At 74.7% G+C, this 56250-nt stretch carries 52 protein-coding genes and 1 pseudogene (2 of these 53 cut by a window edge); 27 read left to right on the top strand and 26 right to left on the bottom strand.

What is annotated here, in order from left to right; all coding sequences use genetic code 11:
- Positions 1-111: the beginning of a dipeptidase gene (locus OG286_RS07960; protein WP_405362554.1), read on the bottom strand. 1257 nt of this gene lie to the left of the window's left edge; only the first 111 of its 1368 coding nucleotides appear in the window; it begins with the start codon at positions 109-111; its stop codon lies beyond the left edge, outside the window.
- 170 nt (positions 112-281) lie between these two features.
- Here OG286_RS07960 and OG286_RS07955 point away from each other — a divergent pair, with 170 nt between their 5' ends.
- Positions 282-1589 carry a geranylgeranyl reductase family protein gene (locus OG286_RS07955; protein WP_396324810.1) on the top strand — a complete coding sequence of 436 codons (1308 nt, stop codon included), beginning with the start codon at positions 282-284 and terminating at the stop codon, positions 1587-1589.
- Positions 1590-1878: 289 nt separating this feature from the next.
- Positions 1879-2290, top strand: a pseudogene (locus OG286_RS07950) (RNA-guided endonuclease TnpB family protein); the annotation flags it as partial.
- Positions 2291-2292: 2 nt separating this feature from the next.
- On the opposite strand, the gene OG286_RS07945 reads toward OG286_RS07950, so the two are convergent.
- On the bottom strand, positions 2293-3285 hold the full coding sequence (locus OG286_RS07945; protein WP_396324812.1) for an ArsR/SmtB family transcription factor: 993 nt from the start codon (positions 3283-3285) through the stop codon (positions 2293-2295).
- An 82-nt stretch (positions 3286-3367) separates the two neighbouring features.
- Here OG286_RS07945 and OG286_RS07940 point away from each other — a divergent pair, with 82 nt between their 5' ends.
- The gene (locus OG286_RS07940; protein ID WP_396324813.1) at positions 3368-4804 is read left to right on the top strand and encodes an MFS transporter; all 1437 of its coding nucleotides are present in this window, start codon (positions 3368-3370) and stop codon (positions 4802-4804) included.
- A 30-nt stretch (positions 4805-4834) separates the two neighbouring features.
- Here the strand turns inward: OG286_RS07940 and OG286_RS07935 are convergent, their stop codons facing one another.
- Complete coding sequence (locus OG286_RS07935; RefSeq protein ID WP_396324814.1) at positions 4835-5251, bottom strand: RidA family protein; 417 nt, start codon at positions 5249-5251, stop codon at positions 4835-4837.
- A 58-nt stretch (positions 5252-5309) separates the two neighbouring features.
- Positions 5310-6107 carry an ATP-grasp domain-containing protein gene (locus OG286_RS07930; RefSeq protein WP_405364932.1) on the bottom strand — a complete coding sequence of 266 codons (798 nt, stop codon included), beginning with the start codon at positions 6105-6107 and terminating at the stop codon, positions 5310-5312.
- 190 nt (positions 6108-6297) lie between these two features.
- On the opposite strand from OG286_RS07930, the gene OG286_RS07925 reads away from it, so the two are divergent.
- Together OG286_RS07925 and OG286_RS07920 are read left to right on the top strand one after the other, a co-directional pair.
- Positions 6298-7071, top strand: coding sequence for an enoyl-CoA hydratase family protein (locus OG286_RS07925; RefSeq protein ID WP_405362559.1), 774 nt, complete (start codon positions 6298-6300; stop codon positions 7069-7071).
- A gap of 154 nt (positions 7072-7225) precedes the next feature.
- Positions 7226-7984: an acyltransferase gene (locus OG286_RS07920; protein ID WP_396324817.1), complete on the top strand. Its 759-nt coding sequence runs from the start codon at positions 7226-7228 to the stop codon at positions 7982-7984.
- Positions 7985-8183: 199 nt separating this feature from the next.
- Here the strand turns inward: OG286_RS07920 and OG286_RS07915 are convergent, their stop codons facing one another.
- Positions 8184-9401, bottom strand: coding sequence for a PucR family transcriptional regulator (locus OG286_RS07915; protein ID WP_396324819.1), 1218 nt, complete (start codon positions 9399-9401; stop codon positions 8184-8186).
- A 261-nt stretch (positions 9402-9662) separates the two neighbouring features.
- Between OG286_RS07915 and OG286_RS07910 the strand changes: the two genes are divergently transcribed.
- Entirely contained in the window at positions 9663-10574 is a 912-nt protein-coding gene (locus OG286_RS07910) for an esterase/lipase family protein (RefSeq protein WP_396324895.1), read from the top strand.
- 162 nt (positions 10575-10736) lie between these two features.
- On the opposite strand, the gene OG286_RS07905 is transcribed toward OG286_RS07910, so the two are convergent.
- The 3 genes from OG286_RS07905 to OG286_RS07895 form a co-directional block, all read right to left on the bottom strand.
- Positions 10737-11315 carry a HutD family protein gene (locus tag OG286_RS07905; RefSeq protein WP_405364930.1) on the bottom strand — a complete coding sequence of 193 codons (579 nt, stop codon included), beginning with the start codon at positions 11313-11315 and terminating at the stop codon, positions 10737-10739.
- Positions 11316-11347: 32 nt separating this feature from the next.
- Positions 11348-11485, bottom strand: coding sequence for a hypothetical protein (locus tag OG286_RS07900; RefSeq protein WP_405364928.1), 138 nt, complete (start codon positions 11483-11485; stop codon positions 11348-11350).
- Positions 11486-11567: 82 nt separating this feature from the next.
- The gene (locus OG286_RS07895; RefSeq protein ID WP_396324822.1) at positions 11568-12857 is read right to left on the bottom strand and encodes an MFS transporter; all 1290 of its coding nucleotides are present in this window, start codon (positions 12855-12857) and stop codon (positions 11568-11570) included.
- Positions 12858-13003: 146 nt separating this feature from the next.
- Here OG286_RS07895 and OG286_RS07890 point away from each other — a divergent pair, with 146 nt between their 5' ends.
- A complete protein-coding gene (locus OG286_RS07890; protein ID WP_396324896.1) occupies positions 13004-14185 on the top strand; it encodes an ROK family protein in 1182 nt (393 codons plus the stop codon).
- A gap of 217 nt (positions 14186-14402) precedes the next feature.
- Entirely contained in the window at positions 14403-15536 is a 1134-nt protein-coding gene (locus OG286_RS07885) for a PLP-dependent cysteine synthase family protein (RefSeq protein WP_396324823.1), read from the top strand.
- A gap of 22 nt (positions 15537-15558) precedes the next feature.
- Here OG286_RS07885 and OG286_RS07880 read toward each other — a convergent pair whose 3' ends face one another.
- Positions 15559-16050: a DUF4267 domain-containing protein gene (locus OG286_RS07880; protein WP_405364926.1), complete on the bottom strand. Its 492-nt coding sequence runs from the start codon at positions 16048-16050 to the stop codon at positions 15559-15561.
- A 121-nt stretch (positions 16051-16171) separates the two neighbouring features.
- Between OG286_RS07880 and OG286_RS07875 the strand changes: the two genes are divergently transcribed.
- Positions 16172-16762: a TetR/AcrR family transcriptional regulator gene (locus OG286_RS07875; RefSeq protein ID WP_405364924.1), complete on the top strand. Its 591-nt coding sequence runs from the start codon at positions 16172-16174 to the stop codon at positions 16760-16762.
- 84 nt (positions 16763-16846) lie between these two features.
- Here OG286_RS07875 and OG286_RS07870 read toward each other — a convergent pair whose 3' ends face one another.
- The 11 genes from OG286_RS07870 to OG286_RS07820 all read right to left on the bottom strand — a co-directional run bounded on the left by OG286_RS07870 (position 16847) and on the right by OG286_RS07820 (position 31446).
- Entirely contained in the window at positions 16847-17182 is a 336-nt protein-coding gene (locus tag OG286_RS07870; RefSeq protein WP_396324826.1) for a DUF6191 domain-containing protein, read from the bottom strand.
- Between the two features lie 167 nt (positions 17183-17349).
- Positions 17350-19776, bottom strand: coding sequence for a right-handed parallel beta-helix repeat-containing protein (locus OG286_RS07865; RefSeq protein WP_396324827.1), 2427 nt, complete (start codon positions 19774-19776; stop codon positions 17350-17352).
- A 217-nt stretch (positions 19777-19993) separates the two neighbouring features.
- Positions 19994-20872, bottom strand: coding sequence for an MOSC domain-containing protein (locus OG286_RS07860; protein ID WP_396324829.1), 879 nt, complete (start codon positions 20870-20872; stop codon positions 19994-19996).
- 213 nt (positions 20873-21085) lie between these two features.
- Positions 21086-21901, bottom strand: coding sequence for a DUF6643 family protein (locus OG286_RS07855; RefSeq protein ID WP_396324830.1), 816 nt, complete (start codon positions 21899-21901; stop codon positions 21086-21088).
- A 460-nt stretch (positions 21902-22361) separates the two neighbouring features.
- Entirely contained in the window at positions 22362-22820 is a 459-nt protein-coding gene (mscL, locus tag OG286_RS07850; protein ID WP_396324831.1) for a large conductance mechanosensitive channel protein MscL, read from the bottom strand.
- Positions 22821-22949: 129 nt separating this feature from the next.
- Positions 22950-24143 (bottom strand): DegT/DnrJ/EryC1/StrS family aminotransferase, encoded by a 1194-nt coding sequence (locus tag OG286_RS07845; protein WP_396324832.1) that lies wholly within the window; start codon positions 24141-24143, stop codon positions 22950-22952.
- The gene (locus tag OG286_RS07840) at positions 24140-25840 is read right to left on the bottom strand and encodes a hypothetical protein (protein ID WP_405364922.1); all 1701 of its coding nucleotides are present in this window, start codon (positions 25838-25840) and stop codon (positions 24140-24142) included. Before OG286_RS07840 ends, OG286_RS07845 begins: the two co-directional genes overlap by 4 nt.
- Positions 25840-26898, bottom strand: coding sequence for a GNAT family N-acetyltransferase (locus tag OG286_RS07835; protein ID WP_405362569.1), 1059 nt, complete (start codon positions 26896-26898; stop codon positions 25840-25842). Before OG286_RS07835 ends, OG286_RS07840 begins: the two co-directional genes overlap by 1 nt.
- A 58-nt stretch (positions 26899-26956) precedes the next feature.
- Positions 26957-28087: a glycosyltransferase gene (locus OG286_RS07830; protein WP_396324835.1), complete on the bottom strand. Its 1131-nt coding sequence runs from the start codon at positions 28085-28087 to the stop codon at positions 26957-26959.
- Positions 28084-29985 carry a tyrosine-protein kinase family protein gene (locus OG286_RS07825; protein ID WP_396324836.1) on the bottom strand — a complete coding sequence of 634 codons (1902 nt, stop codon included), beginning with the start codon at positions 29983-29985 and terminating at the stop codon, positions 28084-28086. The genes OG286_RS07830 and OG286_RS07825 overlap by 4 nt, the downstream gene beginning before the upstream one ends.
- A gap of 330 nt (positions 29986-30315) precedes the next feature.
- A complete protein-coding gene (locus OG286_RS07820) occupies positions 30316-31446 on the bottom strand; it encodes a glycosyltransferase family 4 protein (RefSeq protein ID WP_405364920.1) in 1131 nt (376 codons plus the stop codon).
- 302 nt (positions 31447-31748) lie between these two features.
- Here OG286_RS07820 and OG286_RS07815 point away from each other — a divergent pair, with 302 nt between their 5' ends.
- The 7 genes from OG286_RS07815 (at position 31749) to OG286_RS07785 (ending at position 39184) form a co-directional block, all read left to right on the top strand.
- Complete coding sequence (locus tag OG286_RS07815; protein WP_405362573.1) at positions 31749-32879, top strand: glycosyltransferase family 4 protein; 1131 nt, start codon at positions 31749-31751, stop codon at positions 32877-32879.
- Between the two features lie 160 nt (positions 32880-33039).
- A complete protein-coding gene (locus OG286_RS07810; RefSeq protein WP_396324839.1) occupies positions 33040-33948 on the top strand; it encodes a slipin family protein in 909 nt (302 codons plus the stop codon).
- Positions 33949-34132: 184 nt separating this feature from the next.
- Positions 34133-34816, top strand: coding sequence for a thiol:disulfide interchange protein DsbA/DsbL (locus OG286_RS07805; protein WP_396324840.1), 684 nt, complete (start codon positions 34133-34135; stop codon positions 34814-34816).
- Positions 34817-34962: 146 nt separating this feature from the next.
- Entirely contained in the window at positions 34963-35868 is a 906-nt protein-coding gene (locus OG286_RS07800; RefSeq protein ID WP_396324841.1) for an ABC transporter permease, read from the top strand.
- Positions 35858-37057 carry a polysaccharide ABC transporter ATP-binding protein gene (locus tag OG286_RS07795; RefSeq protein WP_405364918.1) on the top strand — a complete coding sequence of 400 codons (1200 nt, stop codon included), beginning with the start codon at positions 35858-35860 and terminating at the stop codon, positions 37055-37057. Before OG286_RS07800 ends, OG286_RS07795 begins: the two co-directional genes overlap by 11 nt.
- A gap of 3 nt (positions 37058-37060) precedes the next feature.
- Positions 37061-38260: a glycosyltransferase family 4 protein gene (locus tag OG286_RS07790; protein ID WP_396324843.1), complete on the top strand. Its 1200-nt coding sequence runs from the start codon at positions 37061-37063 to the stop codon at positions 38258-38260.
- Positions 38261-38308: 48 nt separating this feature from the next.
- Positions 38309-39184, top strand: a complete 876-nt coding sequence (locus OG286_RS07785; RefSeq protein WP_396324844.1) for an alpha/beta fold hydrolase — start codon at positions 38309-38311, stop codon at positions 39182-39184.
- Between the two features lie 24 nt (positions 39185-39208).
- On the opposite strand, the gene OG286_RS07780 is transcribed toward OG286_RS07785, so the two are convergent.
- The gene (locus OG286_RS07780; protein ID WP_396324845.1) at positions 39209-39955 is read right to left on the bottom strand and encodes an SAM-dependent methyltransferase; all 747 of its coding nucleotides are present in this window, start codon (positions 39953-39955) and stop codon (positions 39209-39211) included.
- 24 nt (positions 39956-39979) lie between these two features.
- Positions 39980-41158, bottom strand: coding sequence for a glycosyltransferase (locus tag OG286_RS07775; protein WP_396324846.1), 1179 nt, complete (start codon positions 41156-41158; stop codon positions 39980-39982).
- An 18-nt stretch (positions 41159-41176) separates the two neighbouring features.
- Here OG286_RS07775 and OG286_RS07770 point away from each other — a divergent pair, with 18 nt between their 5' ends.
- The gene (locus tag OG286_RS07770; protein WP_396324847.1) at positions 41177-41953 is read left to right on the top strand and encodes a glutamate racemase; all 777 of its coding nucleotides are present in this window, start codon (positions 41177-41179) and stop codon (positions 41951-41953) included.
- 220 nt (positions 41954-42173) lie between these two features.
- Here the strand turns inward: OG286_RS07770 and OG286_RS07765 are convergent, their stop codons facing one another.
- Positions 42174-43127 (bottom strand): polysaccharide deacetylase family protein, encoded by a 954-nt coding sequence (locus tag OG286_RS07765; protein ID WP_396324848.1) that lies wholly within the window; start codon positions 43125-43127, stop codon positions 42174-42176.
- A gap of 507 nt (positions 43128-43634) precedes the next feature.
- Here OG286_RS07765 and OG286_RS07760 point away from each other — a divergent pair.
- From OG286_RS07760 to OG286_RS07730, 7 genes are all read left to right on the top strand, one after another.
- Entirely contained in the window at positions 43635-43907 is a 273-nt protein-coding gene (locus tag OG286_RS07760) for a hypothetical protein (RefSeq protein WP_396324849.1), read from the top strand.
- A gap of 265 nt (positions 43908-44172) precedes the next feature.
- Positions 44173-45111, top strand: coding sequence for a polysaccharide deacetylase family protein (locus OG286_RS07755; protein WP_396324850.1), 939 nt, complete (start codon positions 44173-44175; stop codon positions 45109-45111).
- Between the two features lie 133 nt (positions 45112-45244).
- Positions 45245-46411 carry a glycosyltransferase gene (locus OG286_RS07750; RefSeq protein ID WP_396324851.1) on the top strand — a complete coding sequence of 389 codons (1167 nt, stop codon included), beginning with the start codon at positions 45245-45247 and terminating at the stop codon, positions 46409-46411.
- A gap of 37 nt (positions 46412-46448) precedes the next feature.
- Positions 46449-47192: a sugar transferase gene (locus OG286_RS07745; protein ID WP_396324852.1), complete on the top strand. Its 744-nt coding sequence runs from the start codon at positions 46449-46451 to the stop codon at positions 47190-47192.
- A gap of 47 nt (positions 47193-47239) precedes the next feature.
- Positions 47240-47890 carry a NeuD/PglB/VioB family sugar acetyltransferase gene (locus OG286_RS07740; RefSeq protein WP_396324853.1) on the top strand — a complete coding sequence of 217 codons (651 nt, stop codon included), beginning with the start codon at positions 47240-47242 and terminating at the stop codon, positions 47888-47890.
- Between the two features lie 145 nt (positions 47891-48035).
- Positions 48036-48524 carry an NUDIX hydrolase gene (locus tag OG286_RS07735; protein ID WP_396324854.1) on the top strand — a complete coding sequence of 163 codons (489 nt, stop codon included), beginning with the start codon at positions 48036-48038 and terminating at the stop codon, positions 48522-48524.
- Positions 48521-49720: a GDSL-type esterase/lipase family protein gene (locus OG286_RS07730; RefSeq protein ID WP_396324855.1), complete on the top strand. Its 1200-nt coding sequence runs from the start codon at positions 48521-48523 to the stop codon at positions 49718-49720. The genes OG286_RS07735 and OG286_RS07730 overlap by 4 nt, the downstream gene beginning before the upstream one ends.
- A 48-nt stretch (positions 49721-49768) precedes the next feature.
- Here the strand turns inward: OG286_RS07730 and OG286_RS07725 are convergent, their stop codons facing one another.
- Complete coding sequence (locus tag OG286_RS07725; protein ID WP_396324856.1) at positions 49769-50698, bottom strand: NAD-dependent epimerase/dehydratase family protein; 930 nt, start codon at positions 50696-50698, stop codon at positions 49769-49771.
- A gap of 128 nt (positions 50699-50826) precedes the next feature.
- On the bottom strand, positions 50827-51366 hold the full coding sequence (locus OG286_RS07720; RefSeq protein ID WP_396324857.1) for a PTS-dependent dihydroxyacetone kinase phosphotransferase subunit DhaM: 540 nt from the start codon (positions 51364-51366) through the stop codon (positions 50827-50829).
- A 359-nt stretch (positions 51367-51725) separates the two neighbouring features.
- On the opposite strand from OG286_RS07720, the gene OG286_RS07715 reads away from it, so the two are divergent.
- From OG286_RS07715 to OG286_RS07705, 3 genes are all read left to right on the top strand, one after another.
- Positions 51726-52025, top strand: a complete 300-nt coding sequence (locus tag OG286_RS07715; protein WP_396324858.1) for a DUF397 domain-containing protein — start codon at positions 51726-51728, stop codon at positions 52023-52025.
- 744 nt (positions 52026-52769) lie between these two features.
- Positions 52770-53264, top strand: a complete 495-nt coding sequence (locus tag OG286_RS07710) for a hypothetical protein (RefSeq protein ID WP_396324859.1) — start codon at positions 52770-52772, stop codon at positions 53262-53264.
- A 390-nt stretch (positions 53265-53654) separates the two neighbouring features.
- Complete coding sequence (locus OG286_RS07705) at positions 53655-55007, top strand: acyl-CoA dehydrogenase family protein (protein ID WP_396324860.1); 1353 nt, start codon at positions 53655-53657, stop codon at positions 55005-55007.
- A gap of 53 nt (positions 55008-55060) precedes the next feature.
- Here the strand turns inward: OG286_RS07705 and OG286_RS07700 are convergent, their stop codons facing one another.
- Positions 55061-56250 carry the 3' portion of a phosphotransferase gene (locus tag OG286_RS07700; RefSeq protein ID WP_396324861.1) on the bottom strand. 25 nt of this gene lie beyond the right edge of the window, so the window shows 1190 of its 1215 coding nt (coding positions 26-1215); its start codon lies off the right edge, out of view; the stop codon is at positions 55061-55063.

The raw sequence follows: 56250 nt of genomic DNA, 5'->3' as shown, positions 1-56250 counted from the left end.
CGGGAACTGGCGCGGGTCGGCGACCGAGGGGAAGGCGACCAGCTCGGCGAGGTCGGTGCGGGCACGGTCCATCAGGGACCGGACGGCGTCGGCCAGGGGCTGCTGCGGCATGCGGATGCTCCGGGAGGGCTGGTCCGTCCGGGGGGATGGTCCGGGCGGACGGTGCTGACGGGGATACCGCCGATCATAGGCCGAGTCGAACGGGCGGCCCCGGGGGTCCCGCGGACGCTCGGGGCGGCGCGGCGGGCTCCGGCTCACCCGGCCGCATAGGATTGCTCGACGTGACTGACTCCGGAAGCTCCGATTCCCGTAGCCCGCTCGACGCCGCGGCGTCCGGACAGCCGTTCGAGCGGCAGTCCCACGAGCCGCAGCCCGACGAGCCGCAGCCCGACCGGGCTGCGCCCGGGACCGACCGCCTCGACGGCGTCTGGGACGTCGTCGTGGTCGGTGCCGGACCGGCCGGGTCCTCGGCCGCGCACGCCGCCGCCTCGCAGGGCCGCCGGGTGCTGCTGCTCGACAAGGCCGAACACCCCCGCTACAAGACCTGCGGCGGCGGCATCATCGGCCCCTCCCGGGACAGCCTGCCGCCGGACTTCCGGCTGCCGCTGCAGGACCGGGTGCACGCCGTCACCTTCGCGTACGGCGGGCGGTTCACCCGGACGCGGCGCTCGAAGCGGATGCTGTTCGGGCTGGTCAACCGGGACGAGTTCGATCTGCGCCTGGTGCAGGCGGCCAAGCAGGCCGGCGCCGTGCTGGTCACCGGAGTGACCGTCACGGGCGTGGAGCAGCGCGGCGGCGAGCACCGGACGGCGGTCGTCACCGCCGCCGACGGCCGCACCTTCGAGGCGCGCGCGGTGGTCGGCGCGGACGGCAGCGCCGGCCGGATCGGCCGGCACGTCGGGGTCTCCTTCGACCAGATCGACCTCGGGCTGGAGGCGGAGATCCCCGTCCCGCCCTCGGTGGCGGCCGACTGGGCCGGCCGCATCCACCTCGACTGGGGGCCGCTGCCCGGCAGTTACGGCTGGGTCTTCCCCAAGACCGAGGCCGGCAGCCTCACCGTCGGGGTGATCTCGGCCCGCGGCGACGGTGAGCGGACCAAGCAGTACCTGGCCGACTACATCCGCCGGCTCGGCCTGGCCGGCTTCCCGCCGAGCGTGGAGTCCGGGCACCTGACCCGCTGCCGGGCCGAGGACTCGCCGCTCTCCCGCGGCCGGGTGCTGGTCGCCGGCGACGCGGCCGGCCTGCTGGAACCGTGGACCCGCGAGGGCATCTCGTACGCGCTGCGCTCGGGCCGGCTGGCCGGCGAGTGGGCGGTCAAGGTGGCCGAGGCGGGCAACGCGGCGCAGGTGCGGCGCGAGGCGCTGAACTACGCGTTCGCCATCAAGGCGGGGCTGGGCGTGGAGATGCGGGCCGGCAAGCAGATGCTGGCCGCGTTCGAGCGCCGGCCGTACCTGTTCCACGCCGCGGTCTGCCTGGTCGCCCCGGCCTGGCGGGCGTTCGCCCGGACGACCCAGGGGCACACCACCTTCGCGCAGGTGCTGCGGCAGTACCGGGCGGCGCGGAAGCTGACGTCGCTGGCCTCGCGGTAGCGGTCTGCGCGGGGGCTCCCGAGAGCGTGCGGCCACGCTCGCGGGAGCCCGGCGCTCACCTGAGCCCGGTGTCCAGGGCGGTGATGAGGGAGCCTCCCGGCGTGTCGCCGGTCATCTCCCAGATCATCGCGCCGAGCAGGCTCTTCGGCTTCAGCGTGGTCTTGCGAGGAACCCCGGCCGGTCACGGCCGGGAGGAATCGCATCGCGAGCCCTGCGGCGCGGAGCGTTGCAGCAGCACTCCGGAAAGCTGGAGGGCCGCCTGTCAGGGGCGGCTGTTACGGTTCCCGCCGTGAAGCTCGTGGTGCAGGTCAAGCTGCTGCCGGGCGCCGACGCGGCGTTCGCGTTGCGCTCCACCCTGCGAACGGTCAACGAGGTGGGCGAACTGGGTGTCTGTCGTGGCGTTCGACCGCGGAGTCCCGCGCGAGTACGAGCTGCGCAAGCACACCTATGCCGAGTTGCAGGCGCGCGGACTGGGAGCCCAGGCCGCCCAGCAGACCATCAAGAAGGTCCGCGACGCCTACACCACGTTGAAGGCGAACATTCGCGGCGGGAACCTGGGCAGGCCCGGATCCAGATGCCGCCGCAGGGCGGAGTCCAAACCGATCACATTCCGGGCGGAGGCCGCGCAGCCGTACGACGACCGGTGCCTGTCCTGGCAGTTGGACCGGCAGACTGTCAGCATCTGGACGACGACCGGGCGGCCCTACGCCCGCCGCGGGGCGCCGCTCAGTTCGTCACCGAGCGCGCTGCGACTGTAGAGCACCGAGCGGCCGTGCCGGGCCCGGGTCACCAGGCCGGTGCGGTACAGCACCGCCAGGTGCTGGCTGATCGCACCCGGGGTGACCCCCAGCCGGTAGGCCAGGTCGGTGGTCGAGGCCGGTTCGGCCAGCACCGCGAGCAGCCGGGCCTTCGGGGCGCCGAGCAGCTGCTCCAGCGCGCGCGGGGTGACCGGGGCCGGCCGGCCGGCCATCCCGCCCTGGCCGCGCGCCGGGTAACCGATCTGCGGTGCACGGTCGTTGCTGATCATCGTGACCGCCCCGCGGGCGAAGAAGGTCGGGGTCAGCACCAGCCCGCGCCCGTCCACGGTGATGTCGTGGTCCTGCGCCGACCAGCGGCGGTTGATCGAGAGCACACCGTCCTCCCAGTGCAGCCGGTGGTCCAGGTCGGCGAAGAGCGCCGCCGCGCCGTGCTGGGAGAGCACCCGCGCCCGGTACACGAGGTCCGCCTCCAGTACCGCGCGGGCCTGCGGCCACCAGGTGGGGGAGAGACAGACCTCCCAGTACTCCTCCAGCGCGTCTGCGATCCGGGCCAGCAGCCGGGCCGGATCGGCCAGTCCGGCCGCCAGCGGAGCGGGCAGTGGTGCGCCCTGCGGCAGGAAGGTCTGCTCCAGTTCGGGGCGCAGCTGCTCCGGCGGCAGTGCGCGGACCACGGCCAGCTCGGTGCGGAAGTCGGCGGAGGGGGTGGCGGGGCGGGGCGTGAGGAAGTCCGGGATCCAGCGGTTCCCGGCGACCAGCGAGCGCAGCAGCGTGGAGTCCAGCCGTTCGAAGGCCGGGCGCAGCCGCTCGAAGGCGGGGGCCTGCAACACGTAGACGCCCGGGTGGGTCCACATCCGGAGGCTGAGGGCGGCCTCCTGGATCGGCGAGCAGGCGAACCAGGTGGTGGCGAGGTCGGCCAGGCCGAGCCTGAACCTGTGCATGTCCCGCCCCCCGGTGGCTGCCACTTTTAGACAGAGCCTAAATCAGTACTGCGGGGTGGGAGAACGGGGTGTGATCATCGGCATGACCACCTCACAGGCGGAGACCTCCGCACCCGACTCCGACCTGACCGGCGCCGGTTCGTCCGGCCCCGGGTCGCCCGGCCCCGGGTCGCCCGGCGCCGGGTCGCCTGGCGCCGGTTCGTCCCGCGCCTCACGGCTGCTGCACCCCGATCCGATGGTGCGCCGGCTCGCCGGGCTCACCCTCGTCAACACCGTCGGCAGCGGGCTCTCGCTCGCCGTCGGCGTGCTCTTCTTCACCCGCGTCCTCGGGCTGAGCGCCACCCAGCTCGGGTTCGGCCTCACCGCCGCCGGGCTCTGCGGGGTCGCCGCCAGCCTGCCGGCGGGCCGGGCCGCCGACCGGTGGGGTGCGCGGCCGGTGTTGGTGGTGCTGGTCGCCGTGGACGCGGTGGGAACCGCCTGCTACGCCCTGGTGCACAGCTACCCGGCCTTTCTGGCGCTGGCCTGCGTCGTCACCGCCGTGGACCGGGGCTCGGCCGCCGTGCGCAACGCGCTCTACGCCGAGGTGCTGCCCGCCGACCGCCGGGTGGCCGGCCGGGCCTACCTGCGGGTGGTGACCAACGTCGGGATCTGTCTCGGCACGGGGATCGGCGCGATCGCGCTCCAGATCGACACCCGGCCGGCGTATCTGACGGCGATCCTGGCCGACGCCGTCTCGTACGCGGTGGTCGCGGTGCTGTTCCACCGGCTGCCGGACGCGCGGGCGGCGCGGAAGGCCGAGGCGGCGTCGGCAGGATCCGCGGTCGGATCTGCGGGCGGGCCGACCGAGGGGCCGGCTGAGGGGGCCGCGGCCGGGGCGGCGGAAGGCGAGGGCGTCGGGGGCGGACGGCGGCGCAACCCCGCACTGCGGGACGGGCCCTTCCTGGTGGTGACGGTGCTGAACGCGCTGCTCTGCCTGCAGTTCGCGATGCTGGAGGTCGGCGTGCCGCTCTGGATCGTCCACCACACCGACGCGCCCAGGATCACCGTGGCCGCCACCATGGTCGTCAACACCGTGCTGGTCATAGCCCTGCAGGTACGGGCCACCCGGGGTACCGAGGACCCGGCGACCGCCGCCCGGGTCTGCGGCCGGGCCGGACTGATCCTGGCTGCCTCCTGCCTGGTGCTCGCGCTCGCCCACGGCCTGCCCGCGGCCGTCGCCGCGGTGGTGGTGCTCGGCGGCGTCGCCCTGCAGGCGCTCGGGGAGGTGCTCAGCCAGGCCGGCGGCTGGGCGCTCAGCTACGACCTGGCCGGCGACCGCGACCACGGCGCCTACCAGGGCGTCTACAACGCCGGCACCTCCGGCGCAATGATGATCGGGCCGGCCGTGGTCAGCAGCGCCGTCATCGCGCACGGCCTGATCGGCTGGTCCGTCCTCGGCGGGGTGCTCGCGGCGGCGGGGCTGGCCATGGGCCCCGCCGTCCGGTGGGCCCGGCGACGCGGCCGGGCCACCGGCGAGTAGGGCGGGGCCGACGGACAGCCGCCTGGCCTGTCAGGACTGGCCGGGGACCAGGGCGAGCGCCTCGATCTCGATCAGCACCTCAGGCAGGAACAGCGCGGCGACCTGCATCGCCGAGCTGGCGGGGAGCGGCGTGGAGCCGAAGTGCTCGTCCCGCGCCTCGCGTACGGCGGGCATGAACGCCATGTCGGTGACGAAGTAGGTGAGCTTGACGACGTCGGCGAAGCCGGCACCGGCGGCGGCCAGGCAGCGGCTCAGGTTCTCGAAGACCTGCCGCGCCTGCGCCTTCGGGTCGCCGGCCCCGACCAGCTGCCGCTGCTCGTCGAACGCGACCTGGCCGGAGACGGCGACCAGGCGGCCGGTGCCGGTGACGACCTGGGTGTAGCCGGTGCCGGGGGCGACCCCGGGCGGCTCGGTGATGTGGGTGAGGTGCGGGGTGCGGGAGCTCATGGCCCCCATCGTGGCCGACGAATGATCACCGCACCAGCGCCTTTCGCCGTCCGGCCGGTCAGTGGACCACCTCGGGCAGCTCGCGGCAGTACGGACGGTCGGCCGCGGGGAGGCCGGCGGCCGGGCCGCCGGCCCGCAGCACCACGTCCAGCACGGAGGTCGGGGTGCATGCGTAACCGCCGCTCGCCCAGGCCGCGTTGGCCTCGACCACCGCCCAGCGGCCGCCGTCCAGCGGACCGACGTCGATCACGACGGCGCTCGGCAGCGTCCCGGCCGAGGCGGCCAGCACGTCCGCGGCGAAGGCGGTCACCTCGGCGCGGTACCGGTCCTCGTCGAGCGGCGCGACGTCGAGGTCACCGTCCACGGCGTAGCGTGAGGCGGTGCGCACCTCGCCGTCCAGGACGAACAGGCGGTACTCGCGGAGGAACCGGACCACCTCGCTGGCCAGCACCGGGGTGTCGTCGTCCAGCGCGTCCGGGCCGGGCAGGCCGGAGCCGTCCGGGTAGACCTTGGCCGGGAACAGCTTGTCACCCGGCGGCTTGAGAAACATCGGGCGGCGCAGCCGGCGGGCCTCGGCCAGCGTGGTGAGGGAGAGCGGCCGGCCGGTCAGCTCCCGCGGCAGGAGGGCCGGCCAGTCGTCCGGCGGCTGCAGCAGGCCCAGGCCGAACGCGCCGCCGACCGCATCGCCGAACAGCGGGCCGCCGTAGACGTGCACGGACGCGCCGAGCAGCTCCGCCGGGGCGCGCCAGGCCGTCGCGGTGTGCGCGCGCAGGCCGCGGCGGCCGGCGGCGGTGCGCAGTTGGAGCCCGGTGTCGTTGATCCGGGGAGCGAGCAGCAGGACGGCGTCGGAGGTCATGGGCACCGATGCTGCCGTGTCCGGCCGCGGGCCGACCACCGGTTTTCGGCACGAAGGGGTGACGGGTCTCGCGGCGGGTGGCTCTGGCCGAGCGGCGGGTGGGCATGTCAGAGTCGTCCGGGCGCCGTCCCGGGAGGACCGGCGCCACGGCAATCCGACCCACCCTCAGCCGGAAAGCAGGCCCGCACCGATGACCCGCGAAGTGCCCTTCGTCCGCGTCACCACCACCGACGCCGTCACCACCCTCACCCTCGACTCGCCGCACAACCGCAACGCGCTCTCCACCCGGCTGATGGCCGAACTGACCGCCGGCCTGACCGCCGCCGCGGCCGACCCGGAGGTCCGCGCCGTGGTGCTCGGCCACACCGGCAAGGTGTTCTGCGCGGGCGCGGACCTCTCCGAGGCGACCGGCGCGGACCCGACCGTCGGCCCGCGCGGCCTGGTCGACCTCCAGCGGGCCATCGTCGACTGCGCGAAGCCGGTGATCGCCGTGATCGACGGGCACGTCCGGGCCGGCGGCCTCGGGCTGGTCGGCGCCGCCGACCTCGCACTGGCCGGGCCGGCCGCCACCTTCGCGTTCACCGAAGTCCGGCTGGGCCTCGCGCCGGCCGTCATCTCGCTGCCGCTGCGCCCCAAGCTGGACCCGCGCGCCGCCTCCCGGTACTACCTGACCGGCGAGGTCTTCGACGCCGCCGAGGCCGCCCGGATCGGCCTGATCACCGAGGCGACGGACTCCACGGAGTCCACCGGCACCGCGCTCAAGTCACTGCTGGACGCGCTGCGGCTCGGCTCGCCGCAGGGCCTCGCGCAGTCCAAGCGGCTGGCCAACGCCGAGGTGGTGCGTTCCTTCGAGCGGGATGCCGACGAGCTGGTCGAGCTGTCGGCCAGGCTGTTCGGCTCGGACGAGGCGCAGCAGGGCATGCGGGCCTTCCTGGAGAAGCGGCCGGCGCCCTGGGCCCGCTGAGGGGGGCGTGCGGCGCGGCGAGGTGATGTGCTCGGTGATCTCCGTGGCGCACGAGCGTGGCACCCGTCGGCGGATTTCGGACGGGGTTCCGAGCCGGGTGTGATGTTGGCCGCCTGCCCGGTGACGGCGTCCTACGGACCGGTAACGTGGCCGCATGTCGATCACCCGTTCCCTGTTCTCCGCCGTCCGGTCCGGCGGCCGCCGCGCCGCCGGCCGCCTCGTTCACCGGGGCTGGCAGTGGGTGCAGCGGGCCGGTGCGGTGTCCAGCGAGAGCCCCGGGCCGTACCGGTTCGGCGAACTGGGCGCGGGGACGAAGCTGACCTTCCCGCTGGGCGCGGTGTTCAACGAGCAGTGGATCACCATCGGCCCGTTCTCGATCATCGGCGAGCGCGTCACCATCAGCGCCGGCTTCCTGCCCGGACTCGACCTCGGGCCCGAGCCGATCATCCGGATCGGCGGCGGCTGCGTGATCGGCCGCGACAGCCACATCGTCGGCCACCAGTCGATCGTCCTCGGCGACGACGTCTGGACCGGCCCCGGCGTCTACATATCCGACCAGGCGCACGAGTACCGCGCCACCGACCTGCCGATCGGCAAGCAGTGGCCGCGCAACGAGCCCGTCGAGATCGGCGCCGGCAGCTGGATCGGCACCGGCGCGGTGATCCTCCCCGGTGCCCGGCTCGGCCGCAACGTGGTGGTCGCGGCCGGCTCGGTGGTCCGCGGTGAGGTGCCCGACCACAGCGTCGTCGCCGGTGCGCCCGCGAAGATCGTCCGCCGCTGGACCGCCGAGGAGGGGTGGCAGCCGCCGTTCCGCCACGACCCGCCCGACCCGCTCGCCGACGACATCACCGCCGAGCAGCTGCGGGCGCTGGCGGGCTGGGACTTGAGGCTGCCGGGCGAGTCGGGGGCGTGAGAGGGGCCCGTCGGGTTCCTGAGCTGCCCGGGGCGGGCGGGTCGCTGCGGGGCTCGGCGCGCCGGGACGAGCCGCTGCCGGGCCCTGCGGGCCGCGGTCGGCTCGCGGGCGGCTGCTCGCGGGCGGAGGCGACAGCTCCGCCCTCGGGTCCGCACCCCGTTCTCTGCCCGCCTGTGCCGTGCCGGTGCCGGTGCCGGCGTCAGGCCGGCTCCTGGGTGCGCTCGGCGTCGTGGGCGGCGATGGCGGCGGTGATGCGCAGGAGGTCGGCGGGGCGGGTGGGGTCGAGGCCGGTGAGGACGGCGATGCGGCGCAGCCGGTAGTCGACGGTGTTCGGGTGCAGATGGAGGGCGCGGGCCGTGTGACGGCGGTTGAGGCCGCCGGCCAGGTGGGTGCGGAGGGTGGCGAGCAGGTCGCCGGAGCCCGCCAACGGCTCGATCAGGGAGGCGAGTCCGGACCGGGCGTGGCTGGGCCGGCTGAGCTGGTACTCCAGCAGGACGTCGTCGAGCCGGTGCAGCCCGGGCGGGCGGCCGAAGGCCTGCGCGACCTCCAGCACCTCGTGGGCGAGCGCGGCCGCGCCCGGGACGCCGGCGGGGGTGGCCGCCGCGACGCCGGCCTGGACGGCGGCGCCTGCCGTGCGGGCCGCCCGGTGGACCGTGTCGGCGAGCTGCTGCCAGGTGGTGACGGGGACGGCGTCCGGCCGGTGGTCGAGCGGGACGAGTGCCACACCGCCGGAGACGGTGAGCGAGGTGAGCGCCGACTGCCGGGTGCGGTGGTCGAGTTCGGCGCGGAGCCGGCGGAGTTTGCGGTGGCCGGCCACCGTCCGGTCGACGCCGGGCGCCCGTTCGTCGGGGTGGTCGGCGACGGCGAGGCAGAGCACGGCGTACGCGGGCGGGAGCCGGAGGCCGGCGCGGGCGGCGGCCTCGTCGGCGGGGGCGCCGTCGAGCAGCGCGGTGAGCAGGGCGTGCCGGGTGGCGTGCCGTTCGTCGGCGAGGCCGCGGTGCTCCTCGACGTAGCCGGCGCCGGCGGCGGAGGTGGCCTGGCGGAGCTGGTCGAGCAGCAGCCGGTTGAGGACGAGCAGGTCGGCGGCGTCGCCGTCCCCGGCCTGCCGGGTGACCAGCTCCCAGCAGACCTCCATGCCGAGGTGGTGGGCGAGCAGGACGGCGTCGAGTGGCAGCCCCTCCTCCGCCCGGCGGGCGGCGGCCTCCCGGACGGCGGCGAACTCGGCCTCGGGCGCGGGCAGTCCCGTGCGGACGGCCTGGGCGAGGGCGCGGATCCGGCGCTCGGTGACCTGGGCGAGTTCGCCGGTGACCTGTTCGCGCGGCAGCCGGCGGTAGGTCGGTACGCGTTCCAGCAGGGCGGCGATGACGGTCTCGACCAACTCCGGCACGGCGCCGAGCAGCCGTTGGTCGGCGGGCACTCCACCGATCACCGGGATCCGCCAACCGGGTGCGCAAGCGGGTGAATTGTGACTGGTCACAGAAAACACCGTCCAGGTCTGGGGGACACCCAAGGGCCGGGTCGGAGGGGCGACCGCATGATGGAGGCACTCGGGTTACCTGTTGGTAACAAACTTCCGCTGTGGAGGCAACAGTTGGGAACCCCACTTCTCCGCTTCTCCGCAAGACCGGTCCGCCGCAGGCTGCTCGGCACCCTCGGCCCGGCCCTGTTGGCCGGTGCGCTGCTCGCGGGCGGGCAGGCCGGTGCCGCGTACGCGGCTGCCGGGACGGACGCGACCCCCACCGCGTCCGCCCCGTCGGTCCAGCTCCCGGAGGCACAGCCCTCCTCGGCCCAACTACCGCCGGACGGTGACACGGTGGCCTCGCCGCCGGGCGCCAATGACTGGTCCTGCAAGCCGACGGCCGCGCACCCCGACCCGGTGGTCCTGGTGCACGGCACCTTCGCCAACCGGTACGAGAACTGGCTCGCCCTCTCACCGCTGCTCAAGAGCAAGGGCTACTGCGTCTTCGCCCTGGACTACGGCACGGTGCCGGGCGTCACCTCGTCCGGCAGCGGCCTGCTGCTGCCGATCGGCGGGCTCGGTCCGGCCGACCGGTCGGCGGCCCAACTCGGCCGCTTCGTCGACCTGGTGCGTGCGGCGACCGGCGCGGCCAAGGTCGACCTCGTCGGCCACTCGCAGGGCGGCATGCTCCCGAACTACTACCTGAAGTTCCTCGGGGGCGCGGCCGAGGTCGACAAGGTCGTCGGCCTGGCGCCGTCCAACCACGGGACCACGCTCGACGGCATCACCAAGCTGGCACCGTACTTCCCCGGGGCCGCCGACCTGATCTACACCGCCTGCAACGCCTGCCGGGACCAGGCGGTGGGCTCCGCGTTCAACCAGAAGATGGCCTCGGTGCCGGACACCGTGCCGGGCGTTCGCTACACGGTGATCTCGACCGTGTACGACGAGGTGGTCACGCCGTACCGCACCCAGTTCCTCAGCGGTCCGAATGTGGACAACGTGGTCCTCCAGGACAGCTGCCCGGTCTCGCTCGCCGAGCATGTGGCGATCGCCTTCTCGCCGACCGCGCTGCACCTGGTCGCCAACGCGCTCGACCCGGCGCACGCGACACCGGCGTTCTGCGGCTGATCCCCAGCCGCCGCGTCGCTCGCGTTCGTCTCGTTCGGTGCCTTCGTCGCGTGCGCCGCGTTGACTGAGGCCCTCGCGTTCGCTGTGTCCGCGGAGTCACCTGTGTCCGCGGAGTTCGCTGCACAGGAAGTCGGCAGGTCCGACGTCCTGTGCAGCGGCGTTTCAGGGGGTGGCCGTGCGGAAGGTGACCACGGCGGTCACGCCGTCCGGCCGCAGCTCGTACGTGCCCGGCCCGTCCAGCAGGGCGGCGTCGAAGCGGTCGAGGGCGGTGCCGTCCGCGAGGGCGGCGGTGCCGACGAGGCAGAGCACGAGGGAGGTGGCGCCGGCCGGGACCGCCACCGGCCCGGGCGCGGTGACCAGGGCGAGGCCGGCGGTGGTGCGGCCGCGGCGGGTCATCACGTTGAAGTCCACCACCGGGCCGCCGAGCAGACGGCAGTCGGTGGCCGCGTCGCCGGAGAACGCGAACGGGCGGAACGGGGCGTCGACGCTGTGCTCGTCGCCGTCGACGGTCAGCGCCATCCCCGGGCCGTCGACCAGCGTGATCACCCGGTCGATCCCAGGGAACACCGAGAACGGTCCGGCGGAGGCGACGTCCGCGAGGCTCACCCGCCAGTCGAAGGCGTCCAGCCCGGCCCCGGCCGGGAAGCCGGCGACCTCCCTGGTCACCCCGCCCCCGTTGAGCCACGCCGTCGCCGGGCGCTCGCCCGCCCGCAGTACCTGGATCCGCCCGCTGGTCGTCATGGCGGCATCCTGCCACGGGGCCGGGGGAGAGGTCAGAGCAGGACGACCTCGACCCGGCTCTCCCGCAGGATCTCCAACACGAGGGGGAAGCGCGGCAGCGCGGCGAGGTCGGCGTGGTGCCAGCGGAGGCCGTCTTCGCCGCAGGTCAGGCGGTACAGGGCTCCGTCCACCGTGCCAGGTACGGGTGACGCTCCATGGGGCCGGTGGTGAGGGGCGTCGGCGGCCGTGCCGGGAGCGGCGCCGCGCGCTGTGTCAGCGGCGGGTGCGGACGGTGAGGGGGAGGAAGGCCGCCAGCGCGGCGGTCACCGCGACGGTGGTGAGGGCGAGCGGCAGGCCCACGGCGTCGGCGAGGAAGCCGATCACCGGCGGGCCGATCAGCATGCCGCCGTAGCCGAGGGTGGAGGCGAGGGCGACGCCCTGCGGGCCGCCGGTGGCGCCGGCCTGGGCGATGGCGAGCGGGAAGAGGTTGGCCAGGCCGAGGCCGACCAGGACGAAGCCGGTGAGGGCGAGCGGCACCGAGGGGGCGAGCGCGGCGAGCAGCATGCCGGCCGCGGCGGTGAGTCCGCCGAGGAGCATCAGCCGGGTCTGGCCGAAGCGGATGGAGAGCCAGGTGCCGGCGACCCGCCCGCTGGTCATCGCGAAGGCGTAGGCGGCGTACCCGGCGGCGGCCGTGCCGGCACTGGCGTGGACGTCGTCGGTGAGGTGCAGGGTGGTCCAGTCGGCGATGGCGCCCTCGCCGTAGGCGGTGCAGAGGGCGGTGAGTCCGAGCAGCAGCACGAGCAGCCGGGCGTGCGGCAGGCGGTTGTCCGGCGCGTCGGAGGAGGCCGACGGGGCCGGGGCGCGGCCGGGGGCGATCACCGGTGCGGCCGGGCCGCGGAGCAGGACGACACCCGCGGCCACGGTGACGGCGAGCCCGAGCAGGCCGCCCAGGGCGAGTGCCCAGGCGGTGGTGAGGGTGGTCGCGAGGAGGCCGCCGACGCCCGCGCCGAGCAGGCCGCCGAGGCTGTACCCGGCGTGGAAGCTGGGCATCACCGGGCGTCGCAGCTGCGCCACCAGGTCGACGGCGGCGCTGTTCATGGCGACGTTGGCCCCGCCGTACCCCGCGCCGAACAGCAGCAGGACGCCGCCGAGTGCCGCCACCGAGTGGGCGTGCGCGGGCAGCGGGACGGCGAGGCTGAGCAGGGCGAGCGAGCCGACGGTGACCGGCCGGGAGCCGTACCGGAGGCAGAGCCGGCCGACCAGGGGCATGGTGGCGACGGCGCCGGCCGAGACGCAGAGCAGGGCGAGCCCGAGTGCACTGTGCGAGGCGCTGACCTGGCTGCGGATGTCCGGGATGCGGACGACCCAGGCGGCGAAGAGAAAGCCGTCGACGGCGAAGAAGGCGGTGAGCGCCAGGCGCGCGGCACCCCAGGAGCCGTCGGTGGCGCCCCGTGGGGAGCCGTCGGCGTCCCGGGGGGTGTCGGAGAGGGCGGGCGTGCTGCGAGACTTGGGGGACGGCCGGTCGGTGCGGGCATGGTCTTGGATTTTGTTTCGGAGCGGCACAAAGTAACAATAGGGGCGTGCAGCTCACTCCTTCAAGTCCGAAGCCCTCGAGTCCGAAGCCCTCAGGACCGCGGCCCGGCGCTGAGGCCGACCACGACGCGCAGCGCGAAGCCCACCGCCGCGCCGCCCCCGATCGCGGCCGGACGCTGCTCGGCCCCGCGCTCGCGCTCATCCACACCGGCCAGACCCCGACCCGCTCGGCCCTCACCCGCGCGCTGGACGTCACCCGGGCCACCGCCGGCGCCGTCACCGCGGAGCTGGAGGCGCTCGGCCTGATCACCGTCGACTCCCGCCCGGCCGGCGGCGGACGCGGACGCCCCTCGCACCGGCTGGCCGTCGACCCCGAGGGCCCGGTCGTCATCGCCGGGCAGATCCACGCCGACGGGCTGAGCGTCACCCTCGCCGGGCTCGGCGGACTGCTGGAACCGCCGGTCCACCAGCCGCTGCCCGCCGCCACCGACCCCGTCCGGATGCTGCGCGCCGTCGCCGAGGCCGGTGCCGAACTGGCCCGCAACAGCAGCCGCCGCTGCCTCGGCGCCGCTCTCGCGCTGCCCAACCCGGTCACCGAGCCCGACGGCACCGCGCTCGCCGCCCTGCACTTCGCCTGGCCCAGCGGCACGCCCGTCGCCGACCTGTACGACGTCGAGGTCGGCCGCGCCGACAACGGTCCGCGCGCGCTCGACCCGCTGCCCACGGCCATCGCCAACGACGCCAACCTGGGCGCGCTCGCCGAGTACCGGCACGGCGCCGGCCGCGGCGCCCGCCACCTGCTGCTGGTCACCTCCGGCCACCGCGGCGTCGGCGGCGCGCTGGTCATCGACGGCCGGCTGCACACCGGCAGCGCCGGGCTCGCGCTGGAGGTCGGCCACCTGACCGTCGACCCGCAGGGCCGGCCCTGCCAGTGCGGCAACCGGGGCTGCCTCAACTCCGAGACCGACCCGGACGCCCTGTTCGCCGCCGCCGGGCTCACCCCCGACCCGGACCGGCCGCTGCTCGACCAGGCCCGCGAACTCTGCCGAGCCGCTGCCACCGACGAGCGCGCCCGGGCCGCCGTCGAGCACGTCATCGACCGGCTCGGCCTCGGGCTGGCCGGCGTCGCCAACATCCTCAACCCCGACCGGGTGGTGCTCAGCGGGCTCCACCTCGACCTGCTGGAGGCCGCCCCCGAGCGGCTGCGCGCGGTGGTCGCCGAGCGCTGCCTCTGGGGGCGCAGCGGCCGGGTGCCGATCCTCGGCGCGGAGCTGGCGCACGGCGCGCTGGCCGGTGCGGCGGAACTCGCCTGGCGGCCGTACCTGGCGGACCCGCAGTCGGTGGCGGCGGGGGTGTAGCCCGCCTCCACGGAGGCGACCGGGGCGGGGCGTGGTGTGGCCGCTCTGCGGCTCGGCGGCTCTGCGGCTCGGCGGCTCCGCGGTTCGGCGGCGGTGGGCGGCGGGGCGAGGGCCGGCAGGGAGATAAGCGGAAGCTGGGGCTACGAAAACGGCTACTTATCGTGACTCTCGTACACTCGTAGTGAGCAATATGGGGGGTCGAGCGAGGAGAGCAACCATGGGAAGCCAGCTGAGCGCCGAGCGGACGAGCAGCGCGCGGACCGACGACGTCGACCGCTCCGACGCGGCCTACCGCAGCTGGCTCAAGGAGGCGGTGCGCAAGGTCCACGCCGACGCCAACCGCTCCGCCGACACCCACCTGCTGCGCTTCCCGCTCCCCGCCGACTGGGGCATCGACCTCTACCTCAAGGACGAGTCCACCCACCCCACCGGCTCGCTCAAGCACCGGCTGGCCCGTTCGCTCTTCCTGTACGGGCTCTGCAACGGCTGGATCCGCCCCGGCAAGCCGGTGATCGAGGCGTCCAGTGGCTCCACCGCCGTCTCCGAGGCGTACTTCGCGCAGCTCATCGGCGTGCCGTTCGTCGCGGTGATGGCCAAGTCCACCAGCCAGGCCAAGATCGACCTGATCCAGTTCCACGGCGGCGAGTGCCACCTGGTGGAGCGCTCGGACGAGGTGTACGAGGCGTCCGCCCGGCTCGCCGAAGAGACCGGCGGCCACTACATGGACCAGTTCACCTACGCGGAGCGGGCCACCGACTGGCGCGGAAACAACAACATCGCCGAGTCGGTCTTCGCCCAGCTGCGCCTGGAGCCGCACCCCGAACCAGCCTGGATCGTCGCCACCGCCGGGACGGGCGGCACCTCGGCGACCATCGCCCGGTACGTCCACTACATGCAGTACGACACCCGGATCTGTGTCGCCGACCCGGAGAACTCCTGTTTCTTCGACGGCTGGGTCCAGCACGACCCGGAGGCGCTCTGCGACAGCGGCTCCCGGATCGAGGGGATCGGCCGGCCCCGGATGGAGCCGAGCTTCGTGCCCGGGGCGATCGACCGGATGATGAAGGTCCCGGACGCCGCGTCGATCGCCGCCGTGCGGGTGCTGGAGGACGTGCTCGGCAAGAAGGCCGGCGCCTCCACCGGGACGGGCCTGTGGGGAGCGCTGAAGATCGTCGCGCAGATGCGGGCGGCGGGGGAGCGCGGCAGCGTGGTCACCCTGATCTGCGACCCGGGTGACCGCTACCTCGACAAGTACTACTCGGACGACTGGCTGGCCGGCGAGCGGATCGACATCGCGCCGTACCGGGCCGGCCTGGAGTCCTTCCTGGCCGGCGGCGCCTGGTCGGGCTGACGCCGGCCACGGCCCGCTCGGGTCAGGCGCCGGGCCGACGCTCGGTGAGGAACAGGGCGCCGGTCAGCGCGACGAGGACGGCCGTGGCGCCGTGGATGCCGTAGGCGGCCGCCGCCGGGCCGTGGTGGCTCAGCACGTTCAGTGCGTCGCACAGCGGGACGAGCGCGTCGACCAGCAGGAGCATGCCCAGGGCGCGGCGGTGGCCGGTGGCGAGCAGGGCCAGGAGGGCGATGCCCGAGGCGAGGTCGCGGATTCCCTTGACGTCGAAGAACGCGGCGGCCCCGCCGTGCGGCCACTCGGGCAGGCCGAAGCCGGTGACGGTGGTCTCGGGGGCGAACAGGTAGCTGACGCCGACGTATCCGATGCCGAGGGCGAGCAGGACGGCCAGGACGGTGGCGGTCCTCTCGCGGGCGGTGCGGGCGGTGCGGGTAGCGCGCACGGGGCGGGTGCCGGTGGCGGTGCCGGTGGAGGCCGCGGTGGTGGCGGCCGGGGCGACGGTGGTGGTGCCGGACATGGTGGATCCCCCTTGATGCGAACCGGAAGCCTGCGCCGCACTGCTTGCTAGCGCCGCTAGGAACTGAAACGAGGCTAGCTCTATCGACGCTCCCTTGTCTAGCGCTGCTAGGATTCGCCCCATGTCAATCCGGGAGCGCCGCGAGCGCGAACGCGCCGAGCGGCATCAGCTGATCATCCGAACCGCCCGCGAACTTGCCGAGGGCGAGGACTGGGAGGCGGTGACGACCCGTCGGCTCGCCGAGCGGATCGAGTACAGCCAGCCCGTGCTCTACAGCCACTTCGCCAACAAGGACGCGATCGTGGCGGCCGTCGCACTGGAGGGCTTCTCCGCGCTGGCCGCCGACCTGCGGGCCGCCGTACGGGAGGCCGACGGGCCGGCCGAGGCCTTCGGCGCCGTGGCCGACACCTACCTCACGTTCGCGGCTGCCAATCCGGCGCTCTACGACGCGATGTTCACCCTCGCGACGGACCTGCCGTTCGGGGAGCCGGGCTCGCCCGCCCCGCTGAAGGAGGCCTTCGCCGCGCTCGTCGGGCCGATCGCCGAGGTGGCCGGCGCCGAGGATCCGGAGCCCTTCGCCGAGATGGTCTGGGCGGCCCTCCACGGCGTCGTCACCCTCGCCCGGAGCGGCCGGCTGCGCCCGGACTTCGCGGAGCAGCGGCTGGCGCTGCTGGTGGAGCGGATGCTGGGTGGTGCAGCCCGTCGGGGGTGACGGGACGCCGCTGACAGAGGCACTGTGGGCGGAGAACAGATGGCAGATGTCTCCTCTGCCGCTTGTCAGGTGCCGCTCCGCTGGTCAGGCGCCCTGCCTGCCCGTGCGGCGGAGCACCGCCCTGCCGCCCGCGAGGTCGATGCCGGTCCGCTTCGGCGCGCCGTCGTGCTCGTCGTCCCGCAGGACAAGCTCGATCCGCCGCTGCTCCAGCTGCACACGCTTGCCCGGGTAGAGCAGCGCGTGCAGCTCCTCGGTGGCGGTCGCTCCCGCGCCGGCCCGACCCGCGCGCGATCCCGGATGCGCGCCCTCCGCCCCCGGCCGGGCGAGCAGCCGGCGGGCGACCGCGCCGAGGAAGAACACCACGACCAGGGCGGCCGGCAGCAGTAGCCCGCCCGCCGCGCCGGTGAGAAGCATGCTCATTCCGGTTCAACGCCCGGTGGGTGGAGGGGAGTTCCTCGCCGGTCGGTGCCACGCCGAGGTGGCCGGGGCCACGCCGAGCCGGACGGTGCCATGCCGAGCCGGTCGGGGCAGTCGGTCAGGGCGGCCGCTCGGGGCAGCCGGTCAGGGCGGCCGCTCGGGGCAGCCGGTCAGGGGAGCCGGGCGCCCGGGAGGTCGCCGGGGACGAGCAGCTGGAGCTCCTCGGTGGACGGGTCCTCCAGGTGGGCGACCCGCATCGCGTGCCGCTCGACCATCGTCTCGAAGACCTGCCGGGCCGTGCGCCCGTTGCCGAAGTTGGGGCCGCGCTCCAGGCCGGCGAAGTGGTCGAGCAGCGCGCCCTCGGTGGCCTCGGCCAGCGCGTACTCGTGCTCGGCGCACTGGGCGCGGGCGATCTCCAGCAGCTCGTCCGCGCTGTAGTCGGAGAAGGTGATGGTCCGTGAGAACCGGGACGAGACACCGGGGTTGGCGGAGAGGAAGCGTTCCATCTCGGCGGTGTAGCCGGCCACGATGACGACCACCTCGTCCCGGTGGTCCTCCATCAGCTTGACCAGGGTGTCGATCGCCTCGCGGCCGAAGTCGCGGGCGCCGTCCTCGGGGGCCAGCGCGTACGCCTCGTCGATGAAGAGCACCCCGCCGCGGGCCCGGTCGAAGGCGGCGGCGGTGCGGATCGCGGTGGAGCCGATGTGCTCGCCGACCAGGTCGACGCGGGCCACCTCGACCAGGTGGCCGCGCTGCAACACCCCAAGTGAGGCGAGGATTTCGCCGTAGAGCCGGGCCACGGTGGTCTTGCCGGTGCCGGGGGCGCCGGTGAAGACCAGATGGCGGCGGAGCGAGGGGGCCTTGAGCCCGGCCTGCCGGCGGCGCCGGCCGACCGAGATCAGGTCGATCAGCGTCCGCACCTCCTGCTTGACCGTGGCCAGGCCCACCAGCGCGTCGAGTTCGGCGAGCGCTTCATCGGCGGGCCGGCAGTCCGGAATCGGCCCGATCGCCGCCGATGCCGGTGCCGACGCCGGGGCGGGAGCCACCAGTGCGGTCAACGGAGGAGCCGGTGCCGCGAGTTGGGCGGTCCGTGGGGCGGGCAGCTCGGGCCCGGGCGCGGCCGGCGCGACGTCGTCCGAGGTGCAGGCCTCCACCACCGGCCCGGGCTCGGAGAACTCGAAACCGGCCCGCTCGTTCTGCTCCGCCCGGCAGCGGGTCAGGACGGTGCGGCAGCCGTCGATGATGTGGAAGCCGAAGCCCTTGCCGTGCGAGACCCGGCAGTCCTCGAAGGTGCCGCGGCCCTGTGCCGAGACGTACACACCGGCGTCCGAGCTGGCCCGGACGGTGCAGTCGCGCACCACCGGGTCGGCGCCCTTGGTGACGATGACGCCGGTGGCCACGTCGGAGATCTCGCAGTCGGTGAGCAGCCCGCCGCTGCCGTGGTCGCGGAACCAGAGCCCGGTGCCGGCCTCCTGGACCCGGCAGCGGGTGAGCGTCACCCCGGCGCCGCCGCTGACCGAGACCGCGGAGCTGCGGATCCGGCTGAACGAGCAGCCCTCGGCGGTGGCGGTGGAGTCGCGGTCCAGGACGAAGAGTGCGTCCGGCAGGTCGTGCAGCGAGCAGTCGGTGAGGGTGAGCCGGGCGCCGTCGCTGACCCAGAGCGCCGGGTACTCGCCGGACGATCCGTGGATCTCGCTGGACTCGGCGGTGGCCTCGGTGCCCTGGTCCCAGACCGAGAGCGCACCGCGCCCGAAGTCCCGCACGGTGCTGTTGACCAGGCTGAGCCGGGCCCGGCCACGCAGGTCGGCGCCGTTCTCCGGAAGGTCGTGCACCCGGCAGCCGGTCAGCACCAACTCGGCCTCGCTGTCCAGGGTCACGCCGTTGCCGGTGACCCGGTGGATCTCGCAGTCGACCAGCCGCCCGCCGGCCTGCGCCTCGGCCTGCACGCCGCTGCCCCGGATCTCGTAGATCTCGCAGCCGGTCAGCTCGGCGGCGCTGCCCGGGTCGGCCAGGAGCACGCCGGCGCCGCCCGCGTGGTGGATCCGGCAGCGTTCGAGTGCGGCGGTGGCGCCGTCGAGGACGGCCAGTCCGGCCTGCCCAGCGGCGGCGACCTCGCAGTCCTCGAAGGCGGCCGCGGTCCCCTCGCCGCGCAGCCGCAGGCCGAGACCGGCCGGGTTGGTGACCACGCAGCCGCGCAGGGTGGGCCGGGCGCCGCCGGTGACCTCGACGCCGGTGGCCGAGCGGGTCTCCACCCGGCAGCCGCTGAGCGAGGGAGTCGCCTCCGGGCCGGTGACCAGCACGGCCGGGACGGAGCTGTCGCTGCCCTCGATCACCAGGTCACGGACGATGGCGGCGGCGGTGACGGTCAGGGGCACGCCACCCGGCGGGTCGATCCGGACCGTGCCGGGGCCCTGCGCGGGGACGACGGTGACCGCCTTGTCCAGCACCAGGTTCTCCCGGAAGGTGCCGGGCCGGACGGTCACCGTGTCGCCCGGCTCGGCGGCCGCGAGGGCCTCCGCGAGCGTGTCGTACTCGCCGGCGCGGCGCCGCCAGCGGGATGCGCTGTCCTGGGTGACCCGGACCCTGTGCTCAGCCATGACGGTCTGTCGTCCCCACCTTCGTCGAGCCGGCGATCAACGGGCCGTGTGCGCGTGGGTGCGCGGGCCGCCCGCCCACCGTAGCGCGCCCGCGGGGGTGGTCCGGCCCCCGGCGCAGAGAGGCGCCGGGGGCCGTTTCGTCTTCACCACATGCTTCAACGAGCGCGCACAGTTCCGGTTCCGGACGGGACGGGAACGAAGGAGGCGGCCGGGAGGCTCAGACCGGCTCGTTCGCCGGCCAGTGGGCGCCGTCCTCCAGCACCTCGACCTCGTCACCGACCCGGAGCGTGCCGAGCACGTCGCCGTCGGTGCCGGCCGGGCGCTCGGGGATCAGGTTCTGCCCGAACGCCGCCTTCTTGAGCAGCTTGTGGTGCCGGGCCAGGGTGCGCAGCGGCTCGGGGCCGCGCCGCTCGCCGCTCTCCTGGTCGGTGGTGGTGACCACGCACCGGCCGCACGGCTTGACCACCTTGAAGGTCAGCCCGCCGATCCGGATCCGGCGCCAGCCGTCCTCGGCCCACGGCTCGGCACCGCCGACCACCACGTTCGGGCGGAACCGCTCCATCGGCAGGGTCTCGTGGCCCTCCGGGTGCTCCTCGCCGATCAACGCGTTGAGCTTCTCCAGCGAGGCGGTGGTGGCGAGCAGCAGCGGGAAGCCGTCGGCCATCGAGACGGTGTCGCCGGGCGCGGAGAACTGCGGGTCGACCGGGCGGGCCCGCGGGTCGTCCAGGTGCACCAGGCGGTAGTCGCCGAGGTGCTCGGCGATCCAGAGGCGGGCCTCCTTGACCGCCTCGGCGGCGCGGAACCGGGTGCCCCAGACCTCGACCTCGGCGAGCGGGGCGCCTGCCGCGACGGCCGGAGCCGGGACGTCGATCCGGGAGCCGCCGGGGGCGGTGAGGGTGAGCGTGCCGTTCTCGGTGAGCTCGGCGCGGACCTGGCCGAGGGCGGCGTTCTCGCGCTGGCTGACGAAGCGTCCGGTGGCGTCGGCCAGCATCCAGCGGCGGTCGCCGACCAGACCCCACGGTTCGACCCGGGCGCTCGCGGGGCTCAGGCGGTACATCGACTTGACAGGGTAGACGTGGAGTCCGGTGAGCAGCATCCCCCCATCCTGCCAGCACCCGCCGGACCGCCGGCACCCCCGGTGGCCGGGGCTGCGGCGGCACCCCCGTACGCGCACGGACCGCCCGGACGCCGTGGGGGGCGGTCCGGGCGGTCCGTGGATGACCCGTTTCTCCGTACGCCCGGCGCGCGGTGGCGCCGGGTGGTGCTCAGGTGGTGCGGGTTCGGGCCGGGTGGGGCCGGCCCGAGGGCGTCAGTAGCCCTGGCCCTGCGGCTGGTAGCCCTGCTGGAACTGGCCCGGCTCGCCGTACGCGCCCGGGCGCTGTGGCTGCATCGGGCGGACCGGCGCGACAGGGGAGACGGCCGGGCGCAGCTGGGCGCCGCCGAAGCCCTGGTCCCCGCCCTGGCCCTGGAAGCCGGGGCCGCCGGCCGGGCCGGCGCCGGCGAAGGACTGCTGGCCGCCGAAGCTCTGCGGGCCGCCGTTCGGCTGGCCGGCGGGCTGCGGCTGGCCGCCGAAGGACCCCGGGCCGCCCATCGGCTGCGCGCCGAAGGACTGCGGGCCGCCCTGGCCGGCGCCGACGAAGGTGTTCTGCCCGCCGAAGCTCTGGCCGCCGGACGGCTGGTAGCCGCCGCCGGTGGCCTGCGAGAAGCCGGGGGCGGGAGCCTGCGGACGCTGGCCGGACAGGTACGGCTGCGGGCCTCCGTAACCGGGGACGGGCGGCTGGGGCGCGGAGGCGTACGCCGGTGCGGGCTGGGCCGGGATGTACGCCGTGGCGGGGCCGGCGGAGGGACCGCTGCTCGGGCCGGGGCCCAGGGCGAGGCGGGCGGGCGGCAGCGCGGGGAGGTTGCTGCCGGGGGTGTCGTACCCACCGCCGTACCGGTTGTCGTAGGACGGGCCGAGGCCGGATCCGTAACCGGACGACAGTGCCGGCGGCAGGGCGGCCGGCACGTTGATGGGCGCGATCTGCGGGACACCGCGCTCTGCGACGAGGGAGTCGTAGATGGGCGTGCCGGAGGAGAAGGACGGAGAGGGGTAGCCGACTCCGTCGTAGGAGCGGGGCGAGGTCATGGGGCATACGGTAAGCCCACAATGCGCCTGCTGAGGAGAGTGGGAGGCCGAGCAGTTCGAGTGTTTACACAGTCTTCGCTCGCACAAAGGTTCCGAAAGTAGTAAGAACGGACATTCCGGCGGCGAGTTCAGGCCACGTTCGGGCCGGGGTGCGGCCTCGAACGGAGTTCGGACGGGGCCCGCGAAGGCCGGTGCGGTGACGGGGCAGTGGACGGTTCGGGTCCCGGCGGAGAAACCTTTGCGGGCGGGGCGTGCGCTGGCGCATTCGAGCCCCTGTCGGGCGGCCGACCGGGGCTCGTGAATGTTTCGGGAATAAATTTCCCGTGAGGGCTGGCCAGGGGCACGAAGCCCGAGGTCAGCGAGCCTGCGCGGCCGCGGGCCGGTGTGTCGTGGATGTGTGGGCCCTGGTGTGCGGGCCCTGGTGTGCGGGCCGTGGGCGTGTGGGCCGTGGGCCCGGGCGTCAGCGGGCCTGGGCCGGCTGCTGGTGGGACGCCTGGGCGGGGAAGCCCGGCCGGCCGGCCACCTCGGAGGTGCAGAACGAGCAGCGCACCGCCGCCGCCGGGATCGGGCTCAGGCACTCCGGGCAGTCCGCCTTGGCGACCGGTGCCGGCTTGGCGCCGTCCAGCCTCGCCTGGAGCTTGCCGACCGGCACCACCACGATGAAGTAGATCACCGCGGCCACCAGCACGAAGCTGATCAGCGCGTTCACGAACACGCCGTACGGGAAGGCGGTGCCGGCCACCGCGAAGGTCTTCTGGGTGAAGTCGCCGACGGCGCCGGTGGCGACGCCGATGAGCGGGGTGAGGAAGGCCGTGACGAACCCGGTGACGACGGCGGTGAAGGCCGCGCCGATGACGATGCCGACCGCGAGGTCGACGACGTTTCCGCGCAGCAGGAAGCTGCGGAATCCCTTGAGCACCGGGTGACTCCAAATCCGTACGGGGGAGCGTGAGATGGGACCGCGGGCCCCGGCCGGACATCCTGCCGACCGGGGGCGCCTGCGGTCCAACCGCGTTCACCCGATCCGCCTAACCGGGCGGGCGGCCGGTCAGGTGGTGCGCAGGCGCTCCGCGTACGGCTGGATCCGGGCCACCGCCGCGGCGATCCGGCGGACGACGGGTGCGTCCATGTGCGACCAGAGCGGCACGGTGAGCACCGCGGAGGCCAGCCGGTCGGTCACCGGCAGGGCCTCGGCCTGGCCGAGGTGGGCGTAGGCGCGCTGGCGCTGCACCGGCGGGTGGAAGTAGCGGCGCGAGTCGATGCCCTCGGCCCTCAGGGCGTCGGCGAGTCGGGACGCGGTGAGCCCGAAGGCGGCGGCGTCCAGGATCAGCGTGAGGTCCTTGAAGGTGGAGACGTCGCCCTCCTCCGGCAGGGCCAGCCGCAGCCCCGGAAGGCCGGAAGTCTCCGCGGCGAACTCGGCCACAAGAGTGCCTCGATGGGCCACCCGTTCGGGCAGCCCGGCCAGCCAGTTGAGGCCGACGGCGGCGTGCAGTTCGCTCATCCGGGCATTCAGGCCGGGGAAGAGCGTGTCGTAGTCGCCGGGGTTGCCGTAGTCGCGGGCGGTGCGCAGCCGGCCGGCGAGGCCGGCGTCGCGGGTGGCGACCAGGCCGCCCTCGCCGGCCACCGCGACCTTGGTCGGGCTCATCGAGAACACCTCGGCGTAGCCGAAGTTGCCGACCGGCACACCCTTGCGGCGACTGCCGAAGCCGTGCGCCGAGTCGTAGACCAGCGGCACGCCGGCCGCGTCGGCGGCCTCCTGGAGCCGTTCGACCTGGCAGGGCGTGCCGTAGACGTGGGTGGCCATCAGCGCGGCCGGGCGGTCGGCGGCGGCGAGCCGGGCGGCCGCGTCCTCGGGGTCGAGAGTGATGTCCTGCTCGCGGGCCTCGGCGAACACCGGGGTGCCGCCGGCCCAGTGGGCGGCGTGCGCGGTGGCGGAGAAGGTGAAGCCGGGCATCACCACCGGGCGCCCGCCCCCGACACCGGCGGCCTGGAGCACCAGCATCAGGCCGGCGGTGCAGTTGGAGACGGCCACCACGTGCGGCACGTCCAGCAGCTCGGCGGCGGTCTCCTCCAGTTCGGCGACGGTGCGGCCGTTGGTCAGCTGCCCGCTGTCGAGGACGGTGCCGAGCCGCTCCAGCAGCGCGGCACGGTCGGGGACCCGCACGCGGGTGAGCGGGAGTCCGTCCGGGAACGCGGGCGTGCCGCCGAGGGCGGCGGGCAGGGCAAGGGTGTCGGTGGTCATGGCGCGGTGGATCCCCCCTGGAACGGTGACTGGGACTCGGAGTTGCGCGGGAACGGGCGCCTGCCCGCCGACGGTGGCCCGGACGGTGACCGGGGCGAGGGCTGTGACGAGGGCAGGGTCGAGGACTGTGAGGGGGGCCGGGGCGAGGGCTGCGGTGGTGGGCAGGGAGGCGGCGAGCCGGACGACGCAGCCGCCTCCGGGCGGCCCGGACCGCCGACGCGGCCGACGGGGTGGACCTCGGGCGGCCGCAGCCGCTCGCCCCACTGCCCCGGCGCGACCCGCCAGACCGGTGGCGAGCGGCGCTTGGCCGGCCCGCGGGCGGGGGTGGCCGCCGGGACGACCAGCAGCACCAGCACCAGCGGCAGCACCTGGACGCGCTCGCGCGACAGGATGCCCATGTTGTTGATGGTCGAGAAGGCCCAGCAGAACAGCAGTGTGTAGACGGCGGTGAAGGCGAGGTACGAGCGCTGCACGAACAGCCGGGGCAGGCGGCTCAGCCGCGGCCAGCTGCGGATGAACATCACCAGCAGCGCGAAGCACTCCACCGACTGGATCAGGTTCTGGATGTTGGACGCCTCGAACGGGAACGGCCGGAAGAGCACGCTGACCACGGCGACCGGCAGCCCCGCCGGATTGAGGCTGAACCTGGGCGCGGCGTCCTCGGGCGCGGTCGCGCTGATCATGGAGTTGCCCTGGCTGGTGCGCCGCGACGTCTCCGAGAGCACCTGGTTGACGGCGTCGCCGCCGGTGCCGTCGGTGCCGAAGAAGGTGGAGACCTGCTGGAGCATCAGCACCGCCATCGCGCCCAGCACCACCGCGGTCAGGATGGTCCGAAGCGGCCCGAGCGCGCTCGCCTGCTGCGGGCGCTTGCGCAGCACGTACGCGACCATCAGCCCGGCCCCGGCGAGCGCGGTGACGTGCGGGCGGACCATCGCGGTGCCGAGCGAGCCGAGCGCGATGCAGGCGAAGGCGCCGAAGCTGCGGTCCAGCAGCCGGGCGGTGCCGTAGGTGGTCAGGCCCAGGCAGAACATCATCCAGGCGTCCTTGCCGATGCTGGACGGCCAGAACAGCAGCGAAGGCAGGAAGAAGACCAGCTTGGCGTACTTGCGGGTGTCCGCCTCGGGGAACGCGATCTGCAGCGCCCGCCAGAACAGCAGCAGGCCCCAGAACCCCAGCCAGGAGAAGACGAGGAACCCGCCGATCAGCGACGGCCCGGTGATCGCGTAGACGACGCCGGTGACGATGATGACGAAGCCGGTCCCGGCGACCTTCATCCCGAGGTCGTAGTGGACGCCGGCGAACAGGTCGGCCTGGTCGAGGTAGGCGGCGAGCTCGGTGCCCTTCTGGTGGTACATCTTGGCGTCGGCCGCGCCGCCGTACAGCACGAACGCCATCAGGTAGCGGGGGAAGGCGCAGAGCAGCTTGGCCGTCATGGCCAGCAGCAGCAGGCGGAACACGTCCCGCTCGGGGTTGGTGGCGGCGATCCGGGCGAGGATCGGGGTACCGATCGCCATCAGCGCCGGGAGGATCAGCAGGGCGCCCCAGGTGTCGTACGAGGTGTGCACCATGGCGAGCACGAAGAGTGTGACGTAGCCGGTCACCAGCGCGGCCGCGACGGTGGAGGGCCAGGGCACGCGGGTCAGTGCGGCCCGCGCGGGGTGCAGCGCGGCCCGGGCCGCCGGGGCCGGCCAGGGCATCAGAAGACCTCCAGGTCGCCGAGGGTGAACCGCCAGTCGGCGACGGTCAGTTCGGTGCGGCCGGCCGGAGTGCGGGCGGCCAGCCGCATGCCGGTGCGCGGTGCGCGCAGGTAGCCGGTGCGCAGTGCGGCGGCGGCCGCCTCCGTGCCGGGGGAGAGGTGGGTGGCGACGTGGTCGCAGCCGGACTCGTGGGCGGCGGCGCGCAGCAGCCGGGCGGCGCTGTCCCGGTCGCCGGGGCGGACCAGGACGTCGGCGAGGGTGAACTCGGCCAGCGGGCCGCGCCGGCGGGACCGGCCGAGGGCGAGGCCGGTCAGTTCGCCGCCGCGGTGGGCGGTGAGGACGCGGTAGTCCAGGCCCGGGGCCCGCCCGTAGCGCCAGTGCAGGAACTCCGGGGTGCGGCGCACGGCCAGGCGGGGGTCGGCCGCGTCGGCCGCGGCCCGCTCGCGCAGCAGCTCGGCGAGCGGGCCGTCGGCCGGCTGGGCATCGAACCAGTCTCCCGCGGTGGGGAGTTGGCAGGCGACCGGCGCCGCCGGCCCGGCCGGACGGCGGTCCAGTGCGGCGCGCACGCCGCGGGCGAACGCCGCCGGGCGCACGGCCCGCAGCGCCACCGGGACTGCCCCGAGCTCCTGCCAGCCCATCGTCCGGTAGCCGGGCAGGCTCTTGCCGTTCGGAGTGTTGAACACCAACTCCGTCTCGCCGGAGACCTGTTCGAGCAGGTCCAGGGTGAGCCGGCGGAAGATGCCGCGGCCCTGGAAGTCCGGGTGGGTGGCGGTGTCCACCGGCCGGACGGCAGCGATCGTACGGCCGGTGGCGCCCTCGTGCCACTGCCAGCGCAGGAAGAGCCGGACGCCGGCGAGGCGCCCGTCCGGGGTCTCGGCGAGCAGGCCGGGGCTGGCGCCGAAGGGGTTCTGCCGGTGCTTCCAGGTGAAGAACTCGGCGGTGCGGGTGCCGGTCGGGCCGCCGGCCAGTGAGGCGGTCAGCAGGTCGAGTACCGCCGGGAGGTCGGCGTCCGTGAGCGGGCGGAAAGTCGGCTCGGCGGGGGAGGGGAGGGCGCTCACGTCCGGACTCGCACTCAATTCGGTGGTAGGGCCTCCGGAGGAGGCGGTGGTCGGGGGTTCAGCGCCGCAGGACCTGCTCGTACACCGCCTCGACGGCCCGCTGGGCGCCCGCCACGTCGAAGCGCTTCGCGCGCTCCCGAGCCGCCGCGCCGAGGCGGTCCCGCAGCTCCGGGTCGCCGGCCAGCCGGGTCAGGGCCCCGGCCAGCGCGGTCGGGTCGCCGGGCTCCACCAGCAGGCCCTGCCCGCCGTCGTCCAGCACCTCCGGCATGCCGCCGACCCGGGTGACGACGGACGGCAGGCCGGTGGTCATCGCCTCCATCAGGGCCACCGGCAGGCCTTCCTGGCGGGAGCTGAGGGTGAACACGTCCAGCCCGGGCAGGAGCAGCGGCACGTCGGAGCGGGAACCGGCGAACAGTACGCTGTCGGCGACGCCCAGTTCGGCGGCCCGGGACCGGAGTTGGCCGTCCAGCGGGCCGGCGCCGACCAGCACCAGCCGGGCCTGCGGGTGCCGGCGGCGCAGCGCGGCGTGGGCCGCGAGCAGGGTGGCCTGGTCCTTCTTCGGGGTGAGGTTGCCGACCGTGCCGACCACGAACGCGTCCTTCGGCAGCCCGAGTTCGGTGCGCGCGGCGGCGCGGGCGGCCGGACCGCCGGGGGCGCCGGCCAGGTCGGGGCCGTGGTGCACCACGTGCACCCAGTCGCCGGGGCGTCGGCGTTCGGCGGGGATGGTCCGCTCGACGGCGTGCGAGACGGCGATCACCGCGTCGTTGCGCCGGTAGGTCAGTGCGTTGGCCCAGCGGGTGGCCGGCCGGTAACGCTCCCAGACGTTGTGCTCGGTGTGCACCAGCCGCGGGGACCCGGCGGTGGGGGCCAGCAGCCGGGCGGCGGCGGCCGGGATCGGCATGTGGGTGTGGACCAGCCCGTAGCGGCGGCCGGCGAGCAGCCGGCGCAGCCGCAGCGGCCAGCGCGGGTCCGCCCGGCCGGGGGTGCCCGGTGTGCCGCCGAGGCAGTGCACCCGCACCCCGGCCGCGGTGAGTGCCGGGGCGAGGGCGTCCTTCCACGGCAGCACGTACGCGACCTCGATCTCGTAGCGCGAACGGTCCGCGTGGCGGGCGCAGTTGAGCAGCAGCTGTTCGGCGCCGCCGCGGCCGAGGCCCTTGGCCAGCCAGAGGACCCTGGTCGGCCCGCTCACCGCTCCTCCGCCTCGCGCAGCAGGGCGGGCTCGTCGTGGTCGTCGTCGCCCTTGGGGTCCGGGCCGCCCTGGGCGGCGTGCCCGCCCTTGCCGCCCTGGCCGATGTGACCGCGCTGACCGCCCTGACCGTTGACACGGTGGCCGTCGGCGCCGTGGCCGTCGGCGCCGTGGCCGTCGGCGCCGCGCCGGGCCCAGCTGGGCGCCGACCGTTCCGCCGGCCGCTCGGCCCCGCGCTCCTGCGCCCGCTCCAGCGCCGGTGCCGTCGTCGGAGCGGCCGCGCGCGGCAGGGCGGTCTGCGCCGAGCGGCCGCCGACCGCCACCGGACCGCCGCCCGCCGTGCTGCGCCGCCGCCGCCCGGCCGGGCCGTAGGTGCCGAGCAGTGCCACGCCGGCCACCGGCACGCCCGTCCGGGAGAGCAACTCCGCCACCCGGTCCGCCTGTTCCGGTGTCACGTTGCCGCTTCGCACGGTCACCAGGACCGCGTCGGCGTGCTGGACCAGGTCGTACGCGTCATTGGCGTGCAGCAGTGGGGAGGTGTCGACCAGGATCACGTCCGCGTGCCGGCGGGCCCGGCGCAGCACCTCGGCGGCCCGCAGCACCAGCGCCGCCGGGTAGGCGGTGGTGTTGCCGCCGGTGATCAGCGAGACGCCCTCGACGTTGGTCGGCCGGATCAACTCGTCGAGCTCGCCCAGCTGTTCGCCGCTGAGCAGCTCGGCCATGCCCGGCCCGCCGCCCACGCCGAGGTGGGCGTGAAGCTGCGGGTGGCGGAAGTCGCAGTCCAGCACCAGGACTTCGCGCCCGGTCTCGGCGAGCGCGGCGGCCAGGTTGGAAACCGTGGTGGTCCGCCCGTCGCCGCTGCTGCCGGAGGCGACCAGGACCACCGGCGCCGGTCGGCTGAGCCGGCGCGCGACGCCTTCGGCCGGCTCCCGGCCGGTCTGCCCGTGGGCCGGCAGGGCGAGCGCGTCCGGGCCGGTGAGCAGCAGGGTGGAACGCAGCGAACGGTACGCCTCGGCGGCCGGGTCGGACGGCCGGGCGCGCACCAGCGGTTCGCGCAACCGCCTCAGCCGGCGGGAGAGTTGCGGCACCTCGCCGATCACCGGCAGGTTGAACGCCTCCTCGACCGCGTTGCGGGTGCGCAGCCGGGTGTCCATCCGGCTGAGCATCAGCGCCGCGACGACGCCCAGGGCGAGGCCGAGGGCCACCGCCAGGCCGAGCCGGACGCTGCGGGTGGGGGAGGAGAGCAGGTTGCTGGTGCCCTGGCGGGCGTCGATGCTGCCCCACTGCTGGATGGCGTCGGTCTGGGCGCCGTTCTGCAGCTTGCTGATCGCGGTGAGCGTCGCGGTCAGCGAGGTGGACGCGGCGGTCAGCTTGGGCTGGAGCTTGGGCTGGTCGCCGGCCGAGGAGTGGTTGAACTGCTGCTGGATGTCGTCCAGCGCCTTCTGCTGGGCGTCGGCCTGCGACTGGAGCCTCTTGATGGTCTCGGCGGCGCTCTTGGCCGACTCGTCGCTGAAGCCCTTGATGATCGCGGCCGAGTAGGCGGCCGCCAGGTCGGAGCAGGACTGCTGGGTCGGCCCGGTGGTCGCTATCGACAGCATCTGGGCGCTGTCGGCCGTCACCGTCCGGCGGGCGATCACCGCGGCGGCGTCGGCGATGCCGAGCTGTTTGGCCGCCGCCGTCGCGACGTCCGAGCCCTGCGCGTACGAGAGCACCTGGTCGGCCCGCACGGTGTCGCCGGCCCCCGCGACCGGCGTGATGGCGACCTTGCACTTCCATTTGGCGTTGTCCACCGTGTCACCGGCCGGGGTCAGCAGCCAGCCGACGACGAGTGCGGCGAGCGTGCAGCCGACGAGCAGCCGCCAGTACCGCCGCAGGACGGTGAAGTGGTTTGCCGGTTCCACCGGTTGGATCCCCTCGCGTTCGTGGTGCGGTGGTGCTGTGGAACTCCCGCACGGGGGCGGCCCGTTCGGGAGCGCGACGGTCCGGGTGCTGCTACCTGTGCCGGACTCGCGGCACGGTGGGATCCCTCGGCTGATGTCGCAACTCGCCCCCCTGACGACTCGCTCCCCGGCGTTCCCCGTCCGGCGTCGCCGCGCGAGCCCGCTCTCGGCCCGCCGCCCCCGCCGGTCCCCCCTGCGATGCTTGCCGAGCCGCGACGTGCGGCGCAACCGCTTTGGCGATACTGGGACCGGCCGATTCCCGACGAACGGCCCGGTGGTGGCCGGAACCCGTCAGACCGCGCGCACCCGCAGCGATCGCTCGTAGAACTCGACCATCTGCGCCGACACCTGGTGCAGGGTGAACGAGGTCAGGAACCGGGCCCGGGCCGCCTTCGCCCGCACCCGGGCCGCCGCCCGGTCCTCCAGCGCGTCGGTGAGCGCCGCCGCCAGTTCGGCCGGCCGCTCCGGCGCCACCAGCCGGGCGTAGTCCTCCGAGCCGACCGTCTCGCGCAGCGCGGGCACGTCCGCGCAGACCAGCGGCACGCCGACGCCCATCGCCTCCATCGCGGCGCTGCCCAGCCCCTCCCAGCGGGAGGGCACGGCGAACGCGTCGGAGGCGGCCATCAGGTCGAAGACGTCGTCGCGCGGCCCGAGGAAGCGCACGTTCCCCGCCGCCGCGGCGAGCGCGGTCAGCCGGGCCGTCTCGCCGCCCTCGCTGCCGGCCAGCAGCAGCACCGCGTCCGGCTCGGCACGCAACACCCCGGGCCAGGCCTCCAACAGCACGTCCAGGCCCTTCTGGTACTGCTGGCGGGCCGCCGCGAGGACCACCGGGACGTCCTGCGGGAGGTCCAGCGCGGACCGGACGGCGGCCCGCCGGTCCGGGGTGACGGACCCCAGCAGCTCCGGGTCGCGCCCGCGCGGGACGACGTCGATCCGGTCCCGCGGCACCCGCAGCCGCTGCGCCATCGTCCCGGCCACGTACCGGGTCAGGGCGTGGAAGCGCCGGGTGCCCTGGGCGGTCGCGGCGTCCACCGCCTGTGCGGCCCGCACCTTCCACGGGCTGAGCCCGCGCGCGCCCCGGTGCTCCGGGCCGTACGACGAGTTCACCAGGCTGGAGACCACCGGGGTGCGGGCCGACAGGGCGGCGGCCCGGCCGAGCACGTCGGACTCGTAGAGCGTGGTGTGCACGAGGTCCGGCCGGCGCTCCCGGATCAGCCGGTGCAGTGCGGCGCCCGTCCGCCCGCGGGTGGCCCGGCCCAGGCCGAACACGTCGGCACCGGCCCCGGTCAGCTCCGGCTGGAAGCCGCCGGGGGAGTCCTTGAGGTACGCGACGTCCAGTTTCACCCCGGCCCGCACCAGTTGGGGGGCCATCGCCACCAGACCCTGTTCGGCCCCGCCGACCCGGCTCACGCTGTCGATCACATAGAGCACATGCACAGGCCAACCCCCGCCCTCCTGGGGCGCGCCCGGTCTCCCATGCCGGCCGGCACCCTGATTGCCGATCAGCATCGCAGGTGGCGGCCGCCGCCCGCCAGGGAATCGGCCAGGACGCTCCCCCGCCTCCCGGGGCGGCCGGGGGCGCGCAGCAGGGCGCAGAGCCGGCGCGCCCGGCGGGCGGTGTCATCCCGCGGCGCGCTGCGGGAGTACCCACGCGGGCGCGCAGGCCACCACGGGGTTGCGCGAAGGGGCTGTACCGCGCCGGGCCCTGTGCCAAGGTCGTTCCCATGCCCGACGCGATGCCGGCGAAGACGGCCGGAACCCGCCCCCGCATCCTGCACCTGATCACCGATCCGCGCCGCCGCGGCGCCCAGAACCTCGCCAGGGACCTCCACCGGGAGCTTCGCCGCCGCGGCCAGGCCTCCGCACTGCGCGCCCTCGCCCCGCACCCCGACGCCCACCCGGACGCGCCCGACACCCGTGCCACCACCGTGCTCGGACCGGGCCGGCTGCACCCCGCCACCCTGCGCGCCCTGCGCGCCGCGGCCCGCACCGCCGACCTCGTCGTCGCGCACGGGTCCTCCACCCTCCCGGCCTGCGCCCTCGCCCTGGCCGGCACCCGCACGCCCTTCGTCTACGTCTCCATCGGCGACCCCCGGCACTGGACGGCGAGCCCACTGCGCCGGCTGCGCACCGGCGTCCTGCTGCACCGTGCGGCCGTCGTCACCGCACTGGCCGACGAGGCCCGAGGCGTCCTGCGGGACCGCTTCCGGCTGCCCGCCGGCAGGGTCCGCACCATCCCCAACGCCCGCGCCGCCGACCGTTACCCGCCCGCCGACGGCGAGGCCGGCCGGCGGGCCGCCCGGCACGCCCTCGGCCTGCCCGCCGACGGTCTGCTGGTCGCCTGGATCGGCGCGATCGCGCCCGAGAAGCGGCTCGACCTCGCCCTCGACGCCCTCGATCGCCTCCCCGACGTCCGCCTCCCCGACGTCCGCCTCGCCGTGGCCGGCGACGGCCCGCAGCGCGCCGCCCTCGAACAGCATCCGGCCGCGGCCAGGGCCCACTTCCTCGGCACCCTCGCCGACCCGGGCCCGCTCTACCGGGCCGCCGACGCGCTGTTGCTCACCAGCGACAGCGAGGGTGTGCCCGGTGTCCTGATCGAGGCCGGGCTGGCCGGGCTGCCCGCCGTCGCCACCGACGTCGGCTGGGTCCGCTCGGTGGTCCGCGACGGTGTCACCGGCGCCCTGGTCGCCCCCGGAGACCCGCTCGCGCTCGCGGAGGCGCTGGCCAAGGTGCTGGCCGGCGACCGTGCCGCGCTCGGCGCCGCCGCCCGCGCGCACACGCTCGCGCAGAACGAGCTCGGCGTGGTGACCGACGCCTGGCAGGGCCTGTTCACCGAGGTCTGGCGCCGGAGCTGACCGGCCCGTGCCCGGGGCGCGCACCGACGATGCGTCAAAACGGCATCCGCCCCTGGGAACGGATGCCGGACAGGCGCATACTTCGCTGCGCGGCGCGCCCGTACGACGGAGCCAGCAGGGACTCCGCCCGGGTGCGCCGGCACGGGGAAAGGTCACCGGCATGGTGGTACTCGCGGGCCTCGCGGCCCTGGGAATTCTCTGGCTCGCCACCGGGGTACGGGTGGTGCAGCAGTACGAGCGGGGTGTGGTCTTCCGGCTGGGCCGGGTGCGCGGACGGGTGCGCCAGCCCGGTCCCGCCCTGCTGGTGCCGGTCATCGACCGGATGCGCAAGGTGAACGTGCAGGTCATCACCATGCCGGTGCCCGCCCAGGAGGGCATCACCCGGGACAACGTCTCGGTGCGCGTCGACGCGGTCGTCTACTTCCGGGTGGTCGACCCGGTGCTCGCCACCGTCGACGTGCAGAACTACACCTTCGCCATGTCGCAGGTCGCGCAGACCTCGCTGCGCTCGATCATCGGCAAGAGCGAGCTCGACGACCTGCTGTCCGGGCGGGAGAACCTGCACCGCGGGCTGGAACTGATGCTGGAGAGCCCGGCCGTCGGCTGGGGCGTGCACATCGACCGGGTCGAGATCAAGGACGTTGCGCTGCCGGACTCGATGAAGCGCTCGATGGCCCGGCAGGCCGAGGCCGACCGCGAGCGGCGCGCCCGCATCATCACCGCCGACGGCGAGTTCCAGGCCGCCGCGAAGCTCGCCCAGGCGGCGGAGATGATGGACAGCACGCCGTCCGCGCTCCAACTGCGCCTGCTCCAGACGGTCGTGGAGGTGGCGGCGGAGAAGAACTCCACGCTCGTCCTGCCGTTCCCGGTCGAGTTGCTGCGCTTCTTCGAGGGCGCCACGCCGAAGGCGGGCACCGCCCCACGGCAGTCGCCCGAGCCGGCCGGCGAGCAGCGCCCGGCCGGGGAGCAGCGCCCGGCCGGGGAGCCGCCCGCCCTCGCCAAGGCCGCGCCCGTGCCCACGCCCGCGGTGGTCCCGCCGCGACCGGAGCACGCGCCGCGTCCGGAGTGACACAGGCCCCGGCCTGGTCCGGCCTGGTCCGCCTGTCGCCGTGGCGGTAGCCGGCTCCGGGGCGGGCCGGGCCGGGGCCGGCCCGGGCGGAGCGGCCGGCCGCGCTGGGCCGTCCGGGTGAATCCGTCCGCGCCGCACCGGCGGAACCGGCCGGTCGCGGACCGTGGCCGCGAGGATGCGCGGTGTGAAATCGCTGTTGAGGTCCACCGTCCTGCTCGCCGTCGCCACCGGGATCGCCGCATCCCCTGCCCAGGCCGGCGCAGCGACCCATCAACCCGCCACCGAGGGTTCCCAGTTCATCCGCCTCGACCACCCGCAGGCGGCGCGCGCGAGCGCCCGCACCGACGCGCTCGAGTTCTTCTGGTACGACTGCAGCCACTCCCAGCAGCTGGAGAAGCCGCTCCAGGCCTGGGCCGAGAAGCACCGCGAGGACGTCGACCTGCGCCGGGTGCCCGCGATCTGGCCGGGCCGCCGCGAGGAGGCCGCGCAGCGCGGCCACGCGCGCCTCTACTACACGCTGGAGCGCCTCGGCCTGGTCGAGCGCCTGCAGACCAGCGCCTTCCGCGCGATCCACTCCGACAAGCAGGACCTCACCACCGAGAGCACCGCCACGGACTGGGCGCTGCGCCAGGGCGTCGACCCGCAGCAGTTCCGGGACGCGTACCGCTCCGCCGACGTGCGGCATGCCGTCGACGACGCCGCCGCGCTGTTCGTCCGGTACGGGATCGACGAGCTGCCCACCGTCGTCGTCCACGGCGCGCACCGCACCTCGCCGACCCAGGCCGGCAGTGTCGACGCGATGCCCGGTGTCCTCGACCAGCTGGTGCAGCAGGACCAGCAGCGCAACCCGCGCCAGCTGCGGTACTGACCCGGTCTGATCACCTTCACCGAACCGACCCCCGGCGACCACACTCTGTGCCAGAGTGGACGCCGGGCCGCACCGCCGAGGCCGGGAACTGCCGTGGCGGAAGGCCCACTTCTCGATTCCGGCGGTACCGGAGAGGGCAGGGGTCCGTGGGGGGACAACGCGCGCAGCTCGTCGACGAGCGCGACAGCCAGACATCGGCCGCTCCGTGGCGGCCCGCGGCCGCCGACGGGCCGCCACCGGAGCTGGTCTTCAAACGCCACCTGCGTCCCGTGCAGGTGGCCCGGGAGCTGTGGGGCGCGCGTGAGCTGGTCCGCGCGCTGGCCGAGCGCGACCTGCGCGCCCGCTACAAGCAGGCGGTGCTCGGCTTCGCCTGGGCGGTGCTGACCCCGCTCGCGCTCTGTTCCATCTTCACGCTGGTCTTCCACCGCGCGGTGAAGATCGACACCGGCACGGCGGCCTACCCGCTCTTCGCCTACGTCGGCCTGATCGTCTGGCAGTTCTTCAGCAACACCATGAACCAGGGCGCGCTGAGCCTGGCCAACAACCTCAGCCTGCTGAACAAGGTCTACTGCCCGCGCGAGGTCTTCCCGCTGGCCACCATGCTGGTCGCCAGCGTGGACATGGTGATCGGCATCGGCGTCCTCGGCCTGCTCTTCCTAATCTTCTGGACCGCCCCCGCCGCGACCTTCCTCTGGGTGCTGCCGCTGCTGCTCATCCAGTTCGCCTTCACCTACGGCGTCGCGCTGATCCTCTCGGTGGCCGTGGTCTACCTGCGCGACGTCCGCCACCTGCTGCCGATCATCACGCAGATGGGCGTCTTCGCCACCCCCGTCGCCTACCCGCTGGCACAGATCCCGCAGCGCCTGCAGGAGATCTACGTCGGGTTCAACCCGCTCGGCGCCGTCATCGAGGGCTACCGCGGAGCCCTGCTGTACGGGGACGCACCGGACGTCACGCTCACCTCGATCGCCGCGGTCTCCTCACTGGTGTTCCTGGTCGGCGGCTACCTGCTGTTCAAGAAGCTGGAGACGGGGATCGCCGATGTCGCCTAGCCAGACGTACCCCCTGGGCACCATCCGCACCGACCAGGTGTGGAAGCGCTTCAAGGCCGACCAGCAGCGGATGCTGCTGCGCGACAAGGTCGACTCGCTGGCCCGCCGGCTGCGCGGCGAGAAGGGCGAGGACTGGCGCTGGGCCCTGCGCGACATCACGATGCACATCGAGCCGGGCGAGTCGGTCGGCCTGATCGGCTCCAACGGCTCCGGCAAGTCCACCCTGCTGAAGATGCTGACCCGGGTGATGTACCCGTACGGCGGCGTGATCGACGTACGCGGCCGGATCGGCGCGCTGATCGAGATCCGGGCCGGCATCCACCCCGATCTGACGGGCCGGGAGAACATCTACCTGTTTGGCGCGTTGCTGGGCCTGCGGCGGCGCGAGGTGGGCGCCCGCTTCGACGACATCGTGGAGTTCGCCCGGCTCGGCGGCGCCATCGACCGGCAGGTCAAGTTCTACTCCTCCGGCATGCAAATGCGCCTCGGCTTCGCCGTCGCGGCCTACCTGGAGCCCCATGTCCTGCTGGTGGACGAGGTGTTGGCGGTCGGCGACGCCGTCTTCCAGCAGCGCTGCCTGGACCGGATGCGCGAGGTCGCGGAGCAGGGCACCACGATCGTCTTCGTCTCCCACGACCTGCCGGCGGTGGAGTCGATCTGCCGCCGCGGCATCTGGCTGGAGCAGGGCTCGGTGCGGGTGGACGCGGGCATCAAGGAGGCGATGGCCGGCTACCGGGACTCCATCGAGGCGCAGTCCGAGGCCGGCGGCCGCACCGGCGAGCCGCTGCAACTGCTCAAGCACGCCGTCCGGGGCGAGGACCGCGACAGCCTGACCACCGACGAGCCGATGACGATCGGGCTGACCCTCGGCGGCGACTACCGCGGCGACGCCACCCTGCACCTGGGTGTCAGCGAGGGCACCTCCAGCCCGATCTTCCAGATCAGCCACGAAGTCCGGCTCCCCGGCGAGGACCACGAAGTCGCCTGTGTGATACCCAGGTTGCCGCTGCCGCGCGGCCGGTACACGCTCTGGGCCGGCGTCTACAGCATCGGCCGGACCGACGGCGGGACGCTGATGAGCTGGCACTCGGTCGGCCAGTTCGACGTGTTCGGGCCGATGCTGGACACGCCGCCGCGCGCGGTCGTGCTGGCCGCGCCGGTGTTCGTCCCGCACCACTGGGAGGAGTGAGCCTTGCGACCTGTCCGGGTGCTGGTCCATCTCAACAACCTCGCCCTGGGCGGGGCCCAGCTCAACGCCGTCGACATCGCCCGCACCCTGCGCGACCGCGGCCACGACCCGGTGCTGTTCGCGCAGGGCGTGGCTGGCCCCGCCCCGCTGGTCGAGGTCGCCGCCGGGCACGGTCTGGAGGTGGTGGTCGCGGGCGGGCCCGACACCCCGCACGCCGAGATCCGCCGCCGTCTCGGCCGTCTCGCCGCCGAGCACGGCAGCCAGCTGCTGCACGCCTGGGAGGTCCGGGCCGCCCGCAACTCCTACTTCGGGCCCGGGCGTTACGGCCGGCTGCCGGTGGTCACCACCTTCTACGGCATCCGGATGCTGCGCGGCCTGCCGCGGCACCAGCCGCTGGTGCTCGGACTCGGTGCGCTGATGGGGGACGGCCGGGCCTTCGGCCACCGGGACATCAGCCTGATCGAGCCGCCGGTCAACACTGCCACCGACGCACCCGGCCAGGTGGACGGGGCCGCGTTCCGCCGCGAACACGGCATCGGTGACGACGAGTTGCTGCTCGCCATCGTCACCCGCCTGGTGCCTGCGCTGGAGAAGGACGCCGGCGCCGAGCTGACCGTCGACGCCGTCCGGCAGCTGTACGACCCGAGGGTGCGGCTCGTCATCGTCGGCGCCGGGCCCAGCCTGGAGAAGCTGCGCGCCCGAGCGGCCGGGGCGAACGCGGCTCTCGGCCGCCAAGCCGTCCTGGTCCCGGGCCAGTTGGCCGATCCGCGGCCCGCCTACCAGGCTGCCGACGTCGTCCTCGGCATGGGCGGTTCGGCCCTGCGCGGCCTGGCCTTCGGCAAGCCGGTGGTGGTCCACGGCGCGGCCGGGTACACCGCCGTGCACGAGCCGGGCCCGCTGGTGGAGCCGCACGCCTCACGCTGCATGTACGGGTTCGGCGACGGCTCGCGCGCCCCGGAGGTGCTGGCCGGCCAGCTCCGCGGCCTGCTGGACGACGCCGGGCGCCGGGGTCGACTGGGCTCCTGGGGGCGGGAGTGGGTGGTCGGGCGGTTCTCGCTGGAGAGCGTGACCACCGCCTTCGAGGAGCTGTACGGCCGGGTGCTGGCCCGGCCGGCCCGGGTGACGGGCTGGCTGAAGGACCTCGAACAGATGACGCGGTACGAGTTCACCAAGCCGGCCGTGCTGCGGCTGCTGGGGCGGTGATCGCCGGGCCATTGCTTCTAACTATTACTGCGGTATTTAATGGTTAGCATGAGCGAGCTGACGATCCCGCACATCCGGCACCGCCACGTCGACGTCGACGGCCTGCGCGTCTTCTACCGGGAGACCGGTCCGAGCGACGCGCCCGTCCTCCTGCTGCTGCACGGATTCCCCTCCGCCTCCCACCAGTTCGGCCGGCTCCTCGACGCGCTCGGCACCCGCTACCGCCTGATCGCCCCCGACTACCCCGGCTTCGGCCACAGCGACAGCCCCGCGCCCGGCGACTTCACCTACCGCTTCGACACCCTCGCCGACGTCGTCGAACGCTTCTGCCTGGCCCTCGGCCTGGACCGGTTCGCCCTCTACGTCTTCGACTTCGGCGCCCCCGTCGGCCTGCGGCTGGCCACCCGCCACCCGGAGTGGATCACCGGCCTGGTGGTCCAGAACGGCAACGCCTACGAGGAGGGACTCTCCGACCAGGCCCGGGAGTTCATCGCCAACCGGCACGGCGTCGACGGCGCCGCCGAACGGGCGCGCTCCATCCTCACCCTGGAGATCACCCGCAGCCAGTACGAGGGCGGCACCGGCGACCCGGAACTCGTCGCCCCGGACGGCTGGACCCTCGACCAGCACTTCCTCGACCAGCCCGGCCGCAAGGACATCCAGGTCGAACTCGCCCTCGACTACCACTCCAACGTCGCGCTCTACCCCGTCTGGCAGGAGTGGCTGCGCACCCACCGGCCGCCGGCGCTCGTCATCTGGGGCCGGAACGACCCCTTCTTCACCGAGCCCGGCGCCCGCGCCTACCTGCGCGATCTGCCCGACGCGGAGCTGCACGTGTTCGACACCGGGCACTTCGCGCTGGAGGAGAAGCTCCCCGAGATCGCCCCGCTGATCGACGACTTCCTCGCCCGCACGCAGAAGTGATCGCCTGCCGGGACGAGCCGGCCCTCAGCCGAGGCGCAGCAGATAGGTGACGAAGCCCAGGGTGCCCCGGTAGCCGTGCAGCCACTCGGCGCGGTGCCGGTCCGCCGCCTCACGCGCGGCCGCCGCGTCCGGGTGGTCCGGGTGGTCCAGCGCCCACTCGGCCAGCGAACCCGTCCAGGAGAGCTCGTAGTCGTCCCACTCCTGCGGGCTGCTGACATACCCGTACACCGGAGTCCAGCCGTCCGCGAGCACCCGGTCGGTGGTGGTCGCCAGGTCCGCGTAGTCGTCCCGGGCCGCGCCCAGGCCGTCCAGCACGGTCCGGGCGGGCTCGCGTTCCCAGAATCCCTCGCCGACCAGCACCAGGCCACCCGGCGCCAGGTGCTCGCGGGCCGCGGCCAGGGTCGGCAGCAGGCCGCCGAAGGCGTGCGTCGCCCCGACGTTCAGCACCAGGCCGAACGGCTCGGTGGCCGTGAACTCCCGGGCGTCCAGATGGTGCAGGCCGATCCGCCGCTCCACCCCGAGGGCCTGCGCGGTCTCCCGGGCCCGGGTCAGGGCCTCCGCGTCCAGGTCCACCCCGACCGCCTGCCAGCGCGGACGGGCGGCCAGCAGGCGCAGCAGCCAGCCGCCCTCACCGCAGCCGAGGTCCAGCGCCCGGCCGGCCTCGGAGCGGGAGGTCGCCCGGGCCAGCAGCCTGGCCACCGAGTCGTCGGCGACCGGCGCGGCGATCGGGTGGTGGGCATGGGCGAGGCGGGAGATCGTCTGGCGGTCCATCCGAACAGTGTGGACCAGCCGAGGTCAGTACGTCCGGCCTTTCCACGCGGCTCCGCGCCCGCGCCAGTGCTGCACCGCGGAGTCCACCGTCATCAGCAGGTAGAGCGACGCGGTGAACGGCAGCAGCAGCGCGGCCGGTGCCGGCTGCCCGTAGTAGCGCAGCATCGGCAGGAAGGTCCCCGCCATCAGCGCCCACGCCACCCCGCCCGCCGCGGCCACCGCCCAGCTGCCGGTGGCCAGGCCGGCCAGCGCCGCCACCGGCGGCACCAGGTACACCAGCGTCAGTCCGACGACGGTGCCGAGCAGCAGCAGCGGCGAGTGCCGCAACTGCGCGTACGCGCTGCGCGAGACCATCCGCCAGAGCTGGGCCAGCCGCGGATACGGGCGGACGCTGTCCACCTGCTCGGCCAGGCCGAGCCAGGTCCGGCCGCCCGCCGCCTTCACCGCGCGGGCCAGCGACACATCGTCGATCACCGCCCCCCGGATCGCCGCCACCCCGCCCACCCGCTCCAGCGTCTCCCGCCGCACCAGCGAGCAGCCGCCCGCCGCCGCGGCCGTCCGGGCCCCGGGCCGGTTGCTGCGGCGGAACGGGTACAGCTGGGCGAAGAAGTACACGAACGCCGGCACGATCAACCGCTCCCACCCGGTCTCCACCCGTAGCCGGGCCATCTGCGACACCAGGTCCAGCCGGTCGCCCTCGGCGGCGGCCACCAGCTCGGCCAGTGAGTCCGGACCGTGCGCGATGTCCGCATCGGTGAGCAGCAGGTACTCGGCGTCCGGACCGGCCAGTTCCACCCCGTGCCGCAGCGCCCACAGCTTGCCGGTCCAGCCCGGCGGCAGCAGGGGCGGGGTGGTGACGGTCAGCCCCAGCCCACCGGGCGTGGCGAGCGCCCGCGCCAGCGCGCCGGTCCCGTCCGAGCTGTGGTCGTCCACCAGCACCACGCGGGCCCGCCCCGGATACTTCTGCGCCAGCAGGCCCGGCAGGCTGAGCGGCAGCACCTCCGCCTCGTCCCGGGCCGGTACCACCACCACGACCTCCGGCCAGCGGGCAGGCGGGCGACGCGGCGGAAGCCGGACGTCGGTACGCCAGAACAAGCCGTGGCAGCATGCCAGCCAGAGCCAGACCAGCAGGGAGAGCAGGGCGATCCACAGCAGGACGGTCACCCGGGCAGTCTGCCGCACCCGGGGCCCGCGGCGGGGCATCGACTAAAGTCTTGCCCTGTGAAGATCGCACTGATGGACTCGGGAATCGGCCTGCTCGCCGCTGCTGCCGCCCTGCGGAAGCTCCGCCCGGACGCCGATCTGGTGCTTTCCTCCGACCCCGCCTCGATGCCCTGGGGCCCGCACACGCCCGAGGAGGTCACCGCGCTCGCCCTCGGCTGCGCGCGGGCGGCCGCGGACCTTCGGCCGGACGCCCTGGTGATCGCCTGCAACACCGCCTCCGTCCACGCGCTCGCGACGCTGCGCGCCGAACTGGAGCCCGCGCTGCCGGTCATCGGCACCGTCCCGGCCATCAAGCCGGCCGCCGCCCTCGGCGGCCCGGTCGCCATCTGGGCCACCCCCGCCACCACGGGCAGCGCCTACCAGCGCGGCCTCATCCGCGACTTCTCCGGGACCGCCGCCGTCACCGAGGTCGCCTGCCCCGGCCTGGCGGACGCCGTCGAGCACGGCGACGACGCCGCCATCGACGAGGCCATCGCCGACGCGGCCGCCCGTACGCCGGCGGGCACGGCGGCGATCGTGCTCGGCTGCACCCACTACGAACTGGTCGCCGACCGCATCCGCACCGCCGTCGCCCCCCTCGCGGCCCCGCACCTCACGCTGCACGGCTCCGCCGACGCCGTCGCCGCCCAGGCCCTCCGCCGCGTCACCGGCCCCGGCCGCACCGGCAACGCCACCCTCACCGTCCTCCACGCCGGCGCTCCCGCGACGCTCCCACCGGCGGCGCTCCTCTACCCGCAGGGGCACGCCCTGGCCGCTCCGGCCCCGGCGGTCTGACGAGCGGGAACGGGTGGGGCAGCGGGGCGGTCCGGTCGCCGGAGAGCACCTGCTCCCCGGCCGGCCCGGTCGTCGAGCCTGACCGCCGTGCGCGAGGCGTGACCACCTGCCGCCGCACCCCGCTGCTGCACCCCCGCCACTGCGGCAGCCGGCCGCACCCTGCACCACTGCACGGGACGTCGGCCCCGCCGACGTCCCGTGCAGCGCCGAGCCGCCCTAGCTAGGCCACTGCCTGGCCGCGCCAGCGGCGGTAGGCGGGTTCGAGTCCGGAGAGGATGGTGTCGAAGCGGCGGGTGCTGGTGGTGGAGTCGACCTGGAGGCGGCTGATCTGGAGCGGATGGTCGGGGAGGCGGGGGCCGAGGCGGTGGTCGGAGAGGAAGCCGAGGCGGTAGCCGAGCTCCTGGAGGACGGTCTCCGCACGGGGGTCGTGGCCGCCGTCGGGGTAGGCGAAGGCGGCCGGCGGTTCACCGAGCCAGCGGGTGAGGGCCTCGTGGGCACCGGTGATCTCGGCGCGGACGGTGGCATCGTCGCAGCGGCCCAGGCAGGGGTGCCCCTGGGTGTGGTTGCCGATGGCGACGCCGCCCGCGCGCAGGGCGAGCAGGTCGGCGGGGGTGAGCTGTTCCTGCCGGGGCGGTCGGCGGTCGGCGCTGACCCGGAGCTCCTGGAGGCTGCGGCGCCGGTCGGGGTCGGGCATGGCCTTGAGCCGGGGGAGCAGTTGGTTGGCCGGTCCGCAGTCGAGGGAGCGGGCGCGCCCGCCGTGCCGGGCGAGGAACTCCGCCTCGTGCCACCAGAACGGCTTCTCGGTGCCGATCAGCTCGGAGATGACGAACGCGGCGGCCGGGATGCCCCGGTCGTTGAGGGCGGGGAGGGCGTGGGTGAGGACGCTGCGGTCGGCGTCGTCGAAGGTGACGAGCACGCTGCGGGCCGGCAGGGGGCGTCGTTCGGTGACGGCCTGCTGGACGGCGGCGAGCGAGACGGGTGTGGCAAGTCTTCGCAGGCGGTCGAGCTGGGCGCCGAAGGAGCGCGGGTCGGTGACGCCGTGGTACGCGAGCACGGCGAGCCGCTGCGCGGCCCGGGCCCGGAACAGCGGCTGGACGGGCGCGAAGCGCAGCCAGTCACCCCGCCCGGCGGCCGGCCGGGGCGTCGGGCGGGGCGTGGGGCGGGGGGCTGCCACCGGAAGGACAGTGGGTTGCCGGACGGGCGTGCGAACGGCGGGTTGCCGGGCGGCCGGCTGCCCGGCGGCCGCCTGCGACAACGGGCGCACGTTCACACTCGGCAGGGCTCGGACCACGGAGCTGGTCCGGGTCCTGGAGGTCGATGTCATGGACTGGGACTGCGGCACGGTTCCCCCTCGGTCGCCGGTGCGGCGTGGCGGTACCGCCGGAGGACGGAGCCCGGCCTCCGACTCCAGGGCACGGCGGCTCCGCCCCCTGGGTTCTTCCGGTCCTCGGCGGGGACTCCCAACCCGCACCGCGGACGGCTCCTGGATCGCTCAATGTAGTGGAGACCCCTACACGCCGTAGATGGTTGTACCGGACGGCCGAGGGATTTTTCGCGGGCCCGGAAACGGCGCCCCGGATGTGCGCCGGAGTGCTTCCGGCGCCCTTTCGGTTGCGCAGGGTCGCGCCGGGATCACTCCCTGCGGGCTGCCTCCGGAGCGGCCTCGCGGTACCTTGGGCTCATGGCAGATGCGGAACGTGATCACTTCCACCTGCACGGTGCGACCCGGATGGCCCGAGCGTGGAGTGGTGGCGCACTGGTCACCCACCAGATCCCGCTGGCGGTGGTCGGTCTGGCCTGTCTCGCGATCGGCATCGTGGTCGCGGTGGCGGTTCCGGACAGTGACGGCCCGGCCTGGGCGATGGCGGTGGCCGGCTGCCTCGCCGCCGGGGTGCTGCTGCTCGGCCGGATCGCGTTCGCCCTGCTGCGGTACCGGCGCGGCGCGACCCTCTGAATCCGGGGCGCGATCCCCTGACGCGCGGGCCGGGGAGGCCGGAAAGCCCGGCCGCCTGAACGGCCGATCGATTCCAACCGGTCAGATCGGCCGGTTTTCAGCCCATCTGCCAACTCCTTCTCGCTTCTTTCACAACTTCGGGGCACCAGCCCCACAGTTCCCCCTACTGTGATTTCCATCCGGGCGCCAACTGCGCCGGATGAAAGGCCACTTGACGGCGCCGGGGAGGGCGCTGCCGAGAGCGGCAGAGGGCAGAGGGGGAACGTTGAGCGGCACCACCGGGCCCACGAAGGCCGGGACGACACCCACCGAGGCCGAGGCGACACCGATCGAAGCCGGGACGGCATCCACCAGGGCCGAGGCCGGTACGACCGGGGGCGCCGCCGAGGCCGGTACGACCGGGGGCATCCGCGCGCAGGTCAAACGTCACCTGGCACGCAGGGTCGGGGCCCGGCCGGGCGAGGGCGCCACCGTCCTGATCTACCACCGCGTCGGCGGCGGCAGCCCGGACGAGCTGGACGTCACCACGACCGACTTCACCGCCCAGGCCGACCTGCTCGCCGAACTCCCGCCCGGCCGGGTGGTCCCGCTGGACGAGGCGGTGGACCGGATCGAGGCCGGCCGCCGTACCCCCAGCACCGTGCTCACCTTCGACGACGGCTTCGCCGACGTCTACGACAACGCCTGGCCGCTGCTGCGCGAGCGCGGCCTCCCGTTCACCATCTACCTCGCCAGCGGGCACGTCGGCGGCGAGATGCGCTGGGAGGGATCGACCGCGAAGACCTCGGGCGCCCCCGGGCTCAGCTGGGAGCAGCTGCGTGAGATGACCGCCTCCGGCCTGTGCACCGTAGCCAACCACACCCGCAGCCATGCCCGCCCCGAGCTGCTGACCACCGCCGAGCTGGACGCCTGCAACGACGACGTCGAGCAGCACCTCGGCGTCCGCCCCCGGCACTACGCCTACACCTGGGGTGTCCCCGTGCCGCACATGGAGCCGGCCTTGCGGGCCCGGTTCCGGACCGCGGCGACCGGCGAGGTCGGCCGCAACACGCCGGGTGTCGACCCGGTCCGGCTGCGCCGGGTGCCGGTCCGCCGCACCGACCCGATCGACTTCTTCCGCGCCAAGCTCTACGGGCGGCTGATACCCGAGCGCGCCTACGCCCGGATCGTGGCGAGCGCGAAGGCGGTGGGGGCCCGTGCCTGAGCCCGTGACGCCCGGGCCCGTGACACCGGCGCCGGCCGCACCCGCATCCCCGACTCCCGCATCCCCGACTCCCGCATCCCTGACACCCACACCCCTGACACCCACACCCCTGACGACCGAGCCCGTGACGCCGATGCCCAGACTCCGCGGCCCCGGCGGCCGCCCGCTGCGCGTCGCCCACCTCACCACCGTCGACATGAGCCTGCACCTCCTCCTCGCCACCGAACTCAAGGTGGACCTGGAGTCCGGCTTCGAGACCTACGGCATCAGCGCGCCCGGCCCGTACGTCCCCGAGATCGAGGCGATCGGCGTCCGGCACGAGCCGCTGCACGCGCTCACCCGGGCCTGGCAGCCGCGCGCCGACGCCGCGGCCGCCCGCGAACTGCTCGCCGTGCTGAACCGGCTGCGCCCGGACGTGCTGCACACCCACAATCCCAAGACCGGGGTGCTCGGCCGGGTGCTGGGCCGGCTCGCCCGGGTGCCGGTCGTGGTGAACACCTGCCACGGCCTCTGGGCGCAGGCCCACGACCCGCTCGCCAAGCGGGCGTTCGTCCTCGGTGCCGAGGCCTTCGCGGGCCGCTTCTCGCACGCGGAGCTGTACCAGAACGGCGAGGACCGCCGTACCCTGGCCCGCGCCGTCCCGGCCCGCCGCTCGCGGGTGGTCGGCAACGGGGTCGACCTCACCCGGTTCGCCACCGACCCGGGCGAGCGGGCCCGCACCAGGGCCCGGGTCCGCGCGGAATTCGGCGTCGGTCCGGAGGAGTTGCTGGTCGGCGGAGTCGGCCGGCGGGTGGCCGAGAAGGGCATCGGCGAGTACGCCGAGGCGGCCCGGGCGCTGGCCGGCAAGGCCCGGTTCGTCTGGATCGGCCCGGACGACCCGGAGAAGCCGGACGCCCACGGCGCCGAGTCCGGAGTCGAGTTCCTCGGCGCGCGCAGCGACATGCCCGCGGTGTACGCGGCCCTCGACGTCTTCGTGCTCCCCTCCTACCGGGAGGGGTTCTCGCGTTCCGCCATGGAGGCCGCCGCCGTCGGTCTCCCGATGGTGCTCAGCGACATCCGCGGCTGCCGGGAGATCGGCGGCCACGACGAGCACCTGCTCCTCGCCCCGCCCGGGGACGCCCGGGCCCTCACCACCGCGCTGGACCGGCTTCTCACCGAGCCCGGCCTGCGCGGCCGGCTCGGCGCCGCAGCCCGGCGCCGCGCGACGGCGCACTTCGACCAGCGCGCCGTCGCCAGGGTCTCGCTGGAGACCTACGCGGCCGTCGCCCGCGCCAAGGCCCTGCCCTGGACGGTCGGCTGAGCCCATCCGCCACACCACATCAGGGGGAAGGACCGTCATGAAGCGAGGGGGGGACCTCGCGGTCACCGTTCTGGCCGGGATCGTCGCGATTCCGCTCGGCCTGGTGATCGCCCTGCTGATCCGCTGCACGATGGGCGGACCGGTGCTCTTCCGTCAGACCAGGACCGGGTGGCACGGCAAGGAGTTCGAGATCCTCAAGTTCCGCACCATGCGGGACAAACGTTTCCCCGAGGAGCCGGACGCGCCCCGCATCACCCGGCTCGGCGAACTGCTCCGCAGGACCAGCCTGGACGAGCTGCCGCAGCTCTGGAACGTCGCCCGCGGCGAGATGGGCGTGATCGGGCCCCGGCCCACGCTGCCCGAGCAGGTCGTCCACTACTCCCGGCGCCAGCGCGGCCGGCTCGACGTCCGCCCGGGGCTCACCGGCTGGGCGCAGGTCAGGGGCCGCAACTCGATCACCTGGCCCGAGCGGATCGAGCTGGACCTCTGGTACGTCCGGCACCGCTCGCTGCTGTTGGACCTGCGCATCCTCGTGCTCACCGTCAAGGTGCTGCTGAACCCCAGCGGCATCACCGCAGCCGGCGGGGTCAACCCCGGTTTCCCGGCGCCCACCGAGCCCGCCGAGCCCGCCGAGACGCCCGTGGCAACAGCGCCGGCGGCAACGGCAGCAGCAACCGCACCCGCGCCGGTCACCCCGTTCCCGGCCATCAGCCTGCCCCGGCAGGCCACCGGACCGCGCCTGGCGCAGCCCGTCCGCACCGTCGTCGAGGAGCCCTCGTGAACACCGAACCGAGCAGGCCGGGCCCGGAACCGGGCAGGATGACCGCCATGACCGCCACGACCGCGATGACCGCCGCCACGGACCATCAGGAACTCTGGATCGCCGGCGCCGGCGGCGTCGGCCGCGAGGCGCTGGACACGGCGCTCGCGGTCGGCGTCCCGGTGGCGGGATTCCTCGACGACCACCAGCACGGCGCCACCGTCCGCGGCCTGCCCGTCCGCAGGCCCGCCGACGTTCCGTCCGGCGCCCGCTACCTGGTCGGCATCGCAGACCCGGCCGTCCGGCAGCGGCTCGCCGCCCTGCTGGACGGCCGGGGCGCGGTGCCCGCCACCCTCGTCCACCCCCGGGCGCTGATCGCGCCGGACACCGTGCTCGGGCCGGGCTGCCTGGTGATGGGCGGTGCGTACGTGTCGAGCAGCGTGCGCCTCGGTGCGCACAGCCAGGTGCACTACAACGCGACCGTCGGCCATGACACCGTGTTCGGCGAGCGGGTGACGGTCTACCCGGGCGGCAACGTGTCCGGCGCGGTGCTGCTGGCGGACGGCGCCACCGTCGGCAGCAACGCCGTCGTCCTGCAGGGCCGCAAGATCGGCGCGGCTGCCTTCGTCGGCGCGGCCGCCGTGGTGACCAGGGACGTCCAGCCCGGTGAGGTGGTGGTCGGCTCGCCCGCCCGGCCGCTGCGGGCCTCCGGTTCCTGACCGCCGCAGACTCCCGACGACATCCTCCACCGGGGTTCCCGACCACGGCTTCCCGGCCACTGGTTCCCGTCCACCGGTTTCCGTCCACCGGTTCCGACCCGTCGTTCCCGACCGTCGTTCCCGGCCGCCGGATAGGGTGCGGGACATGGCCATTCCCGCGTTCCTCGCCGACCTCCGCGCCGTCGTCGGCACCCGCAAGCTCTGGCTCAGCGCCGCCATCGCCGTCGTCCTGGACGACCAGGGCCGGGTGCTGCTCATCCAGCGGGCCGACGACGGCCGCTGGGCGCTGCCCGGCGGCATCCTCGACCCGGGCGAGCAGCCCGCCGACGGCGTGGTGCGCGAGTGCCTGGAGGAGACCGGCGTCGTCGCCGTCCCCGAGGTGCTCGCCGGCGTGCGCGTCACGGACGACATCACCTATCCCAACGGCGACGTGTCGCAGTACCTGGTGCACGTCTTCCGCTGCCGGCCGGTCGGCGGCGAGGCCCGGGTGAACGACGACGAGGCGCTCGCCGTCGGCTGGTTCGACCTGGACGACCTGCCGCCGATGATCGACGAGGAGCACCAGTGCCTGCGCCAGGCCAGGGAGTCCCGGGGCGGGACCTTCTTCGAGTGGGAGGGCAAGGAGCGCCCGTGACCGGATCCCCGGCAGAGCTGACCGAAGTCCCGCTTCCGGCCGGGCCGGTGGAGTTCCGCGGTGCGCTGCACCTGGAGCGCACCGCGGCCGGTCTGCGGCCCTGGCGGCTGCCCGCCTGGACGGCCGCGCAGTTCCCGGGCGACGCGGTGCGCCGGGTGGCCACGATGCCGTCCGGCGTGCGGCTGGCCTTCCGGACGGCGGCGACGGTACTCGAACTCGTCCTGCACGCGGCGCCGGAGCCGCCGCACCCGGGCGCGGTCGAGCTGGTGCTGGACGGCGTGCGGGCCGACCGGGTGCCACTCCCGGCTGCGGGCGGTCCGGCCGTCCTGCGCTTCCACCCCGGCGCCCCGGACGCCGAGCGCGAGGTGGAGCTGTGGCTGCCGCAGTGGACCTCCGTCGAGCTGGTCGCCCTGCGCGCCGACGCGGCGGTCCACCCGCCCCGGCCGACCGCGCGGCGGCGCTGGCTGCACCACGGCAGTTCGATCAGCCAGGCCCCGGAGGCCGACTCGGCCGCCGACGTCTGGCCGTGGATCGCCGCGGAGCGGGCCGGCGTCGACCTGCTCAACCTCTCGCTGGCCGGCAACGCCCATCTGGACCCGTTCACCGCCCGCACCATCCGCGACCAGCCGGCCGATCTGATCAGCCTCAAGATCGGCATCAACGTCATCACCGCGGCCTCGTTCCGCCGGCGCGCCTTCGTCCCGGCCGTGCACGGCTTCCTGGACACCGTCCGCGAGGGGCACCCGGACACCCCGCTCCTGGTGGTCTCCCCGCTGCTCAGCCCACCGTTCGAACGGACCCCGGGCCCGGCGGCGTACGAGCAGACGGCGGACGGGCCCCGGTTCGCGGCGCTCGGCGACCCGGCCGACATTGCGGGCGGTGCGCTCACCCTGGAGGCGGTCCGCGCCGAGCTGGCCGAGATCACGGCGGCCCGGGCGGCCGGCGACCCGCACCTGCACCACCTGGACGGGCTCGCGCTGCTGGGCCCGGAGGACGCCGAGGGTCTGGCCGACCTGCTGCACCCGAACCCGGCCGGGCACCGGCTGATCGGCGAACGGTTCGCCGCGTTGGTCTTCGGCCCGGGCGGACCGTTCGGCGACGAGGCCCGGGACGGGGACGACAAGGGTGACGAGGGCCGGGACGGCGAGGGTCAGGACGGGGACGTCCGGGACGGCGAGGGCCAAGGCGCGCCGTGACGCGGCGCGCGGGCCGGCACCCTCACGGCAGGCCCTCCCGGCAGGCCCTCAGAGCGCCCGGAACCACTCCGCCGTACGCTCCAGCCCCTCGCGCAGCGGCACCGGGCGGACGTTCGGGAAAAGCCCGCGCAGCCGGGAGTTGTCGGCCTGGGAATCCCGGACGTCGCCGGGCCGCGGGTCGGTGTGGGTGACCTCGACGGGGCGGCCGAGCACCGACTCCAGCTCGCCGACCAGCTCCAGCAGCGACGTGCGGGTGCCGAAGGCCAGGTTGACCGGGTCGGCGTGCACCACCCGGCGGACCACCGCCTCGCTGATCACCTGGGTCACCGTGCCGACGTAGGTGAAGTCCCGGCTCTGGCCGCCGTCCCCGTGCACGGTCAGCGGCCGCCCGGCCAGCGCGGCGTCCAGGAAGGCGGGCACCACCGCGGCGTACGCGTGCCCGGCCGGCTGGAGCGGGCCGAACACGTTGAAGAACCGCAGCGGGAGCACCCCCAGCCCGTAGCAGTGGTGGTAGGCCGCCAGGTACGACTCGGTGGCCAGCTTGCTCACCGCGTAGGGGCTCATCGGCGCGGTGCGCATGGTCTCGCGCTTGGGCAGCTCGCGGTTGGCGCCGTAGACCGAGGACGAGGAGGCGGCGGCCACGTACAGTCCGCCGGCCCGCCGCGCCGCCTCCAGGACCTCCAGGGTGCCGGTGGCGTTGGCGTGGTGGCTGGCCAGCGGGTCCTTGACCGAGCGCGGGACGGAGGGCAACGCGGCCAGGTGCACCACCGCGTCGGCACCCGTGAACGCCTCGTCCAGCAGCGCCGGTTCGAGGATGCTGCCCTCGTGGAGCACGGCGCCGGTGCCGGCCAGGTTGGCCTTGCTGCCGGTGGACAGGTCGTCCACGACCCGGACCTGGTCCACCTCGGGGCGGGCCAGCAGGGCCCGGACCAGGTTGGCTCCGATGAATCCGGCCCCGCCGGTGACGACCACGCGCATGGCTGAGGTTCCCCCCTCCGACCGACCGGCCCGCCCGGCAGGTCCTGCGCCGATGGTAGCCGCGCCGTCACCCGCCGTGGGGTGGAACGCCGAGAAGCGCCACCGGGAACCGAGGCGGTGACGGCGGCTCAGTCCTTGTGCTGGCGGTACGCCTCCTCGGCGGCGTCCAGCACCGCCGAGAGGTCGCCCCCCGCGGTCGCGGTGGCGACGGCCGCCACCGCGCCCTCCACGAACGGGGCATTGGCGAAGCGGACCGGGAAGGGCAGGCCGTGCTCGTCCGCGGCGGCGAGCAGCGCGCGGACGGTGGAGACCGCGCCGCCCAGGTCGGCCAGGATCACCACGCCGTGGCCCTGGTCGACCCGGCGGGTGGCGGCGGCCACCAGGACGGCGCTGATGCCGGGGCCGGAGACCAGGTCGCCGCCGGTCGCGGCGATCGGGGCGGGGGAGTCGGAGCCGGCGAGTGCGAGCGTCAGGGCGCGGACGGCGGCGGCCAGCTCCTGGCTGTGCGAGACCAGCACGACCCCGACCCGGCCGTGCGCGGGGGGCCGGCCCGGGGTCGGCCGGGGCAGCGGGGTGCGCGAGGGCGGGGTGCGGGGCGCCGGAGGGTGGGCCGAGGGGGCGTCGGAGATGGGGATGACATCGGCGCGGGTGCCGTCCCGGCGGCTCATCGGCTGCTCCTGGGGGCGCGGGGTGGGGTGTTCGGTGGGGGTGCTCGGTGAAGCTGCTCGGCGAGGGTGCTCGGTGAAGCTGCTCGGCGAGGGTGCTCGGTGAAGCTGCTTGGTGGGGGGTGCTCGGTGGGGGCTTCCCACACTCTGGCAGCTCGCCCGCCGCCCGCCCGGGCGGGACACGCTCAGCGCTTCCGGCGCACCGGCTCCGGTCCACCGGCGGGCGGCGAGGGGCGGGCGGGGCCGATCGAGTACGGCCCGGGCGAGGAGTCCCACCGTCGGGGGAGTCCTCGGCAACCCCCTGACCGGGGTGGCGGCGATGGCTAGGCTGGCCCCGGAAGACCGTCGGGAGGAGAGCAGCAGTGGCAGCCAACATCGGGACTGACGTGGAATCGGCCGTCGGGGCGGCCGGAGGGTCCGCCGTCGAGGGGGCCGGAGCCGTCCGGGAGCTCGCGCCGAACGGGAAGCCGAAGGTCGACTTCACCGGAGCCACCTGGCTGTGCAGCAGTCAGGGCGTCGGGGATGTCCAGATCGCGTTCGTGGACGGCTACATCGGCATGCGGGACGGCCGTCAGGACGACGGCCCGGTCCTGGTCTTCACCCCGGGCGAGTGGCGGGCCTTCGTGCTCGGCGCCCGGGACGGCGAGTTCGACCTCACCTGAGGCGCCGGCCGGGCCTCGCCCCGGACCCGCCCGAACGGGCCCCGACCAGGGGCCCGTTCCGCTGTGCGCCCCCGGGGCATCGGGGTTGCATCGGTCCGATCTCATTTGAGCGTACCCGGTCATAATTTCTGTTGACTGTTAGACAAACGCAGCTCAGAGTATGAGCACAGGCAGACGCCGTGCCCACCGCCCCCACGCGGCCAGACACGGCGCCTGCTGTGTAGCCCGGCAGTACTGCCAGGCCTGCCTCCCAGTCGTCCCCTGCGCACCGGGGGTGCGTCGGCCGGTCCCGACCCCACGAGGGGGCCGGCAGTCGCCGGGAGGCTGGCACCGGAACCGAGAGCGACTCGGAGCCGGTACCGGGTGCTCGGGACCCGCACGCCCCCACGCGGCGGCGTCCCGAGCAGATCCGCGGGAGCGACGGGCCGGGGCCCCGCGGACCTTGCTTGTGTGGCATGGAACTGTTGGCTTCTGTGTTGTGCTCGCTGTGCAGTGCTGTGTGCGACGACGAAGCTGGGTGCTCGACGGTTCGGCACGACAAATGTGCACAGTGAGGGATACGCGTGTAGGGCCGCGTTGCGACATGCCGTCCCCCCGGAGGGTGAAACCCAGAACGGCTGTCGTGCTGAACCGAACGTAGCCCGGACGGTTGCTCAGAGTCAACATTGGTCTCTGAGCGTGGATCTCCGTCCGGTGCCCCACCCACCCCGTGAGAGCGGTGTGCCGGGCACGTACGATGTTCCCATGTCTTTTCTCCGCCGTCGCTCCGGACAGCCCACCGGCCCGGACTTCGACGTGCTCGCGATGGACCCGGGCGACTGGCCCGGCGACTTCGGTGCGGCCATGATGACCGGTCCGGACGGCTCCTGCCAGGGGATTTTCCTGCGCTATGACCTGTTCGGCGGCAGAGGCCCGGCGATGTTCATCGGCAACCTCCCCGAGGGTTCGCCGGCCCGCGACACCGGGGACGACGTGCCCTTCGAGGTCCGGCAGCTGCTCGCGGCCCTGGAGAACGAGGAACCGGTCGAGTTCGTCTCGGCCGAGGACTTCCCGGTGATGCTCGGGGACGACCTGCTGATCGTGAAGAAGGTCAAGGTCAGCGAGGGTCGACTGTTCTGCTCCCAGTTCGGGCGCAGCGACGGCGTGCAGGTCACCATCGCCTCCTGGGACCGACCGATTTCGGACGACCTCTACCAGCTGCTCAAGCCGCTCCCGGCGGACATGTTCCAGCAGGGCTGACCGGCACCCGACCCGTACCCGGTCGGATTCCGGCCAGGAGGACGGCCAGGAGGACGGTCGGGGCAGGCCGGGAGTGGCCGGGCCATCCCGCGGCCCGGTCGCTGCTTGACGGTTTCGATCACCGGTTCGTACAGTCGCGAACATGTCGTGCCGTCTCCCGCTGCTGACCCGCCGCAGCTACCTGGACCTGCGGCGCACCGCCAGCGCGGCGTGTCCGGGCCACTGAGGGGGATTCGTCCCCGAGGCGGCGCGCGGCCGGCCGGAGGGCCGGCGCCGATCCGGGGGCGGGCGTTCCGCTGACTTCCGGGGCCGCCGAACCGGTACCGCGCGCCCGCCGGCGTGCCGCCCGCAGTTGCCGAGCCCACGCTGCCGCCCGGAGGCACCAGCACCATGACCAGCACCGCGACCACCTTCGCCGCTGACCAGTCGCCCGTCGCCACCGCTCTCGCGGGACTGCCCCGGGTCGTCGACCTGCTGGCCGCCCGGGCCGAGGAGCACGACCGCGACGCCACCTTCCCGTACCAGGGCATCGAGGCGGTGCACGAGGCCGGACTGCTCACCCTCACCGTCGGCCGGCAGTACGGCGGGCCGGGCGGGACGCTCGCCGACACCGTCCGGGTGCTCGCCCAACTCGGGCGCGGAGACGCCTCTGTGGCCGTGGTCACCGCGTTCACCCTGCTCCGGCACGCCGAGCAGGCCCGGGTGGCGAGCTGGCCGGCTGCCGGCTACCGGCGGCTGCTCACCGAGTCCCGGCGCGGGCCGGCGCTGGTCAGCACCCTGCACGCGGAGCCCGGCGGCCAGGGCGGTGGGCCGGGAGATGCGATTCCGGCCACGACGGCCCGCCGGGACGGCGATGGATGGCTGCTCACCGGCCGGAAGACGTACTGCGCCGGCGCCGAGGCGCTGGCCTGGATGGCGGTCACCGCGCGGACCGACGAGCCGGTGCCGCGGGTCGGGACGTTCCTGGTCCGCGGTGAGAGCGAGGGCCTCGAGGTCGACCCGACCTGGGACCAGCTCGGCCTGCGGGCCAGTGCCGGCCATGACGTGGTGCTGGACGCCGTCCGGGTGCCGGCCGTACTGGCCCTCGGGCTCGCCGTGCCGAAGACCGTGGCCGGAACCGTTCCCTCGGGATCCGCCGCTCCTTCGGGAGCCACCCTCGCCGGAACCGTCCTGTCGGGAGCGGCATGTTCGGGAAGCGGAACCTCCCCTTCGGGAAGCGCGCCGACAGGAACCGGAACTGCCCCTTCGGGGACCGGAGTCGGGGAGTCCGCCGTGCCGGCCGCCGAACTCACCCGGGCCTGGCACGACCTGGCCCTCTCTGCGGTCGCCCTCGGGGTGGCCCGCTCCGCCGAGGACTGGCTGGTGCGCTTCCTGCACCAGCGCACCCCGGCCAACCTGACCGAGCCGCTCGGCCGCCTGCCCCGGTACCGCTGCGCGCTGGGCGAGATCGAGGCCCAGCTGATCGGCGCCGAGGAGCTGGTCAACGGCCTTGCCCGGCGCGTCGACCGGGGTGATCCGGACGCCGTCGCCCGGACCGGGCCCGCCCACCTGCTGGTCACCCGCGCCGCGACGACGGCCGTCCAGCAGGCCGTCTCGCTCACCGGCAATCCCGGCCTGAGCCGGCGTCACCCGCTCGAACGCTACCTGCGCGACGTGCTCAGCAGCCGGGTGTACTTCGCCCCGGACGAGGCCGTCCTGGACGCCGCCGGCCGTGCCGCCCTGGACGGCGGGGCCCGGTCCTGAGGACCGGGCCCCGCCGTCGGGCCTGACGCGCAGCCGGCTTCCGCCGACCCTGCTCAGCGCGTGCCGACCGCGGCGCGGACGGCACGGCGGGCCAGTGCGGCGTCGTCGTACAGCCGGCGGATCATGATCCGCTGCTCCTCGCCGGCCCCCGGCACGTCGTACAGCCGGATCTCCCGCATCAGCACCAGTACCAGGTTGACCAGGAACGCGTCCCGGGCCAGCGTGCCGCCGCTCTGGGCGAGTTGGCTGATCTGGCGGCGGGCCGCGGTGTCCCCGGAGAGGACGCTCCAGAGCACCGCCAGGTCGTAGCCGGGCAGGTACCAGCCGGCCTGCTCCCAGTCGACCAGCACCGGCCCGGACGGCGCCAGCAGCATGTTGCTGAGCAGGGCGTCGCCGTGGCAGAGCTGGAGCGGGGTGTGGCTCAGCCCGTGCAGCAGTCCACGCAGGTCGCCGGCGTCCCGGTCGGTGAGCTGGCCCACCGAGTGGTACCGGGCGATCTCCAACTGGTAGTCCAGTCGCGGCTGGAACACGTCGGTCGGCGGCCGCCACAGGTTGAGCGTGCGGACGGCGCCGAGCAGCGCCCGCACCTCGCCCGGGGTGGGCGCGTTGACCGGGTGGCGTTCCCGGGCGGCCGGCCGCCCGGGAACGCGCTCCATGACGAGCACGCAGCGGTCGTGGTCGGCCGCGACCAGCCGGGGCAGCCGCACCGGCGGACGGTGCCGGACGAAGGCCCGGTAGACCGCGACCTCGTGGTGGAAGTCGGCCACCAGCTGCTCGAAGTACTCACTCCGCACCGCCTGCGGCGCCAGGCACTTGGCGACCACCGGCGCCCGCCCGATGGTGCCCGCCACCAGGATGTGGCGGCTCCCCTCGCGCAGCACCTGGCGCGGGGTGAAGGCGGGACATATCCGCGCGACTCCGGCCAGCGCGGCCCGGACCGCGGGCGTCTGCAGCGCAGACGGGTCGATCCGCTCGGCGGTGCCGGGCTGGCCCGGCCGCATCGGCGGGCGCAGCATCCGGCCGTCGCCCGGGCGGGCGGCCGGGACGCGGGCGCCGCCCGGCAGGACGGAGTCGGGGGCGCGCAGCCCCAGCGCCGTGCGCGCGGCCTGGCCCCGGGCGTCCGCGGACCGGCCGTCGGTGCCGCGCGGGGCCGCGGGGCGGCTCGGCGGCGGGACCTGCTTGGGGCCGGGACGGCCGGTGGCTGCGGTGGGGGGGCGCAGCGCGGTGCGGGTCGCGGTCGGCG

The sequence above is a fragment of the Kitasatospora sp. NBC_00039 genome (genome assembly GCF_045160625.1).
Classification (GTDB): Bacteria; Actinomycetota; Actinomycetes; order Streptomycetales; family Streptomycetaceae; genus Kitasatospora.
Note: the sequence above shows the minus strand (reverse complement) of the source record. Positions and strands in the feature narration are given on the sequence as shown.

What these genes read in the sequence shown, in the direction of transcription:
- OG286_RS07945 (WP_396324812.1), bottom strand. Translation starts at nt 3,285, where the DNA reads ATGCACAGGTTCAGGCTCGGCCTGGCCGACCTCGCCACCACCTGGTTC.
- OG286_RS07940 (WP_396324813.1), top strand. Translation starts at nt 3,368, where the DNA reads ATGACCACCTCACAGGCGGAGACCTCCGCACCCGACTCCGACCTGACC.
- OG286_RS07935 (WP_396324814.1), bottom strand. Translation starts at nt 5,251, where the DNA reads ATGAGCTCCCGCACCCCGCACCTCACCCACATCACCGAGCCGCCCGGG.
- OG286_RS07930 (WP_405364932.1), bottom strand. Translation starts at nt 6,107, where the DNA reads ATGACCTCCGACGCCGTCCTGCTGCTCGCTCCCCGGATCAACGACACC.
- OG286_RS07925 (WP_405362559.1), top strand. Translation starts at nt 6,298, where the DNA reads ATGACCCGCGAAGTGCCCTTCGTCCGCGTCACCACCACCGACGCCGTC.
- OG286_RS07920 (WP_396324817.1), top strand. Translation starts at nt 7,226, where the DNA reads ATGTCGATCACCCGTTCCCTGTTCTCCGCCGTCCGGTCCGGCGGCCGC.
- OG286_RS07905 (WP_405364930.1), bottom strand. Translation starts at nt 11,315, where the DNA reads ATGACGACCAGCGGGCGGATCCAGGTACTGCGGGCGGGCGAGCGCCCG.
- OG286_RS07885 (WP_396324823.1), top strand. Translation starts at nt 14,403, where the DNA reads ATGGGAAGCCAGCTGAGCGCCGAGCGGACGAGCAGCGCGCGGACCGAC.
- OG286_RS07880 (WP_405364926.1), bottom strand. Translation starts at nt 16,050, where the DNA reads ATGTCCGGCACCACCACCGTCGCCCCGGCCGCCACCACCGCGGCCTCC.
- OG286_RS07875 (WP_405364924.1), top strand. Translation starts at nt 16,172, where the DNA reads ATGTCAATCCGGGAGCGCCGCGAGCGCGAACGCGCCGAGCGGCATCAG.
- OG286_RS07870 (WP_396324826.1), bottom strand. Translation starts at nt 17,182, where the DNA reads ATGAGCATGCTTCTCACCGGCGCGGCGGGCGGGCTACTGCTGCCGGCC.
- OG286_RS07865 (WP_396324827.1), bottom strand. Translation starts at nt 19,776, where the DNA reads ATGGCTGAGCACAGGGTCCGGGTCACCCAGGACAGCGCATCCCGCTGG.
- OG286_RS07860 (WP_396324829.1), bottom strand. Translation starts at nt 20,872, where the DNA reads ATGCTGCTCACCGGACTCCACGTCTACCCTGTCAAGTCGATGTACCGC.
- OG286_RS07855 (WP_396324830.1), bottom strand. Translation starts at nt 21,901, where the DNA reads ATGACCTCGCCCCGCTCCTACGACGGAGTCGGCTACCCCTCTCCGTCC.
- OG286_RS07845 (WP_396324832.1), bottom strand. Translation starts at nt 24,143, where the DNA reads ATGACCACCGACACCCTTGCCCTGCCCGCCGCCCTCGGCGGCACGCCC.
- OG286_RS07840 (WP_405364922.1), bottom strand. Translation starts at nt 25,840, where the DNA reads ATGCCCTGGCCGGCCCCGGCGGCCCGGGCCGCGCTGCACCCCGCGCGG.
- OG286_RS07815 (WP_405362573.1), top strand. Translation starts at nt 31,749, where the DNA reads ATGCCCGACGCGATGCCGGCGAAGACGGCCGGAACCCGCCCCCGCATC.
- OG286_RS07810 (WP_396324839.1), top strand. Translation starts at nt 33,040, where the DNA reads ATGGTGGTACTCGCGGGCCTCGCGGCCCTGGGAATTCTCTGGCTCGCC.
- OG286_RS07795 (WP_405364918.1), top strand. Translation starts at nt 35,858, where the DNA reads ATGTCGCCTAGCCAGACGTACCCCCTGGGCACCATCCGCACCGACCAG.
- OG286_RS07785 (WP_396324844.1), top strand. Translation starts at nt 38,309, where the DNA reads ATGAGCGAGCTGACGATCCCGCACATCCGGCACCGCCACGTCGACGTC.
- OG286_RS07780 (WP_396324845.1), bottom strand. Translation starts at nt 39,955, where the DNA reads ATGGACCGCCAGACGATCTCCCGCCTCGCCCATGCCCACCACCCGATC.
- OG286_RS07775 (WP_396324846.1), bottom strand. Translation starts at nt 41,158, where the DNA reads ATGCCCCGCCGCGGGCCCCGGGTGCGGCAGACTGCCCGGGTGACCGTC.
- OG286_RS07760 (WP_396324849.1), top strand. Translation starts at nt 43,635, where the DNA reads ATGGCAGATGCGGAACGTGATCACTTCCACCTGCACGGTGCGACCCGG.
- OG286_RS07750 (WP_396324851.1), top strand. Translation starts at nt 45,245, where the DNA reads ATGCCCAGACTCCGCGGCCCCGGCGGCCGCCCGCTGCGCGTCGCCCAC.
- OG286_RS07745 (WP_396324852.1), top strand. Translation starts at nt 46,449, where the DNA reads ATGAAGCGAGGGGGGGACCTCGCGGTCACCGTTCTGGCCGGGATCGTC.
- OG286_RS07740 (WP_396324853.1), top strand. Translation starts at nt 47,240, where the DNA reads ATGACCGCCACGACCGCGATGACCGCCGCCACGGACCATCAGGAACTC.
- OG286_RS07735 (WP_396324854.1), top strand. Translation starts at nt 48,036, where the DNA reads ATGGCCATTCCCGCGTTCCTCGCCGACCTCCGCGCCGTCGTCGGCACC.
- OG286_RS07725 (WP_396324856.1), bottom strand. Translation starts at nt 50,698, where the DNA reads ATGCGCGTGGTCGTCACCGGCGGGGCCGGATTCATCGGAGCCAACCTG.
- OG286_RS07720 (WP_396324857.1), bottom strand. Translation starts at nt 51,366, where the DNA reads ATGAGCCGCCGGGACGGCACCCGCGCCGATGTCATCCCCATCTCCGAC.
- OG286_RS07710 (WP_396324859.1), top strand. Translation starts at nt 52,770, where the DNA reads ATGTCTTTTCTCCGCCGTCGCTCCGGACAGCCCACCGGCCCGGACTTC.
- OG286_RS07705 (WP_396324860.1), top strand. Translation starts at nt 53,655, where the DNA reads ATGACCAGCACCGCGACCACCTTCGCCGCTGACCAGTCGCCCGTCGCC.